General features: G+C 75.6%; 56 protein-coding genes and 1 other RNA gene (2 of these 57 running past the window's edge). 19 read left to right on the top strand and 38 right to left on the bottom strand.

Annotation, left to right across the window (positions count from 1 at the left end):
* The 5 genes from ACL02T_RS01585 to ACL02T_RS01565 all read right to left on the bottom strand — a co-directional run.
* On the bottom strand, window positions 1-1,391 hold the 5' portion of the coding sequence (locus ACL02T_RS01585; protein WP_412828801.1) for an NAD(P)/FAD-dependent oxidoreductase. The gene continues 7 nt to the left of window position 1, outside the view; the window shows 1,391 of its 1,398 coding nt (coding positions 1-1,391); the start codon lies at window positions 1,389-1,391; its stop codon lies off the left edge, out of view.
* 295 nt (window positions 1,392-1,686) lie between these two features.
* Window positions 1,687-2,016 (bottom strand): hypothetical protein, encoded by a 330-nt coding sequence (locus ACL02T_RS01580; RefSeq protein WP_412828800.1) that lies wholly within the window; start codon window positions 2,014-2,016, stop codon window positions 1,687-1,689.
* A gap of 42 nt (window positions 2,017-2,058) precedes the next feature.
* Window positions 2,059-3,396: an alpha/beta hydrolase family protein gene (locus ACL02T_RS01575; protein ID WP_412828799.1), complete on the bottom strand. Its 1,338-nt coding sequence runs from the start codon at window positions 3,394-3,396 to the stop codon at window positions 2,059-2,061.
* A 115-nt stretch (window positions 3,397-3,511) separates the two neighbouring features.
* Window positions 3,512-3,905: RNase P RNA component class A (gene rnpB, locus ACL02T_RS01570), an RNA gene on the bottom strand.
* A 99-nt stretch (window positions 3,906-4,004) separates the two neighbouring features.
* Entirely contained in the window at window positions 4,005-5,147 is a 1,143-nt protein-coding gene (locus tag ACL02T_RS01565; protein WP_412828798.1) for a hypothetical protein, read from the bottom strand.
* A 224-nt stretch (window positions 5,148-5,371) separates the two neighbouring features.
* Between ACL02T_RS01565 and ACL02T_RS01560 the strand changes: the two genes are divergently transcribed.
* Together ACL02T_RS01560 and ACL02T_RS01555 are read left to right on the top strand one after the other, a co-directional pair.
* On the top strand, window positions 5,372-6,133 hold the full coding sequence (locus tag ACL02T_RS01560) for a sulfite exporter TauE/SafE family protein (RefSeq protein ID WP_412828797.1): 762 nt from the start codon (window positions 5,372-5,374) through the stop codon (window positions 6,131-6,133).
* A complete protein-coding gene (locus ACL02T_RS01555; RefSeq protein ID WP_412828796.1) occupies window positions 6,133-6,537 on the top strand; it encodes a hypothetical protein in 405 nt (134 codons plus the stop codon). The genes ACL02T_RS01560 and ACL02T_RS01555 overlap by 1 nt, the downstream gene beginning before the upstream one ends.
* Window positions 6,538-6,715: 178 nt before the next feature.
* Here the strand turns inward: ACL02T_RS01555 and ACL02T_RS01550 are convergent, their stop codons facing one another.
* The 4 genes from ACL02T_RS01550 to cobC are packed head-to-tail and all read right to left on the bottom strand — an operon-like array spanning window position 6,716 to window position 10,488.
* Entirely contained in the window at window positions 6,716-7,459 is a 744-nt protein-coding gene (locus ACL02T_RS01550; protein WP_412828795.1) for a histidine phosphatase family protein, read from the bottom strand.
* Entirely contained in the window at window positions 7,456-8,193 is a 738-nt protein-coding gene (locus ACL02T_RS01545) for a zinc ribbon domain-containing protein (protein ID WP_412828794.1), read from the bottom strand. Before ACL02T_RS01545 ends, ACL02T_RS01550 begins: the two co-directional genes overlap by 4 nt.
* Before the next feature lie 25 nt (window positions 8,194-8,218).
* On the bottom strand, window positions 8,219-9,349 hold the full coding sequence (locus ACL02T_RS01540; protein ID WP_412829316.1) for a Nif3-like dinuclear metal center hexameric protein: 1,131 nt from the start codon (window positions 9,347-9,349) through the stop codon (window positions 8,219-8,221).
* Window positions 9,350-9,369: 20 nt separating this feature from the next.
* Complete coding sequence (cobC, locus tag ACL02T_RS01535; RefSeq protein ID WP_412828793.1) at window positions 9,370-10,488, bottom strand: Rv2231c family histidinol phosphate aminotransferase CobC; 1,119 nt, start codon at window positions 10,486-10,488, stop codon at window positions 9,370-9,372.
* Window positions 10,489-10,557: 69 nt separating this feature from the next.
* Between cobC and ACL02T_RS01530 the strand changes: the two genes are divergently transcribed.
* Both ACL02T_RS01530 and ACL02T_RS01525 read left to right on the top strand, forming a co-directional pair.
* The gene (locus ACL02T_RS01530; RefSeq protein ID WP_412829315.1) at window positions 10,558-10,971 is read left to right on the top strand and encodes a low molecular weight protein-tyrosine-phosphatase; all 414 of its coding nucleotides are present in this window, start codon (window positions 10,558-10,560) and stop codon (window positions 10,969-10,971) included.
* 5 nt (window positions 10,972-10,976) lie between these two features.
* Entirely contained in the window at window positions 10,977-11,780 is an 804-nt protein-coding gene (locus tag ACL02T_RS01525) for a fructosamine kinase family protein (protein WP_412828792.1), read from the top strand.
* Between the two features lie 150 nt (window positions 11,781-11,930).
* Here the strand turns inward: ACL02T_RS01525 and ACL02T_RS01520 are convergent, their stop codons facing one another.
* The 12 genes from ACL02T_RS01520 to ACL02T_RS01465 form a co-directional block, all read right to left on the bottom strand.
* Complete coding sequence (locus ACL02T_RS01520; RefSeq protein ID WP_412828791.1) at window positions 11,931-12,869, bottom strand: GNAT family N-acetyltransferase; 939 nt, start codon at window positions 12,867-12,869, stop codon at window positions 11,931-11,933.
* Window positions 12,870-12,921: 52 nt separating this feature from the next.
* The gene (locus ACL02T_RS01515; RefSeq protein WP_412828790.1) at window positions 12,922-14,349 is read right to left on the bottom strand and encodes a WS/DGAT/MGAT family O-acyltransferase; all 1,428 of its coding nucleotides are present in this window, start codon (window positions 14,347-14,349) and stop codon (window positions 12,922-12,924) included.
* A 34-nt stretch (window positions 14,350-14,383) separates the two neighbouring features.
* A complete protein-coding gene (locus tag ACL02T_RS01510; protein ID WP_412829314.1) occupies window positions 14,384-15,628 on the bottom strand; it encodes a class I SAM-dependent methyltransferase in 1,245 nt (414 codons plus the stop codon).
* Between the two features lie 2 nt (window positions 15,629-15,630).
* Window positions 15,631-17,067, bottom strand: coding sequence for an FAD-binding oxidoreductase (locus ACL02T_RS01505; RefSeq protein WP_412828789.1), 1,437 nt, complete (start codon window positions 17,065-17,067; stop codon window positions 15,631-15,633).
* A gap of 94 nt (window positions 17,068-17,161) precedes the next feature.
* A complete protein-coding gene (locus ACL02T_RS01500) occupies window positions 17,162-18,142 on the bottom strand; it encodes an aldo/keto reductase (RefSeq protein WP_412828788.1) in 981 nt (326 codons plus the stop codon).
* 592 nt (window positions 18,143-18,734) lie between these two features.
* Entirely contained in the window at window positions 18,735-19,178 is a 444-nt protein-coding gene (locus ACL02T_RS01495) for an Hsp20/alpha crystallin family protein (protein WP_412828787.1), read from the bottom strand.
* Between the two features lie 285 nt (window positions 19,179-19,463).
* Window positions 19,464-19,787 (bottom strand): STAS domain-containing protein, encoded by a 324-nt coding sequence (locus tag ACL02T_RS01490; protein ID WP_412828786.1) that lies wholly within the window; start codon window positions 19,785-19,787, stop codon window positions 19,464-19,466.
* A complete protein-coding gene (locus ACL02T_RS01485; RefSeq protein WP_412828785.1) occupies window positions 19,784-21,406 on the bottom strand; it encodes an ATP-binding SpoIIE family protein phosphatase in 1,623 nt (540 codons plus the stop codon). The genes ACL02T_RS01490 and ACL02T_RS01485 overlap by 4 nt, the downstream gene beginning before the upstream one ends.
* Window positions 21,407-21,412: 6 nt before the next feature.
* Window positions 21,413-21,880 carry a Rieske 2Fe-2S domain-containing protein gene (locus ACL02T_RS01480; protein WP_412828784.1) on the bottom strand — a complete coding sequence of 156 codons (468 nt, stop codon included), beginning with the start codon at window positions 21,878-21,880 and terminating at the stop codon, window positions 21,413-21,415.
* An 88-nt stretch (window positions 21,881-21,968) separates the two neighbouring features.
* A complete protein-coding gene (locus ACL02T_RS01475; RefSeq protein ID WP_412828783.1) occupies window positions 21,969-23,591 on the bottom strand; it encodes a PP2C family protein-serine/threonine phosphatase in 1,623 nt (540 codons plus the stop codon).
* 4 nt (window positions 23,592-23,595) lie between these two features.
* Complete coding sequence (locus ACL02T_RS01470) at window positions 23,596-23,973, bottom strand: STAS domain-containing protein (RefSeq protein WP_412828782.1); 378 nt, start codon at window positions 23,971-23,973, stop codon at window positions 23,596-23,598.
* 99 nt (window positions 23,974-24,072) lie between these two features.
* Window positions 24,073-24,504, bottom strand: a complete 432-nt coding sequence (locus ACL02T_RS01465; protein ID WP_412828781.1) for a pyridoxamine 5'-phosphate oxidase family protein — start codon at window positions 24,502-24,504, stop codon at window positions 24,073-24,075.
* A 307-nt stretch (window positions 24,505-24,811) separates the two neighbouring features.
* On the opposite strand from ACL02T_RS01465, the gene ACL02T_RS01460 reads away from it, so the two are divergent.
* The 8 genes from ACL02T_RS01460 (at window position 24,812) to ACL02T_RS01425 (ending at window position 30,307) form a co-directional block, all read left to right on the top strand.
* Window positions 24,812-25,198, top strand: coding sequence for an STAS domain-containing protein (locus ACL02T_RS01460; protein WP_412828780.1), 387 nt, complete (start codon window positions 24,812-24,814; stop codon window positions 25,196-25,198).
* A gap of 285 nt (window positions 25,199-25,483) precedes the next feature.
* On the top strand, window positions 25,484-26,443 hold the full coding sequence (locus ACL02T_RS01455) for a hypothetical protein (protein WP_412828779.1): 960 nt from the start codon (window positions 25,484-25,486) through the stop codon (window positions 26,441-26,443).
* Window positions 26,440-26,979, top strand: coding sequence for a phage holin family protein (locus tag ACL02T_RS01450; protein ID WP_412828778.1), 540 nt, complete (start codon window positions 26,440-26,442; stop codon window positions 26,977-26,979). The genes ACL02T_RS01455 and ACL02T_RS01450 overlap by 4 nt, the downstream gene beginning before the upstream one ends.
* Before the next feature lie 9 nt (window positions 26,980-26,988).
* The gene (locus ACL02T_RS01445) at window positions 26,989-27,726 is read left to right on the top strand and encodes a DUF3618 domain-containing protein (protein ID WP_412828777.1); all 738 of its coding nucleotides are present in this window, start codon (window positions 26,989-26,991) and stop codon (window positions 27,724-27,726) included.
* A 69-nt stretch (window positions 27,727-27,795) separates the two neighbouring features.
* The gene (locus tag ACL02T_RS01440; RefSeq protein ID WP_412828776.1) at window positions 27,796-28,446 is read left to right on the top strand and encodes a DUF2231 domain-containing protein; all 651 of its coding nucleotides are present in this window, start codon (window positions 27,796-27,798) and stop codon (window positions 28,444-28,446) included.
* Window positions 28,447-28,484: 38 nt separating this feature from the next.
* A complete protein-coding gene (locus ACL02T_RS01435; protein ID WP_412828775.1) occupies window positions 28,485-28,754 on the top strand; it encodes a DUF6158 family protein in 270 nt (89 codons plus the stop codon).
* Between the two features lie 200 nt (window positions 28,755-28,954).
* Window positions 28,955-29,728, top strand: coding sequence for a sigma-70 family RNA polymerase sigma factor (locus ACL02T_RS01430; RefSeq protein ID WP_412829313.1), 774 nt, complete (start codon window positions 28,955-28,957; stop codon window positions 29,726-29,728).
* Window positions 29,729-29,818: 90 nt separating this feature from the next.
* Window positions 29,819-30,307 carry a DUF4383 domain-containing protein gene (locus ACL02T_RS01425; protein WP_412828774.1) on the top strand — a complete coding sequence of 163 codons (489 nt, stop codon included), beginning with the start codon at window positions 29,819-29,821 and terminating at the stop codon, window positions 30,305-30,307.
* 95 nt (window positions 30,308-30,402) lie between these two features.
* Here ACL02T_RS01425 and ACL02T_RS01420 read toward each other — a convergent pair whose 3' ends face one another.
* From ACL02T_RS01420 to ACL02T_RS01390, 7 genes are all read right to left on the bottom strand, one after another.
* On the bottom strand, window positions 30,403-31,071 hold the full coding sequence (locus tag ACL02T_RS01420) for a hypothetical protein (RefSeq protein ID WP_412828773.1): 669 nt from the start codon (window positions 31,069-31,071) through the stop codon (window positions 30,403-30,405).
* A gap of 88 nt (window positions 31,072-31,159) precedes the next feature.
* Window positions 31,160-32,869, bottom strand: coding sequence for a GAF domain-containing SpoIIE family protein phosphatase (locus ACL02T_RS01415; RefSeq protein ID WP_412828772.1), 1,710 nt, complete (start codon window positions 32,867-32,869; stop codon window positions 31,160-31,162).
* A gap of 107 nt (window positions 32,870-32,976) precedes the next feature.
* On the bottom strand, window positions 32,977-33,546 hold the full coding sequence (locus ACL02T_RS01410) for a hypothetical protein (RefSeq protein WP_412828771.1): 570 nt from the start codon (window positions 33,544-33,546) through the stop codon (window positions 32,977-32,979).
* Between the two features lie 164 nt (window positions 33,547-33,710).
* Entirely contained in the window at window positions 33,711-33,917 is a 207-nt protein-coding gene (locus ACL02T_RS01405; RefSeq protein ID WP_412828770.1) for a hypothetical protein, read from the bottom strand.
* Between the two features lie 281 nt (window positions 33,918-34,198).
* Complete coding sequence (locus ACL02T_RS01400) at window positions 34,199-34,537, bottom strand: DUF3140 domain-containing protein (protein WP_412828769.1); 339 nt, start codon at window positions 34,535-34,537, stop codon at window positions 34,199-34,201.
* A 325-nt stretch (window positions 34,538-34,862) separates the two neighbouring features.
* Window positions 34,863-35,003, bottom strand: coding sequence for a hypothetical protein (locus tag ACL02T_RS01395; protein WP_412828768.1), 141 nt, complete (start codon window positions 35,001-35,003; stop codon window positions 34,863-34,865).
* A gap of 53 nt (window positions 35,004-35,056) precedes the next feature.
* Window positions 35,057-36,523, bottom strand: coding sequence for a protein adenylyltransferase SelO (locus ACL02T_RS01390; RefSeq protein WP_412828767.1), 1,467 nt, complete (start codon window positions 36,521-36,523; stop codon window positions 35,057-35,059).
* Between the two features lie 118 nt (window positions 36,524-36,641).
* On the opposite strand from ACL02T_RS01390, the gene ACL02T_RS01385 reads away from it, so the two are divergent.
* The 5 genes from ACL02T_RS01385 (at window position 36,642) to ACL02T_RS01365 (ending at window position 39,909) form a co-directional block, all read left to right on the top strand.
* On the top strand, window positions 36,642-37,040 hold the full coding sequence (locus tag ACL02T_RS01385) for a YccF domain-containing protein (RefSeq protein ID WP_412828766.1): 399 nt from the start codon (window positions 36,642-36,644) through the stop codon (window positions 37,038-37,040).
* Between the two features lie 226 nt (window positions 37,041-37,266).
* The gene (locus ACL02T_RS01380; RefSeq protein ID WP_412828765.1) at window positions 37,267-38,127 is read left to right on the top strand and encodes a tryptophan 2,3-dioxygenase; all 861 of its coding nucleotides are present in this window, start codon (window positions 37,267-37,269) and stop codon (window positions 38,125-38,127) included.
* 19 nt (window positions 38,128-38,146) lie between these two features.
* Window positions 38,147-38,578 (top strand): RidA family protein, encoded by a 432-nt coding sequence (locus tag ACL02T_RS01375; RefSeq protein WP_412828764.1) that lies wholly within the window; start codon window positions 38,147-38,149, stop codon window positions 38,576-38,578.
* The gene (nbaC, locus tag ACL02T_RS01370) at window positions 38,575-39,156 is read left to right on the top strand and encodes a 3-hydroxyanthranilate 3,4-dioxygenase (RefSeq protein ID WP_412828763.1); all 582 of its coding nucleotides are present in this window, start codon (window positions 38,575-38,577) and stop codon (window positions 39,154-39,156) included. The genes ACL02T_RS01375 and nbaC overlap by 4 nt, the downstream gene beginning before the upstream one ends.
* A 576-nt stretch (window positions 39,157-39,732) precedes the next feature.
* Window positions 39,733-39,909 carry a hypothetical protein gene (locus ACL02T_RS01365; RefSeq protein WP_412828762.1) on the top strand — a complete coding sequence of 59 codons (177 nt, stop codon included), beginning with the start codon at window positions 39,733-39,735 and terminating at the stop codon, window positions 39,907-39,909.
* Between the two features lie 200 nt (window positions 39,910-40,109).
* On the opposite strand, the gene ACL02T_RS01360 is transcribed toward ACL02T_RS01365, so the two are convergent.
* The 6 genes from ACL02T_RS01360 to mobA form a co-directional block, all read right to left on the bottom strand.
* Complete coding sequence (locus ACL02T_RS01360) at window positions 40,110-42,044, bottom strand: molybdopterin biosynthesis protein (protein WP_412828761.1); 1,935 nt, start codon at window positions 42,042-42,044, stop codon at window positions 40,110-40,112.
* Window positions 42,041-43,261, bottom strand: a complete 1,221-nt coding sequence (locus ACL02T_RS01355; RefSeq protein WP_412828760.1) for a molybdopterin molybdotransferase MoeA — start codon at window positions 43,259-43,261, stop codon at window positions 42,041-42,043. Before ACL02T_RS01355 ends, ACL02T_RS01360 begins: the two co-directional genes overlap by 4 nt.
* A complete protein-coding gene (locus ACL02T_RS01350; RefSeq protein WP_412828759.1) occupies window positions 43,258-45,018 on the bottom strand; it encodes an NAD(P)H-dependent oxidoreductase subunit E in 1,761 nt (586 codons plus the stop codon). The genes ACL02T_RS01355 and ACL02T_RS01350 overlap by 4 nt, the downstream gene beginning before the upstream one ends.
* Window positions 45,015-47,957 (bottom strand): formate dehydrogenase subunit alpha, encoded by a 2,943-nt coding sequence (fdhF, locus tag ACL02T_RS01345; protein ID WP_412828758.1) that lies wholly within the window; start codon window positions 47,955-47,957, stop codon window positions 45,015-45,017. Before fdhF ends, ACL02T_RS01350 begins: the two co-directional genes overlap by 4 nt.
* Before the next feature lie 85 nt (window positions 47,958-48,042).
* A complete protein-coding gene (locus ACL02T_RS01340; RefSeq protein ID WP_412828757.1) occupies window positions 48,043-49,845 on the bottom strand; it encodes an aldehyde ferredoxin oxidoreductase family protein in 1,803 nt (600 codons plus the stop codon).
* A 105-nt stretch (window positions 49,846-49,950) separates the two neighbouring features.
* On the bottom strand, window positions 49,951-50,811 hold the full coding sequence (gene mobA / locus ACL02T_RS01335) for a molybdenum cofactor guanylyltransferase (protein ID WP_412828756.1): 861 nt from the start codon (window positions 50,809-50,811) through the stop codon (window positions 49,951-49,953).
* 287 nt (window positions 50,812-51,098) lie between these two features.
* On the opposite strand from mobA, the gene ACL02T_RS01330 reads away from it, so the two are divergent.
* Entirely contained in the window at window positions 51,099-51,773 is a 675-nt protein-coding gene (locus ACL02T_RS01330; protein ID WP_412828755.1) for a hypothetical protein, read from the top strand.
* 306 nt (window positions 51,774-52,079) lie between these two features.
* On the opposite strand, the gene ACL02T_RS01325 is transcribed toward ACL02T_RS01330, so the two are convergent.
* The 3 genes from ACL02T_RS01325 to ACL02T_RS01315 all read right to left on the bottom strand — a co-directional run bounded on the left by ACL02T_RS01325 (window position 52,080) and on the right by ACL02T_RS01315 (window position 53,975).
* Window positions 52,080-52,385, bottom strand: coding sequence for a transcriptional regulator (locus ACL02T_RS01325; RefSeq protein ID WP_412828754.1), 306 nt, complete (start codon window positions 52,383-52,385; stop codon window positions 52,080-52,082).
* Window positions 52,382-53,026: a hypothetical protein gene (locus tag ACL02T_RS01320; RefSeq protein WP_412828753.1), complete on the bottom strand. Its 645-nt coding sequence runs from the start codon at window positions 53,024-53,026 to the stop codon at window positions 52,382-52,384. Before ACL02T_RS01320 ends, ACL02T_RS01325 begins: the two co-directional genes overlap by 4 nt.
* A gap of 382 nt (window positions 53,027-53,408) precedes the next feature.
* A complete protein-coding gene (locus tag ACL02T_RS01315; protein WP_412828752.1) occupies window positions 53,409-53,975 on the bottom strand; it encodes a hypothetical protein in 567 nt (188 codons plus the stop codon).
* A gap of 205 nt (window positions 53,976-54,180) precedes the next feature.
* On the opposite strand from ACL02T_RS01315, the gene ACL02T_RS01310 reads away from it, so the two are divergent.
* The gene (locus ACL02T_RS01310) at window positions 54,181-55,380 is read left to right on the top strand and encodes a PucR family transcriptional regulator (RefSeq protein WP_412828751.1); all 1,200 of its coding nucleotides are present in this window, start codon (window positions 54,181-54,183) and stop codon (window positions 55,378-55,380) included.
* Between the two features lie 28 nt (window positions 55,381-55,408).
* Here the strand turns inward: ACL02T_RS01310 and ACL02T_RS01305 are convergent, their stop codons facing one another.
* On the bottom strand, window positions 55,409-55,675 hold the 3' portion of the coding sequence (locus ACL02T_RS01305; RefSeq protein WP_412828750.1) for a hypothetical protein. It continues 96 nt past the right edge of the window; the window shows 267 of its 363 coding nt (coding positions 97-363); its start codon lies off the right edge, out of view; it ends in the stop codon at window positions 55,409-55,411.

Genomic DNA, 55,675 nt, shown 5'->3' with positions numbered 1-55,675 from the left:
GCCAGCAGCTCGAGGAGACGGGCGCGGTCCGGCCCCGGCGGCACCGGCGGGACGGCGCCGGCGTGCCGCTCCACCGCGGCGCGCACCGCGGGCCGGCTGAGCACCTCCGACGGGAGCGCGGTGCACAACCTGATCTCGAGGACGCCGCGGAACGCGTCCGGGTCGACGGCGGCGGCGGCGAGCAGGGCCTGGGTGCGCGGCTCGGGCGGGGGCGGCGTCGTCCCCTCGCGGGCGGCGGTCATCTCGGCGATTCGCAGGCGGTCCGCGGCGACCTGGTCCCGGACGAACGGCGCGACGAGCGCATCGGTGCGCTCGTGGAACTCCTCGGCCAGGCGGGCCGGACGACCCAGGGCGTCGCGCACCACGCGCCGCAGCAGCTGCGCGTGCACGAGGCCGACCGACAGCCCGCGGCCCGCCGAGGGGTTGGTGCAGGCCCAGGCGTCGCCCACCGGCACGAACCCGGTCACCACCGGGCGGCCGCCGAGGACGTAGGTCCGCCGGGAGTCCAGCACGCCGGCCATGGGGCGGACACCGCCCAGCGGCGCGCCGTCGAGCCAGTGCGCCTGCCGCGGGCAGGCTCCGACCACCCGGTCGAACGTCCGCCGCTCGCGCAGGGCCCGCAGGGCGCGGTCCCCGCTGGTGCCGAACACGGTCACCGACCAGGTCCCGTTGTCGCCGCGCAGCGTCAGCAGGGTGATGCTGCCCATCGGCATGATCGCGGGGCCCCGCAGCTGCGGCTGCTCGTGACCGTGCAGGAATCGGGTGTAGTAGACGTAGCCGCGGTCCTCCGACACCTCGTGCGGCGGGCTCGCCCCCGCAGCGGTGAGCCAGGCCGCCGCCCGCGTCCGCCGCCCGGTCGCGTCGACGACCAGGTCGGCGCGCAGCGTCTCCCCCGACTCGGTGCGCACCCCGGTGACGTGCGGGACCCCGGCGAGCGCCGACGCCCCGGTCGTCACCGCCGCGACCTTCCTGCCGCGGCGCACCTCCACCCCCGGCTCACGCTCGGCGAGCTCGGCGAAGACCGCCTCGAACACCGGCCGGCGCCCGGTCACGAACAACAGCTCCGCGTCGCCGGGCCGCGGGGACCGGTCGGTCAGCGAGGGCGGGGCCGAGGCGAGGTAGTCGACCCACACGCAGCCGGCCTTCTCCAGCAGTCCGGTGACCTCCGGCAGCTCCGCGTCGCAGACCTGCCGGAACCGGGCGAAGAGGTTGTGCGGCTGGCGGAACTGGGCCACCCCCGCCCGCTTCCAGCTCCCCCACGCCTCCTCGACCGTCGCCGGCGCCCCCTCGGCGTCACCCTCCAGCACGGTCACCCGGTGCCCGTCCCGGGCCAGCATCACCGCGGCGGCGAGCCCGACCACCCCACCACCGCACACCACGATCGCTCCCACCGCTCCACCGCCTCGCTCGGGGCCCGGCACCGTCCGGGCGTCCATGCCGGAGTGGGAGCGGGTCGATCAGGCGCGTGATACCGCCGGGCGCGTGCCGGCCCGGAGGCACGGGACCGCTGCTCGGGCCGTCCGGGCAGCGCGGCGACCGGCTTTCCGGGACCCGCCGCTGCGACCGACCCGCGGTCAGCGCTCGTCGACCACCCGGCGGGCCTTGACGGTGGCCCCGGGGAGGGTGCCGGGGGCGAGGAGACGGGCGGGGACGCGGACGCCCAGCACCCGTCCGCGGGCCGGCGGCTCAGCTGCTCTCCGCCCGCCGCCGCGCGAGCGGGGCGCCGGCGAGGTCCTCCTCGTTGCACAGGAGCTTGACCTCGTAGTACGGCGCCCCCGCCCGGTCGTCGTAGTCGAGGTGGATCGCGATGACGTCGAGCGGCTCACCGAGCCACTCCTGGGCGTCGCGCAGCCACTCCGCGGAGCGGGCCAGCGCGGACGGGAGGTCGTCGTCGCGGAACACGACGGGCCGGAACGGGACGTCCTGGATCTCGTCCTGCTCCCCTCCGTGGGGCCGGGGGAGATCACCGGACAGACCGGCGTCGTCGAGCTGCAGTTCGACCAGATTGTCGCTCACCCTCCCGAGCCTAGTGCGGTGACCACGAACGTCCACCGGTCCTCACGGGCCCGGGCGGCCCCTCGCGGCGTCGCCCCCCGCACCGGGCGCCGAGCTCGGGAACAGGTCGCCGGCCAGGTAGACGTCCCAGTCCGCCGCGGTCAGCCCGTGCCCGCCGGAGCGCAGGTGGTAACTCATCGCCGGGCCGCGGAACCCCTGGTCCGTGGGCGGTCGCCAGGTCGTCGAGGGCAGGCCGGTGTCGCCCAACCCGTAGAGCTCGTACACCTGGGCCGCGGCGACGTACGCGAGGAACTCGCCCTCCGGGTCGGCGTTCCCGTCGTCCGTGGCGCTGCCCACGACGACCCGCCGCGGCGCCAGGAGCGCCAGCAGCTCGTGCTGGTCGACCGGCAGGGAGCCGACGCGGTCGTCGTAGGCCCGGTAGGTCGGCGGGAACCAGTGCGGGAACGAGGCGTTGATGCGCGCGACGGTCTCCCCGCCGACCCCACCGTCGCCGCGCCGCGCGAGCTTGGCCCCGGTCGAGCCCGAGTCGTTCGCCACCGCCGCGGCGAACCGGGTGTCCTGCGCCCCCGCCCACAGCGCCGCCTTGCCGCCCCGCGAGTGGCCGACGACCGCCACCCTCGCAGGGTCGATGTCGGGATCCGTCTGCAGGTAGTCCATCGCCCGGCCGGCCCCCCACGCCCAGGCGCTCACGGCCCGGCCCGCGTCGGCGGGCAACTCCTCGTCGGCGGGGTGGAACAGGTCGATCATCCTGCTGCGATATCTGCCGCTGTCGTCGGGTGCGATGTCCCCGGCGTCGAGGGAGGCGAACGCGTAGCCGGCCCGGGTGATCGTCTTCACCGGAGCGAAGCCCGACGACTGGTCCGGATCGCCTCCCACCTGGCCGCGATGGTCGATCATCAGGAACGTCCCGCGGGGCTTGCCCGCGAGCTTCGGGACGAACATCGTCACGTCGAAGCTCCCGGTCCCCTCCGGACCGGTGACGGTGATCGTGACGACCTTGCGCGTGACCCGGTCGAAGTCGGTCGAGGTGACGGCGAAGGTCTGCGCGGTCGGCTCGGGCAGGCTCTGCCCGTAGACGTTCTGCCGGAAGGCGGCCAGCAGCTCGGCGCGGCGTGTGTCCTCCCACTGTGCCGTGGTGGTGACGGCGGTGCCGTCGTTCAGCCGCAACGGGTTCGGGTACTCCTCGCCGTCGATCGTCACGGTCTCGTCCGCCGGAGCCCCGACCGGGGTCGCGGAGAGGGCCCGCACCTCGACCGACTCGGGCCGCAGCGCCGCGCCACCGGTCGCACACAGCGCCGCGACGACGATCGCTGACGTCAGGCGGCTGGTCACGGTGTGCAGTCGGTCGGCGCGGTTGCGCGAGCGGGTCGAGGTACGCACGGTGCGGAATCTACGCAGCGATGATCACGGCGCAACTACCCAGGGCACATGCGCATCGATCGGATGACGGATCCGTAAGTCGGAGGAGTGATGGCGACCGGCGAGGCGTGCGGGGCGGACGAGCGGGCCTGTAAGCCGGATCCTGTTCCCGGGCGCCTCGCGGCGCTCCGTTCGGCGACCATCCATCTAGGCCTGCCGTCGCCGGCAGGCTCGAGCGGCCTACCCGCAGGCTCGGACGGGCCGCCCTCGAACACCTGCGCAGCCTCCCGAGGGAGGCCTCTTGGCCTTGCTCCGGGTGGGGTTTACCGAGCCACCCCGGTCACCCGGGGTGCTGGTGGTCTCTTACACCACCGTTTCACCCTTACCGTGCGCCCGGGGGCGCACGGCGGTCTGTTTTCTGTGGCACTGTCCCGCGGGTCGCCCCGGGTTGCCGTTGACAACCACCCTGCCCTGCGGAGTCCGGACTTTCCTCGGCGGCGTGATGCCGACGCGGTCGCCCGGCCCGCTCGTCCGCGATACGGATCGTAGCGCGGGCCGCGCGGTCCGCGGCACGGGTGTCCGCGAGCGCGGAGAATCCCGACGGCGTCCCGCTGACCGGCGCGGGACTCTCAGCTCGGCGGCGCCGTGGTCGTCGTGGTCGGAAGGGGGACGGCGGTGGTCGTGGTCGTGGTCGTCGTCGGCCGGGCGGGGATGGTGGCCGGCGGAGTGGTGGCCGGCGTGATGGTGGTCGCCACCCGCTTCTTCGTCCGCTTCGGGACGGTCGGGACCGAGGTGGCCGGACCACCCTCGGTCGCGGAGGTGCCGGGAGCGCTCGGGCTCGGGACGGGCACGGTGGTGGTGCTCGGCCGCGTGGTGCCCGGGGTGGTGGCGGGTGCGGTGGTGGTCGGCGCCGTGGTGGTCGGCGCCGTGCTGGTCGGGGCCGGCTTCGCCGACGTCGTGCTCGGTGTCGCCGGCACCGTGCTCGACGGGCCGGGCACGATCGGGACGGGCGGCGCGGGCGTCGGTGCGGGCGGGCCCGTCGGCCCCGCGGGTCGAGCCTGACCGGGCTGAGCCGGGCCGGGCGCGGTGGCCTGGCCGGGAGTGGACTGACCGGGTGCGGCCTGACCGGGTGCGGCCTGACCGGGTGCGGCGACCGGGGCGGCGGGCCTGCCCTGCCAAGCCTCGTGCGTCGCCGGTCCTCCCTCGGCCGCCGCCGCAGCAGGCCCGGCCGCGCCGCCGCGGGCCGGCACGGCTCCGCGCACGTCGGGCGCCGCCTCGGCAGGCGTCCGCGCCGGGTCGTCGCCCTCGTCGTCCCCGTCCGGTGGGGCCTCGTCCCGCCCGTGTCCGGGGTCCACGCCGTCCGCGCCGGAGTCGGCACCGGGAGCGGCACGGTCGGCGACGACCCGCACCGGCGGTGCGGCCGCCGCCGGTTCCGCTCCGGCCGCGGTCGGCCCACCCTCCGGCACCGTCGCCGAGGTCGATCCGGTCACGGAGTCCGTCGCGACACCCGCCGGCGGTGCGGCCGCCAGCGGTGGGCCCCCGGTCCTCGGGGCCGGCGCCCCGACGAAGGTCCGCAGCGCGCCCTCGCCGGACGAGGTCCCCACCCAGGCCGCCACGAGCGCCCCGATCCCGACGACGGCGACCACCCCGGCCACGGCCGCCCGCACGGCGCCGGTGGCGGCGCCGGGGCGGCGCAACATGATCCAGATCGGCACGACGCACCAGGCGAGGATCATGACCGTCGCCAGCACGACACCCCATCGCTGCGACACGCGACCCACTCCCCCCACGCCGGACCCGGTACGGATGGTGCACCCGGCCCCCGCCCGGACGACACCCCTGCGCGCCGACGAGCACGAAGACCCGCCCCGCTGCGCACGTCCGTGGTGTTCGCCGCCCCTGCCGTTGCGCAATGCAACATACGGTACATCCGACATCCGCCACGGAACGGACGACGACCCGGCGCCCCGCCCGGCGGCCGTCTACTGTTCCCGCCGTGGTGGGCGCGTCGCCGGGTCAACTGGTCTTCCTCCTCGTCGCGGGGCTGGTGGCGGGCGCGGTCAACGCCATCGCCGGCGGCGGCTCGTTGCTGGTCTTCCCCGCGCTGCTGGCCGTCGGGCTGAACCCGCTCGCCGCGAACGTCACGAACTCGGTCGCGCAGTGGCCCGGCTACGGCGGCATCGTGATCGGCAACCGCCGAGAGCTGCGCGAGCAGCGCAGGCGGATCGTGCTGACCTCGATCGTGACCGCCACCGGCTCCGTGGTCGGCTGCATCCTGCTGCTCACCCTGCCGGGCTCGGTGTTCGACGCGGTGGTGCCGGTCCTGGTCATCGTGGCGAGCGTCCTCATGGCGCTCGGGCCCTACCTCAAGCGCCGGATCGGCACCCCGGACCCGCAGGCACCCGACCGCACTGCCGCCCTGCTCCCGGCGATGTTCTTCGCGGGCGCCTACGGCGGCTACTTCGGCGGGGCGCTGGGCGTGATCCTCGTGTCGCTGCTGTCGCTGCTCGCCAACGACACGCTGGTCCGGCTCAACGCGCTCAAGGGCCTGCTCTCCCTGGTCGCGGCGACGGTCACGATCGTGATCTTCTCCATCGGCGCCCCGGTGGACTGGCGGGGCGTCGCGATCCTGGCCCCCACGACGCTCGTCGGCGGCTACCTCGGCGCCCGGATCGCCCGGCGGCTGCGCGACGACGTGCTGCGCTGGTGCGTGGTGCTGCTCGGGCTCGCGGTCGGTGGGTACCTGCTCGTCACCTGATGGCGCTCGCCCTCGCGGCCGCGCTCCTCGCGGTCGTGCTGGCCGTCGCGGTCCTGCGCACACGCCGGGTCCCGGAGGCCGCGGCGGCGGTCCCCGCGGCGGTCCTCGTCGTGGCGCTCGGGCTCCTGCCCCCCGACGCGGCGGTGGCCGAGATCGGGGAGCTCGGCCCGACCGTCGGCTTCCTGGCGGCGATCCTGCTGCTCGGCCGGCTGGCCGATAGCGAGGGCGTGTCCGCCTGGCTGGGCGCCCGGCTCGCCGTGGCCGCCCGCAGCCGGGCACCGCGGCTGTTCGCGCTGGTCTTCCTCGCCGCGACGGCGGTCACGTCAACAACCTGCCCGCCACGCTCGTCCTGGTCACCGCGCTCGGCACGGCCCCGCACCCGGTGCTGGTCCTCGCGGTGCTGATCGGTGTGAACATCGGCCCGAACCTCACCTACCCGGGATCGCTCGCCACGCTCCTCCGGCGGCGGACCCTGCCGGTCGGACCGAGCCTGCGCACGTTCACGGCGGCCGGCCTGCTGGCCGTGCCCGTCGCCCTGACCGCGGCCACGGCGGCCCTCTGCGCAGCGTGGAGCCTGGTCGGTCAGGACGGGTCGCCGGGCACGTGCGAGGTGTCGTTGACCAGCCGCACGGACGCCCCGCCGTCGGGGAAGAAGTCCGCGATGCACAGCGACGCCAGGTCCAGGTGCAGCCGGTAGAGGATCGAGCTGCCGCCGGCCAGGGCCTCCTGCACGATCAGCTTGATCGGCGTGACGTGGCTGACCACGACGACCGTTCGGCCTGGGAAGTCCGCGACGATCTTGGCGCGCTCCGCGGAGACCCGGACCCCGACGTCGGCGAAGCTCTCGCCGCCGGGCGGGGCGACGTCGACGCTCCCGAGCCAGCGCGCGAAGACCTCGGGATCGCGCTCGCGGGCCTCGACGAAGGTCAGGCCCTCCCACTCGCCGAAGTCCGTCTCGATGAGCCCGTCGCGCACCTCGACCGGCAGCCCGGTGACCGCGGCGACGGCCTCGGCGGTCTGCCGCGCCCGCCGCAGCGGCGAGGTGAGGACGGCGGCGACACCGCCGAGGGCCCCGAGCCGTCCCGCCGCACCCGCGGCCTGCGCCTCGCCCCGCTCGGTCAGCGCGGGATCGCCCAGCCCGGAGTAGCGCTTCTCCACCGACAGCGGCGTCTGGCCGTGCCGGAGCAGCAGCATCCGGGTCGGGGCGCCCTTCTGCCCGGTCCAGGCCGCCGACCCCGACGGCGTGCCGGTGGGGGTGGTGGCCCCCGTCGACGTGCTGCCCGAGGACGTGCTGCCCGAGGACGTGCTGCCCGAGGACGTGCTCACAGCCCGGACTCCCCGGTCCGCACGAGGATCGCGCCGCACTCCTCGCAGTGGACGACGTCGTCGGCCGCAGCGGCCCTGACCCGGCCGAGGAAGGTGCGGTCCAGCTCGAGCCGGCAGGCCCCGCAGCGGCGCTCGCGCAGCAGCCCGGCCCCGGTGCGGCCCTGCCGGCGGTGCCCCTCGTAGTCGTCGAGCAGGTCCGGGGGCAGGTCGGGCACGATCGCGTCCCGGTCCCGGCGGCGGCCCGCCTCGGCGGCGTCGATGTCGGCGAGCGCGGTGTCGCGCCGGGCGGCCACCGCCTGCAGGTGCTCCTCGGCCTCGGCGAGCACCCGGCGGGCGTGGTCGAGGTTGCCGCCCAACGCCTCGCGCCGCTCCATGACCTCCAGCTGCTCGTCCTCGAGGACGCCCTGCCGGCGGGCGAGGGTATCGAGCTCGTGCTGCAGGTCCGCCGCCTGCCGGGCGGTCACGCCCGAACCGGCGAGCACCGTCCGGTCCTTCTCCGTGCGCGCCCGCACGCCCTCGACGTCGCGCTCGAGCCGGCGGATGTCGCGGTCCAGGTCGCCGGCGGCGGTCTCGGCCTCGACCACCGCGTCCTTGCTCGTCCGCACCCGCGCCTCGGCCTCGGTCAGCTCCGCGTGCTCGGGCAGCGCCCGGCGGCGGTGTGCGAGCCGGGTCAGCTCGGCGTCGACCTCGGCCAGGTCCAGCAGCCGCCGCTGCGCGGCGGGATCGGCCTTCACGCCCCTCGTCCTCCTTCTCGGGTCCTCACGCGCCGAGGGTCCAGGGATCGGTCCGGAGCCGGGACACGCGGGTCTCGACGCTACCCCCCAGCGCCTTCTCGACGACGGCGGCCGCCTGCGCGCACCACGGCCACTCCGACGCCCAGTGGGCGACGTCGACCAGCGCGGGCGTCGGACGGCCGGGCAGCGACCCCGCCAGCAGGTGCTCCGACGCGGGGTGGTGGCGCAGGTCGGCGGTCACGTAGGCGTCGACCCCGGCCGCGACCGCGGCGGACAGCGCCGAGTCGCCCGCGCCGCCGCAGACCGCCACCCGGTGCACCGGCCTATCGGGGTCGCCCGCCGCGCGCACCCCCCACGCGGTGCGCGGGAGCCCCGCGGCCACCCGCTCGGCGAAGGCGGACAACGGCTCCGGTCCCGGCAGCTCACCCACCCGGCCGAGCCCGCGTGCCGACGGCAGCGCGGCCATCTCGAACACGTCGAAGGCGGGCTCCTCGTACGGGTGGGCCGCGCGCAGGGCCTCGACCACCGCGCGCCGGCGCTGCCGCGGCAGGACCATCTCCAACCGGGTCTCGGCCACCCGCTCCAGCTTCCCGACCTCGCCGATCGCCGGGCGGGCGCCGGCGTGCGGCAGGAACTGGCCGGTGCCGGCCGTGGCGAACGAGCAGTGGCTGTAGTCGCCGATCTCGCCCGCGCCCGCCGCGGAGAGCGCCTCGTGCACGGCCCGCAGCGACGGCCCGGTCGGCACGAACGCGACGATCTTGTCCAGCGGCTCGTCCGGCAGGGGCTGCAGCGGCGCCGTCACGCGCAGGTCCAGCGCCTCGGCCAGCGCGTCGGACACCCCGGGGTCGGCCGAGTCGGCGTTGGTGTGCGCGGTGAAGAGTCCGACACCGCCGCGGATCAGCCGGTGCAACAGTGCGCCCTTGGGCGTGTCGGCGCCGACCCCGTGCACCCCGCGCAGCAGCAGCGGGTGGTGGGTGACCAGCAGCTGGGCGTCCGTCTCCAGCGCCTCGTCGACGGTCTCGGCCACGGCGTCGACGGCGAACAGCACGCGCCGCACCGGGTCGGCCGGGTCCCCGCAGACCAGGCCGACGGCGTCCCAGTCCTGGGCCAGGCCGGGCGGGTAGGCGGCCTCGAGGGCCGCGGTGACATCGGCCAGCGATGCCGGCGGGTGCGCGCTCACGCCGCTACACCTACCAGGGCCGCGGCCAGTGCCTCGACCAGGAGCGCCGCACGCCCGGGCGCCCGCACCGCGACCCGCAGGTGGTCGGGCCCCAGACCGGGGAAGGTGTCGCCCCGGCGCACCGCGATCCCGTTGTGCCGCAGCTGCTCCCGCACCTCGGCACCACGTCCGGCGGGCAGCCGGAGGAGCAGGTAGGGCGCCACGCCGGGGAGCACCTCGACGCCCGGGACCTCGGCGAGGGCGGCCGCCTGCACGCGGCGGTGCTCCGCCAGCTCCCCGGCCGCCCGCTGCGCCTCGGCGAGGGCGGCGGGCTCCGAACAGGCGATCACCGCCTCCAGCCCCAGGGTGCCGACGGGCCAGTGCGGCCGCGGGGCGGCGAGCCGGGCGAGCAGCGCGGGGTCGCCGAGGGCGTACCCGGCACGCAGGCCCGCGAGCGCCCAGGTCTTGGTGAGCGACCGCATCACCAGCAGCCCGGGCAACCGCTCCCCCGCCAGCGACTCCGGCTCCCCGGGCACGGCGTCGGCGAAGGCCTCGTCGACGACCAGCACCCGGCCGGGCCGGGCCAGGGCGCGCACGTCGGCCGCCGGGTGCAGCACACCGGTGGGGTTCGTCGGGTTCCCGACGACGACCAGGTCCGCGTCCTCCGGCACCGCGGCCGGGTCGAGCCGGTGCCCGTCGGCCTCCGCGGTGAGCACGTGCCCGACCGGCAGGCCCGCGCCGTGCAGGGCGGCCTCCGGCTCGGTGAACCCGGGGTGCACGACGACCGGCCGACGCGGCCGCAGCGCCGGGAGCAGCGCGAAACCCTCCGCGCTGCCGGCCAGCACCAGCACCTCCTCGGGTTCCCGGCCGTGCCGGCGCGCGACGGCCGCGCGGGCGCGGCGGTCGTGCTCGGCCGACGGGTACCGGGCCAGGTCGTCGAGCGCGGCCGCGAGCCGGGCGCGCAGCCAGGCAGGCGGGGCCTCCCCCTGCACGTTGACGGCGAAGTCGACCAGCCCCGGAGTCGCCTCCGCGTCGCCGTGATGACGCAGGGTGGCCGGTACGGGACCCCCGGCGACCGCGCCCCGACCGGACACAGTGGTCTTGCTCTCCTCCGGCGGCTCCGCGACATCCTCCATGTCCGGGCACCCTACGGTGACGGGGTGCATGTCAGTTTCGTCTGTACCGGCAACATCTGCCGCTCCCCGATGGCGGAGAAGGTGTTCCGCGCCGCCCTCGACGAGGCCGGCCTCGCCACCGCCGTCGCGGTGACCAGTGCCGGGACGGGCGGGTGGCACGTCGGCGAGCCCATGGACCCCCGGGCCGCCGAGGTCCTCGAGCGGCACGGCTACGACACCGCCCACACCGCCCGCCAGATCGACTCGCACGTGCTGTCCGCCGACGTCCTCGTCGCGCTCGACCACGGGCACCGCCGCGCCCTGCGCGACTCCGTCCCCGAGCCGGACCGGGTGGTGCTGCTGCGGTCCTTCGATCCCGACGCCTCGGACGACGCGGAGGTCCCCGACCCCTACTACGGCGGTCCCGACGGCTTCGACGAGGTCCTGCGCATGATCGAGGCCACGGTCCCGGGCCTGCTGGAGCGGGTCCGCAAGGAGATCTGAGCAGCGTGTCCGACGCGCTCGCCGCACTCGGGCTGGACCCGGCGCTCCTGCCGGACGGGGTCCGGCGGGTGAGCCTGCCCGACGGGCGGGCCGCCGTCGTCAAGCGGGATCCGTCGGTCCCCGCCGAGGCGGCGGGCCTGCGCTGGCTCGCGGTCCCGGGCGGGCCGCGGGTGCCCGAGGTGTACGCCGCCGACGCGGAGTGGCTGGTCAGCCAGGAGGTGCCGGCCGGCGGCGCCACCGCGGCCGCGGCCGAGGAGTTCGGGCGACGGCTCGCCGCGCTGCACGCGGCCGGGGCGCCGGCCTTCGGTGCTCCCCCGCCCGGCGGCCCCACCGACGCCTGGATCGGCGCCACCGCGATGCGCAACGAGCCGGGCGACTCGTGGCCGGAGTGGTACGCCGAGCACCGGGTCCTCGCCTACGTGCGACGGGCGGACCTGCCGGACGCCGCGGTGTTCGACGAGGTCTGCGCGCGGCTGCCGGAGCTGGCCGGCCCGGCCGAGCCGCCGGCGCGGCTGCACGGGGACCTGTGGTCGGGCAACGTCCTGTGGTCGGCCGACGGTGCGTGGCTCATCGACCCGGCCGCACACGGCGGGCACCGCGAGACCGACCTGGCGATGCTGGCGCTGTTCGGCCTCCCGCACCTCGAGCGGGTGCTGGCCGCCTACGACGAGGCCGCGCCCCTCGCCGCGGGCTGGCGCGCGCGGGTCCCGCTGCACCAGCTGTTCCCGCTGCTCGTGCACACGGTGCTGTTCGGGGGCGGCTACGCGAGCCAGGCGGTGGCCGCCGCCCACGCCGCCCTCCGCGCCTGACCCTGCGAGGGGAACGAGGACGCGCGCACCCGGCCCGGGAACTCGCGTTATGGAACCATACTGCGCTCACCCGGCTCGGGAACTCGCGTTATGGAACCATACTGCGCTCACCCGGCTCGGGAACTCGTGAGGAGGTTGCCTCCCGCGTCGTCAGCGCCAGTCGTCGAGGACGTACGAGTGCTCGTGGTCGTACCCGGGCTCGTTGGGCGCGTGCATCGTGACGCCCGGGACGTCCGTGGCGAACCCCCGCGCGACGAGGTGCCGGTAGGCCCGGTGCCGGGCCGTGTTGACCCCGACGACCAGCCGCTGCGCCCCGACGGTCGCGGCGTGGGCCAGGCAGGCGTCGACGAGCGCGGCGAAGTCGGCGCCCGAGCCGGGCCGTACCAGGCCCACCTTCACGTACGCGACGCCCGAGCCCGCCTCGGAACCGGCCCCGTCGTGGACCACCGCCAGCCCGGCGGGCGCCGCGGCGGGCCCGACCAGCACGACCTCGCCGATCTTCTGGTCCAGCACGCTCGCGATCTCACCACCGACGTCGAGCCCCGGGAACACCGCCGAGGCGAGCCCGGCCGCCGCCGCCGTCAGCACCTCCCGGTCGAGCGCCGACCCGAGCTCCGGGACCGCCGACGACGACGCCGCGGGCACCGGCCGGGACATCAGGGCGGTGAGGAACCGGGGCCAGTACCCGAAGCGCTCGTAGAGGCGGTGGTGGCGGGGGCTGTGTGCGAAGGTGAACAGGCCGCGGTGCGCCACGCCCCACTCCCGCAGGACACCGTCCGCCGCGGCGAAGAGCTGTGACCCGACACCGCGGTCCCAGAGCTCGGGCTCCACCGACAACGGCCCGACGAACCCGACGCTCCCCCACCGCGTGGCGAAGACGGACCCGACCTGCCCGGTCGCGGTGAAGGCACCCAGGGCGGCCGTGTTGGCGGCGGCCCACCGGGTGCGGACCAGCTCGGCGTCGCGCTGCTCGTCGCCGCCGACGAGGGCGGCGAAGGCCCGGCGCTGGATCCGGTCGGCGGCCTCGAGGTCCCGCTCGCGCAGCGGCCGGATCTCCACCTCCGTCCGGGGTGTCGTGCGTGGACGCATGCGCGAACGATGCACGGGGTCCTGCTCCGCGGGAAGGGGACGGGCGCCCCGTTCAGCCGGACGTGCGTTCGGCCTCGGCGGCCGGTGCCTCCCTGAGCTCGGCGAGCGAGTCGTCGATGGCGGAGGCGAGGGTGTCGACGTCCGGCAGGGCGTCACGGTCCGCGTTCAGCCCGTAACAGACGGTGCCGTCGTACGAGGTCACACCGATGGCGACGGCCTGGCCGTGGGCCAGCGGGACGACGGGGAACATGTCCCGCATCCGGGCGCCCATCGCGTACAGCGGCCGCGGCGGGCCGGGCACGTGGGTGACAACGACGTTGAACAACCGCGAGGAGAGCCGGGAGGAGAGCCGCGCGCCCATCTGGTGCACGGTCGGCGTGGCCAGCCCGGCGAGCCCGACGACGGCCGTGGTGCCCGCCGAGCGGCCGAACCGCTTGCGCGCCTCCATCTGGGACGCGATCGCGCGCAGCCGCTCGACCGGGTCCTCGATGCCGACGGGCAGCTCCACGAAGACCGCGGAGATCTGGTTGCCCGACACCGCGGCGCCGCTGCGGCCACGCACGCTCACCGGGACCATCGCCCGCACCACCGAGTCCGTGAAGATCGGCTCGCCGCGGCTGATCAACCAGCGCCGCAACGCCCCGGCCACCACGGCGAGCACGACGTCGTTGACCGAGCCGCCACCCGCGCCGTGCCGCCGCCGGATCACCCGGTGCTCGAACAGCGAGGTCCTGGCCATCCCGAAGCGGCGCTGCTCGCCGATGGGCGCGTTGAGGGCGCCGACGGGACGGCCGCGGGCGGCGGTCCGCACGGCGTCGGCCAGCCCGCCGAGGGAACGGCGGACGGACGAGGCGGCCTGCCGCAGGTCCGCGGCCGAGCGCGCCACCGCGTCGACGGCGCTGCGCGGGCGCAGCATGTTCTCCACCACCGCCGACGCCGCCAGCTCCAGCCCGGTCGGCTCGCGGGCGGGCCGCCACTCGTCCGGCTCGACCGGGCGGGGTGTGGGGGTGGTGTCGAGCAGGACGGCGCCGATGTCCATCGAGGCCAGCCCGTCGACCATCGCGTGGTGGGTCTTGGTGACGACCGCGAGCCGGTGCCCCTCGAACCCCTCGACCAGGTAGATCTCCCACAGCGGGCGCGACCGGTCGAGCTGGCGGGACAGCAACCGTCCCACCAGCTCACGCAGCGCCACGTCGGATCCCGGGGCGGGCAGCGCCGAGCGCCGGACGTGGTAGCTCAGGTCGAAGTCCGGGTCGTCGACCCAGACCGGCAGCCCGAGCCGACCCGGCACCTCGCGCACCTTCTGCCGGTACCGCGGTACCAGCGCGAGCCGGTCGCCGATGAGCCGGACGAAGGCGCCGACGTCGAACGACCCGTCCGCCCCGGTCTCGAAGGTCATCACCCCGCCGACGGTCATCGCCGTCGTGCGTTCCTCCATGAACAGGAACGAGGCGTCGAGGGGCGACAGGCGCTCGGGCACGGGGGGAACCCTAGTGCGCGGGTTCGGCGGAGGGTCACCAGACGCCCTCGGACCGCCAGCCGCGCAACGGCATGCCCGACGCGCCGTGCTCGCCCGGCTTCACACCCAGCATCTGGTGCAGCTGGATGTTGTCGAGCTCGAACCCGAGCCGGCACGCGGCCATGTACAGCCGCCAGACGCGGGCGCGCCCGATGCCGACCTCGGCGACCGCCTCGGCCCAGTGGTCCTCGAGGTTGCCGCCCCAGTCCCGCAGGGTCAGCGCGTAGTGCTCGCGCAGGTTCTCCTCGTGCCGGATCTCGAAGCCCGCGGCGTTCATCTCGGTCATGAGCAGGCCCGGCGACTCGAGCTGACCGTCGGGGAACACGTACCGGCCGATGAACGGGTCGACCTTGCGCTTGTTCACGGTGCGCGGCTGGGTGATGCAGTGGTTGAGCAACCGGCCCTCCGGCCGCAGCTTGCCGTACAGGAAGCCGAAGTAGGCGCCGAGCTGCGCGCGGCCGATGTGTTCGGTGAGGCCGATCGAGCTGACGGCGTCGAACGCGGTCTCCGCGACGTCCCGGTAGTCGAGGTGGCGGACCTCGGCGAACTCCTCCAGCCCCTCCTCGCGGATCGCCCGCTGCGCCCACTCGGCCTGGTTCCTCGAGAGCGTGACGCCGAGGGCGTGCACCCCCATCCGGGCCGCGTGCCGGACCATCCCGCCCCAGCCGCAGCCCACGTCGAGCAGCCGCATCCCGGGCTCCAGCGCCAGCTTGCGGGCGACGAGGTCGTACTTGGTCTCCTGCGCCTGCTCCAGCGTCGCGTCCGGGCGCGGGTAGACGGCGCAGGTGTAGGTCATCGACGGACCGAGCACCCACTCGTAGAAGCGGTTGGACACGTCGTAGTGGTGCGCGATGGCCTGGCTGTCCCGGAACTTCGAGTGCAGCCGCCCGCGGGGCCGCGCCTCGAGCTCCGGCGGGGCCGGCCGGTACCGCAGCCACACGGGGCCGACGGTCGCGAGCAGCTTCGCGAAGTCCGCCTTGGAGATCCCGTGGAGGGTGACGTCGGACAGCGCGGAGAGCGCCGCGTACAGGTCGCCCTCCACCTCGATCTCGCCGGTGACGTACGCCCGGGCCAGGCCGAGCGTGCCCGGCGCCGAGGCGAGCCGCGCCAGCGCGCGCGGCGACTCGATGCGCAATGCCACCTCGGCGTCGTCCGGACCGGACTTGCTGCCGTCGTAGGCGATCAACCTGATCGGCGCGTCCGCGCCCAGGACCTGCCCGAAGACCTCCGCGACCCGCATGCTCACGCTCCCCCTCCGACCTTCGTGTACAGATCCGGGACCCGCCCCGCCGGGTCGTAGCGCTGCTTCACGGCCCGGTACGCGGGTCCGTTGTAGCGCTCCCAGAACTCGGTCTCGCCGTAGTGGACGGTCGAGTACAGGCTCTTGTGGCCGTCCAGATCGGCCACCAGCCGCTCGACGAACCGGTTGTGCTCCTCCCGGTCGGCCCCCACCGGCACCGACGACCAGAAGCCGACGTTCACGTACGGCGTGTGCGGCTCCATCGGGTACAACGGCCAGGTGCGCTCCCCGCGCAGCTGCAGCGGGCAGAGCCACACCGGCGTGATCCCCACGTGGGCGTGGAAGGCCGCGAGGAACTCCGGGAGCCGGGGCGTCGGGATCTCGACGTCCTGGACCACCATCTCCTCCTCGGGCCGGCCGAGTGCGCGCCGCACGGTGTTCGACGCCTGGTACCGCTGGTCGAGCGCGACGAGCCTGCGGTAGACGTCCGACCGGCGGTGGCGCCTCGGCCAGAGCCGGCGCACGGCCGGCACCTGCACGCCGAAGGCCCGCGAGCACCAGAACCAGTCCGTGTCCCAGCGCCACAGGTAGTCGTGGACGGTGAGGTGGTCGACCGGGCGCCGCTGCAGCGACCGGTAGAACACATCCATCCCGGTGTAGTCGGAGACCTGCGCGCCCGGCGTGGGGGCGTCGACGAACCGCCCCACGCTCACGTAGTGCTCGTCGGCGGAGAACACCGTCCCGTCCACGAAGTCCGCCGGCCCGTCCGGCCGGGCGAACCCCGCCAGCGCGGCCGTGGCCTCCTCCGCCGTGCGGAAGCGGTGGTGGGTGAGCCTGACGAACGGCTTCACCGGCATCAGCTCGATGCGCAGCCGCAGCGCGTAGCCGAGGGTGCCGTAGGAGTTGGCGAACGCGGCGTGCAGATCGCCGTGCTCGGTGTCCGGCGCCGCCGTGACCAGCTCCCCGCCCGGGGTCAGCACGTCCATCTCCAGCACGGACTCGTGCGGGAGCCCGTGCCGGAACGACGTCGACTCGATGCCGAGCCCGGTCACCGCACCGCCCAGGGTGATCGTCTTGAGCTGCGGCACGACCAGCGGCATCAGCCCGTGCGGCAGGGTCGCCGCGACCAGGTCCTCGTAGGTGCACATGCCCTGGACGTCCGCGGTGCGGTTCGCCCGGTCCACCTCGATCACCCCGGCGAGCCCCGAGGTGTCCAGCAGCACCGAGTCCGCGGCGTGGGAGCCGAACCGGAACAGGTTGGACGTCCGCTTGCCCAGCCGCACGGGGGTGCGGGCCGGGACCGCGCGGTAGGCGCGGACCAGCTCCGCGACGGCCGCGTCGTGCCGCCGCCGTGACTCCGAGGCCCTGCTCGACCCCGTGCTCGCCCCCGCCCCCGACACCGTCTCCGACCGCCGCCCCGTCCGCTCGACCGTGCCCACCCCGTCACGCTAACGCCGCGACGGTTGGTCCGTCAGGGGCTTCGGCGGGGTCCTGCGTCACTCACCTGAGGCAGAGCACGACGAATCGGACACCTCAGCCACGCCGGCGGGACGCGACGAGCTTCGGCAGCGCCGGGAAACCGGTGAGGGGCTGGTAGGCCTCGGCCGCCGCGGTGAGCCCCGCGTACTCGTCGTCGGTCAGCCGGATCCCCGCCGCCGCGACGTTGCTCTCCACCTGCTCGACGCTCGACGCACCGGGGATGGCGACGACGTTCGGCGGGTGCACCACCCAGGCGAGGGCGATCTGCGACGGCGTGGCGTCGTGCGCCGAGGCGACGTCCCGCAGGGTGTCGAGCAGCGGTTTCGCGGCGTCGAGGTTCTCCGGCAGGAACATCGCGTTGGCCGCGCGCACGCCGTTGGTCGGCCGGTGGTCGCGGTCGTACCGGCCCGACAGCAGGCCCTGCGCCAACGGGCTGTAGCCGATCACCACGTGGCCGGTGCGCTGCGCCCAGGGCAGCATCTCGGCGAGCGGGGCGCGGTGCACCAGGCTGAACTGCACCTGGTTGGCCAGGAGCTTCGACCCGAGCCGGGCCTCGGCGGACCTCCAGCGGTCGAGCTTGTAGTTGGACACCCCGACGTCGCGCACCACGCCCACGTCGCGCAGGGCCTGCATGCCGCGCATCGTGGTGCCGTCGCCCACGACCGGGTTCGGCTGGTGCACCTGGTACAGGTCCAGCGTCCGCACTCCCAGCCGCTGGGCGCTCGCCACCCCGCGCTGCTGCACGACCGCGGCGGTGGGCAGTACCGGGAAGATCTTGGTGGCGACCACGACGTCGTCGGTCCCGCCGGTCTCGGCGAGGGCCCTGCCCAGGATCCGCTCGGAGCGGCCGAACCCGTACACCTCGGCGGTGTCGAAGACGGTGACGCCCAGCTCGCGCGCGCGGGCGACGATCCGGCCGGCCTCCCGCTCGTCGTACCCGCCGCCGTAGCCCCACTCCTTGGACCCGAACTGCCAGGTACCGAGGCCGATGACCGAGTACGGCTTCTCCGTGCCGACGTTCTCCACTTGACGCATGACCCCAGTGTGCCGACGCCGCCCGCGGCCCGGCGGCATACTCAGTGGGCGCTCAGGAACGCGTCGAGCGCCGGCCACGTGGTGCTGCGCGCCCTGCGCCCGGTGAGGACGGGGACCGCCGGGCGCGGTCCGGAACCGCACCTCGGGTACACCCGTGAACAGGTCGACGGCGTGGTGGACGGCGCGCAGGCGGCGCGATGACGTGAGCACCGTCCTGCGACCCGCCGGCTGCACGCGACAGCAGAGGGCCCCCCCCCCCCCCCCGCGGGGGGGGGGCCCGGGGCGGGTGGGGGGGGGGGGCCGGGGGGGGGGTATGAAAACCGGGCGGGGTGGGTGGGGGGGGCCGCGGGTGGGCCCGCGGGGGGGGCGGCCGGGGGGCCCGCCGGGGGGGGCGCGCCCGCGCGGGTGCGCCGGGCACCCGCGCGGCGCGACGGGGACGGAGGCGGCGAGCGCTCGCGCGGCAGTGCGTGGGGCATCCCGGCGCGCCCGCGCGCGGCGGGGGACCCGCCGAGGTCGCGTGCGCTCATCGGGCTCACCTGCGTTCTGCTCCGAGGAGAGCCGGCCGGGCCCGGTGACCCGGTCGGACGGACGGTCAGGCGTCGATCTCGCGGCGCCCCGGATCGTTCGCGGTGGAGATGGCAATGCTACGCGGCTTGGCCCGCTCCGCGACAGGGATCCGCAGGGTCAGAACGCCCGCGTGGTAGTCGGCGTGGATCTGGTCCGTGTCGAGGGTGTCGCCCAGGAACAGCTGGCGCGAGTAGACGCCGAGCGGCCGCTCGGAGACCTGCATCTCCACGTGCTCGTCGCGCAGGGTCGGCCGGCGCTCGGCCTTGACCGTGAGCACGTTGCGCTCCACCGACAGCTCGATCGCGGAGGGGTCGACGCCGGGGAGGTCGAACTCGACCACGAAGTCCTCGCCGTGCCGGTAGGCGTCCATCGGCATGGCGGCGGGGCGGGACCACGTCCCGGCGGCCGTCCCCAGGGCCTGCTGGGCGAGGCGGTCGAACTCACGGAACGGGTCGGTACGCATCAGCATCGCGGGTTCTCCTTCCTGCTCGACACTGCTCGGCGATGCTCGTCCGTCCGGAACCTTCAGATCCCGGTCGGTATATCTGCATTCTGCATGTGAGGTTTCAGCTGCGCAAGCGGTCGCGTCCCCTGAACCGTTCCAGACACGGTGGGGCGACCTCTCCGCTCCCGCACCGCGAACGAGGCTGCCGGACGACCGTGATCAGCAGCCGCGGACGACCCGGGGCGGATCCCGACCCTCCACGTCCACGACCGGGGATCACCGAGGTGAAGCGGTCGCGGGCAGGGTGGCTCACTCGATCCGCAGCGCGACGACCTGGCCGAGCCCGACGAGCTCGATCGCCTTGCGCACCGGCGAGTCGGTGGGCAGGACGATCTCGAGCAAGACCTGGAGCAGCTCCAAGCGGCTCGCGAGGGTGAACAGGGTGCGCAGGCCCGCGCTGTCGAGGTACTCCACCCCGCCCAGGTCCAGGGTCACCGAGCCGGCGTGGTTGGTGATCAGCTCCTGGACGCGCTGCTCCACGAGCCCCGCGTTCGCCAGGTCGACCTCACCGCGGACGGCGATCTCCACCTGGCCCGGCTCGGGCTCCCGCGCGTCCACGCTCGCCTCGGTCACGACCCACCTCCGAGGGTCTTCTCCAGCACGACGCGGGTACCGGTCGCGTCCCGCTCGACGTGCACCTCGTCCACGAGGCCGTGCATCAGGGTGGTCCCCCGCCCGCGGTTGGCCCCACGGGCCTCGCGCCACGCACCGGTGTCCCGGACCGTGGCGCTGACCTTCCGTCCGTGCATCTCGAGGTGCACCTCGAGCAGGCCGCCGCCCGGCCCGTAGGCGTGCTCCACGACGTTGGCGCACGCCTCGCCCACCGCCAGGACCAGGTCCGAGGTCTCCTCCGCGGAGGCGCCGACGCCCCCGAGGTAGCTCCGCAGGGCCTGCCGGACCGGGCGCAGCGACCGCGGCACCGCGGGCTCCACCAGCCGCAGCGGCTCGGTCGCCCCGTCGTCCGGCCGGGTCACGACCAGCAGGGCGACGTCGTCCGCCGACGGTTCGTTGCCGATCAACAAGCCCATGATGCGGATGCAGACCTGCTCGGCGGGCCCCGACCGCACCGCCTCGGTGAGCCGCCTCAGTCCGACGTCGAGCGACTCACGGCGGCGCTCCACCAGGCCGTCGGTGTAGAGGACCAGGCAGGCCCCGGCGGGCAGCTCGACCGTGCCGGTCCGCCGCCGCCGGGCCGGCGTCAGCCCGATCGGCGGGTCGATGGTCATCTCGACCAGTTCCCCGCCCCCACCCGACAGCGCGCGGACCGGCGGCGGGTGCCCGGCCGACGCCACCCACGCCACGCTCTGGTCCACCTCCACCACCGCACACAGCACGGTGGCCATGACGTCGCGCTCGAAGTGCTGGACCTGCACGTCGAGCCTGCGCAGCAGCTCGCCCGGGTCCTCGGTCAGCAGCGCGTACGCGCGCACGGCGCCGCGCAGCCGGCCCATGGCGATGGACGCCTCCAGCCCGCGCCCCACGACGTCGCCCACCACGACGCACAACCGGCCCGACGGGAGGTCGAACACGTCGTACCAGTCCCCGCCGACCTCGCCGCCCCCGCCGGGCACGTACCGTGCGGCGAGCTCGAGGCCGGGGACCACCGGCAACCGCGCCGGCAGCAGGCTGCGCTGCAGCGCCGCCGCGGCGCTCCGCTCGGCCTCGGTCATCCGGGCCCGGGTCGTCATGGCGACGCGGTCCGCGGCCAGCTGGAGCAGCTCGGCGTCGTCGGCGGTGAACGAACGCGGGACCAACGTGCCGACGTGGAGCACGCCGAGGACGTCCCCCGCGACCATCAGCGGGACGCCGAGCAGGGACCGGATGCCCTTCTCCCGCAGGATCGGGTTGAGGACGTTGGAGTGGTCGACCTCGTCGATGACCACGGGCCGCCTCTCCGCGGCGATCCGGCCGGCGAAGCCGCGGCCGATCGGGATCCGCACGCCCTGCAGGGTCTCCTCCTCCAGGCCGCTGGTCGCCGTCGCGATCAGGTAGGTCGCCGAGGGATCGAGCAGCAGCACCGCGACCGTGTCGACCTCGAGCAGGTCCCGGACGCGTTCGAGCAGTTCGACGAGCATCTCGTCGACACCGAGCCGCGTGAGCTCGGTGTCGGTCAGCGTCTGGATCCGGCGGAGCCGGTCGCCGGTCGAACCGGTGTCCGCCGCCTCCGCGCCGCTCCGGGCGGGTAGCACCATCGGAGTCTAGGCTCGCCCCCCTCCGGTCCCCCGGGGCCCGGGTACCGGCCGGCGCTCGAGCGGGCGCACGGCAGGGCCCTCCAGGACCGCGCCGTCGACGGCGGACCGCGAGCCGTGACACGGACAGTCCCAGCTGCGCTCGGCGCCGTTGAACCGCACCAGGCAGCCGAGGTGCGTGCAGCGCACACAGACGGCGTGCAGCATGGCGGCCTGCAGCGCCGTCACCTTCGCGGTGTTGTTGCCGGTGGCCCCGGACGCCACCCGCTCCGCCTCGACGACCGCGACCCGCGCGCCGCGCGCCTTTGAGCAGGAGCGCCGCCGCCAGCCGGTGATGCCGCCGCCGAGGACGAGTACGTCGACGTGCCGCTCGGTCGTCGGGCCGGTGCAGCGCAGGCCGGCCCGGTCCGTCAGCCAGGGCGAGCCGGCCCCCGTGACGGTGGGGACGGGTCCGTCGGTGCGCGGGTGGTCGGCCACTCAGGGGCCCTACCCGCGTCCGTCCTCCCCAATCCGGAAGTCGCCGTTCCGGGGTGCCGAGGCGGCCGGAGGGTGCGTCCGGGCGGCCTCACCAGGTGCGGTACACGTGGACCAGGGCGACGTCGTCGTCGTGGGAGCCGCCGGTCAGCCGGGCGACCAGGCCGTCACAGTCCTCCGCGGTGAGCGGGCGGGGCAGGCCGACGACCGCCTCGAGCAGCCACTCCATGCCCTCGGTGACGTCCCGCGTCCGGCTCTCGACCAGCCCGTCCGTGTAGAGCAGCAGCTCGTCCCGGCGCCGGAGCACCGAGCGGAGCTCGGGGAACTCCGCGCCGACGCCGAGCGGCGGGGCCAGCGCCTCCCCGAGCTGCTCGATCGTGCCGTCGGCGCGTCGCAGCAGGGCGGGCAGGTGCCCGGCGTTGGCGAAGACCAGCCCGTCGTCGGGCGTGTGCACGGCGTAGAAGCAGGTGACGAAGGTGGGCTCGGCGAGGCCGTCGAGCAGCGCCGAGACGTGCCGCAGCACCTCGGACGGGGGCAGGCCGAGCAGGGCGTAGGAGCGGATGGCGGTCCGGGCCTGCCCCATCACGGTGGCGGCGCTGACCCCGTGTCCCACCACGTCGCCGATCACGAAGGCGGTGCCGCCGGAGGACAACGGGATGACGTCGAACCAGTCGCCGCCGATCTTCGGCCCGGTCGCCGCGGGAAGGTAACGGGTCACCAGCTCGAGGCCCGGCACCGTCGGGGTGGCCGGCAGCATGCTGCGCGACAGCTCGCGGGCGAAGTTCCGCTCCCGCTCGAACAGCCGGGCGTTGTCCAGCGCGATCGCCGTGTAGCCCGCGATCCCCTCGGCCAGGTACGCGTGACGTTCGGTGAACCGGCCGCGCTCGGGGTGGCCGAAGAAGAAGCCGCCGAGCACCTCGCCGCTCGTCGGGCTGATCACGGACACGGCGAGGTAGCTGCACACGGGCAGGTGCCCCTCGGGCATGCCGTGGTACGGGGCGTTGCGGCCGAAGCGCGGGTCCGCGGTGATGTCGTCGCTGCGGACCGTGCCCCGGCCGTCGAAGGTCGGCGCGAACACCTCGGTGTTGCGCGGCATCGGGAACCGCGCGAACGCCTCGCGCGACGCCCCGGACAGCGTGTAGAGCGTGTAGGACTCGCCGAACTCGTCGACCAGGTTGTAGAAGAACGCGCCGAACGCCGCCCCGACTGCCGTGGTCGCGGCGTCCGTGGCCTCCTGCACCAGGTCGTCGACGTCGAGCTGCGCCGTCAGCCGGCGACCCACCGAGTGCAGGGCGTCGATCACCGCGGCCTCGCTCCGCAGGGCACCGACGGTGCGGTGCAGCCCTCGGGTCGCCGCGGCGACGGCCCGGGCGGCGAGCAGGTGCGAGCGGCCCACGGGCACGCGGGTGAGGAGGGCGGTCGCGGCGCCGGGACGTGCTCCGTCGCCGTCCTCCCCGCGCACCCCGTCGAGGACGACCAGCGCCGCCGTCGCCCCCGGGAGCAGCGCCGCGCGCTGCGCGTCGTCGGGCACCAGCACGGCCGGGCCGTCCGTCACGCGCAGCGCGGCGAGCAGGCCGGGGTCGAGGGGCAGCCGCTCGACGGGCACGGCGCAGCCGTCCGGGCCGGTGAAGACCCCCGCCAGGGCGGTGAGCAGGGCGTCGGCCTCCGGGCTCGTCCCGCCGGTCCGGGCTCCACCCACCGCGTCGCGCGTCACCGGCTCATCCTGCGGCGAGGGCGTCGGCGCGGGTGGGACGGATCGCGAGCTCGTCGGTCAACCGGGTCAGCTCGAGCGGGCGCAGGACGAGCCGGCCGGACGCGACGACCCGGACCGGGACCTGCGCGCGGAGCCGCCGGTCGGCCCGGACCAGCTCGGCCATCCCGGCGGAGGCCAGGAAGGTGACGGCCGTCAGGTCGATCACGAGCAGGGCCGGGTGCAGCCGCGCGGCGTGCTCCACCGCGCGCCGCAGACCGGGCGCGAGCGCGAGGTCGAGGGCGCCCGTGACGGCGAGCACCACACCCTCCGGCACCTGCTCGACGGTCACGGAGCCCGCGGGCTCGTCGTCGAACGGACCGCCCGCCCGTCCGGTTCCGCTCATGCGGTCATCCTCCCGTGCCGGCGGCGCGGCGGCGAGACCGTGTTCGGGGGACCCACCGGGAGGTGCGGGGGCGGTCCCACGGGTGCCGGGCGCGGTGGGTCAGCGCGTGGTCAGGCGGCGGCCGGTGAGCCGGGCCAGCGGGATGCTGATCGCGTGCCCGTTCCGGCCCGTCGGCCAGGGCGAGCGCCCGAGCCGGACCAGCGTCGACAGACGGGAGCGCTCGGTGACCTCGTAGGCCTGGCCGATGCCGAGCACACTCCACCCCGTGTGGTCGTCCGCGTCGATCTCGTCCACCTGGAAGGCGACGACGGCCCCGCGGGTCGCCGCCACGAGCGTCGGCCCGCCCGCCGAGCGGAAGACGATCTCCTCGCGGTCGAGCACGTAGGTGACGGGGTGGGCGGCGGGCATCGCGCCCTCGGTGTAGATCACCCGCCCGAGGTCGGCGGTGGCGAGCAGCCGAAGGCACTCGGCCCGGTCGATCTCCACCAGATCGCCCCGGCCGCCCGACACGGCGGTGGAGGACTCCGACACGCCGACGATTCTCGTTCCCGACCGGTCGGCCGGCAGGGGCCGAAAGCCCTTACTTAGCCTGTAGTGACCTCAGTCACAAAAGGGGCCATTCGCCGCACGGCGGACGGTACGGGACCGGGGCCCCGAGGTCGACGGGGCCCGGCAGGAGCGTGCGGCGTCGGGCGGCGGCGAGGGCCAGCACGGCCGCCGGACCGTGCTCGACGGGCCGAGGGGCTGAATTGGTTCAGGACCGATCCGGCGGCCGTGACGGGGCGTGAAGCTCTTCGCGCCCGGGAACGCGACAGAGAGGGACGAGGAAGGAGCAGTTGTGAGTGTGATTGCCGCCCCCAGCAGGCCCGGCCGCCTGGCGATCTCCGGCCCGCGACCGGATGTGCACGTCATCGCGGTGGAGGGGGCCCTCGACCCGGTCGCCGCCATCCGCCTGCTGCGGTTGGTCGACGCCCGGATCAGGCTCCGCGCCCTCGGCACCGGGTCGACCCGGCACATCGTCCTGGACCTGACCGACGTCGACTCGGCCACGACCTCCGGGATCGAGACGCTGATCCGCGCGGCACGCAACGCCGAGGCACACGGGATCGGGCTGCACGTCGTCGGGTTCGGCGGCGTCGCCGGCCGGCTCCCGCTCGAGGCACGCCAGCTCGTCGGCCGGCTGAGCCGCTACCCGGACCTGGCCGCCGCCCTGCACGCGCTGTGACCGCCGCGGCCCCCGCCGGCGGCCGATGCTCGTGCCGGAGCCGACGAACACGGCGAAGCGCTGGAGGGCACTGCCGGGAAGCGCCGGAGGGCACTGCCGGCGAGCAGGGCCAGGCCCTGAGCACCCGCAGCATGCGGGGCAAGCGTTCGGCCGGCCCTCGGGCACGGCGCGCCGCAGCCGCTCTGCCATTCGGGTGGATCCCCGTCCCCGGGGGTCCGGGTCGGGTGTCCGCGGTCCGGCCCCGGGTACCGCCGACGGCACTGCCCGCTAGGGAAGGAGCACGCAGTGACGGAGAGCACGAGCGAGACCGCCCGGGCCGAAGGGGCCGACGTCGGGCGGACCGCGGCCGAGGCCGGCGGCCAGGTCGCCGGGACCGCCGCCGGAGAGGCCCGCGCCGTCGCCGGGGAAGCCCGCCGACAGGCCAGGGATCTCGTCGACCAGGCCCGCGGCCGACTGCAGGACCAGGCCGGGTCCACCCAGCGCCAGGCCGCCGACGGTGTCCGCGGGGTGGCCGACCAGCTCCGGCAGATGGCCGGATCGGCGGACGGCGGTCCCGTGGCCGACCTGACCCACGAGGCCGCGGACCGGGCCGAACACCTCGCGTCCTGGCTGCAGGAGCGGCAGCCGGGCGACCTGGTCGAGGAGGTGCGGAGGCTGGCGCGGCGCCGCCCCGGCGCGTTCCTCGCGGGCTCCGCCCTCGCCGGGGTGCTGGTGGGGCGGCTGACGCGCGGGGTCGTCGAGCACGAGAAGGACTCCTCGGGCCCGGGGCCGCAGACCACGCCGGGAGCGGACCACGGGGCCGCAGCGCAGGGCGTGCCCCCGGGCTACGGCGCCGGGGCACCGGGCGTGCCCCCGGGCTACGGCGGCGCAGGGCAGGGCATGCCCGCCGCCCCGCCGCCCCCGGCCGCCCCGGGACCGGGCGCCGCGCCTCCGGTCCCGCCGGGGCCGGCCTCGACGCCGCCCGTGCCGCCGGGGCCGGGACCGCGGTCGGCACCGGCGCCGGGACCGACGCCGCCCGTCCCGCCCGGACCGGGGACGACCGGGGAGCGACCCGATCCCGGCGGACCCGCGGGTGTCGCTCCCGGCGGCTCCGTGGCGCCCGGTGGACCGGCGGTGCCGCCGCCGGCACCGGGCCCCCGCGGGCCGGCACACGCACCCCGCCCGGGATCGACGACCGTCGGCGACTACGTCGACGAGCTGGGCCGACGGGGTGACCCGCGGGTGACCGACCGGGACGAGCGGTGAGCGCCCCCGGCGGTCCGCCCACCGGGCCCGGGCCGGGTCGGCACCAGGCTCCCGACGTCGAACGGTTCGACCAGCCTCCGCCGCCCGCCGCGGCGCCCCCTCCCGGTGATGCGCCGCCGGGTGCGGCTCCGGCGGGTGCCCACCGCGAGTATCCGCCGGACGTCTCCGACGTCTCGGTCGGCGATCTCCTCGGCCGGGTCTCGCGGGACCTGTCCACCCTGATGCGTCAGGAGCTGGCGCTCGCGCAGGCCGAGGTGAAGCAGGAGGCGCGCAAGGCGGGCAAGGCCGCCGGCAGCTTCGGCGCCGCCGGGTTCGCCGGCTACATGGTGCTGCTGTTCCTCTCGGTCGCCCTCTGGGCGGCCCTGTCCACCGTGACGGGCGGCGGCTGGGCCGGGCTGATCGTCGCCGCGGTCTGGGCGGTGATCGGCGCGATCGCCTTCGTGCTCGGCCGGAACAACCTCCGGCGCACCCACCCCACCCCGGAACGCACCGTCGACACCCTCAAGCAGGTTCCCGACGCCCTCAAGGGCCGGTGAGGAGGACCCATGACCACTCCCTACGACAGCCCGACCCCCTACGACGCCTCTGCCCGCCCGGACGACCCGGACGAGCTCCGTCGGCAGATCGAGGCGACCCAGGACCGGCTCAGCGGCGACGTCGACGCCCTGGGCGAGAAGGTCGCCCCGGACCGCATCGTGCAGCGCCGGGTCGACCGCGTCCGCGGCCGCGTCTCCGGCTGGCGCGACGCCGTGATGGGCAGCGATCCCGGCGGCTCCGCCCGCGACACCGCCCACCACGCCGCCGGGCGGGCCCGCTCGCTGGCCGGCGAGGCGTCGGACCGGGCGAGCGCCGCGACCGGCACCGTGGGCGACCGGGCCTCGGACGCGGCCTCGACGGTCGCCGGGACGGCCCGCGAGGCACCCGAGCGGGTGCGGCAGCAGGCCCGGGGCAACCCGCTCGCCGCCGGACTGATCGCCTTCGGGGCGGGCTGGCTCGTGTCGTCCCTGCTCCCGGCGAGCCGCCGGGAGCAGGAACTGGCCGGCGAGGCCAAGGAGCGCGCGACGGAGGTGGGACGCCCGCTGGCCCAGCAGGCCGGCGAGACGGCCCGGGAGATCGGCGAGGAGCTGCGCGAGCCGGCGCAGCAGGCCGCGCAGTCGGTGCAGGAGACCGCGAAGGATGCGGCCTCGACCGTCGCCGACGAGGGCAGGTCGGCGGCCGGCCAGGTCCAGGACCGCACCCGGGAGGCGGGCCGGACCGTCAAGGACAGGTCCGGGCCGTCCTGAGCCACCGGCCGGGCACGGGACGGCACGCGTCGGGCGCATGCGCGGCGGGAGTTCGGGTAGGCAGCCGGTATGAGCGGCTCACCGATCGCCCGGGCGCTGCGCGCCGCCGAGTCCGTCCGAACCGGGGAGGACGCGGCCGTGGCCGCCCAGCGCGTGCTGCGCCGCTACCTCGCCGGCAGTCGGCTCGACACGCTGCTGCGCGGGGCGTGGCTCGGCCATCCGGTGCACCCCCTGCTCGTGACGGTCCCGATCGGCGGGTGGGCCTGCGCCGCCCTGCTCGACGCCGTGGGTGGGCAGGAGGAGGCCGCCCGCCGTGTCGTCGGCGCCGGGCTGGTCAGCCTGCTGCCGACCGTGGTGACCGGACTCGCCGACTGGAGCGGGCTCGACGAGCGGCGCCGCCGGGTCGGGCTGCTGCACGCGGCCGGCAACGTCGTGTCGGCCGCGTTCCTCGGTGCCTCCTACGCCGCCCGGCGGCAGGGCCGGCACCGGGCCGGAGCGGTGCTGTCGCTGGTCGGGGCGCTGCCCCTGTCGGTGGCCGGGGCCCTGGGCGGACACCTGTCCTACGCCCAGGGCGCGGGCGTCGGGCGCTGGCCGGAGGCGTCGTCGGACGCCGGGCGCACCGAGCGGGAGGCGAGCGGCCCGGTCGGCGGCCCCGCGTCGGGCGTCGACGTCGACACGGGCGCCATCCCGGGCAGCGGGCCGGGACTCACCCCCTGTTGAGCCGCATGCCCGGCCCCCGTGCCGGGTAGCTGCGGGGCATGACCGACCGATCCCACGGCATCCCCCCGGCCGAACTCGGCGACGACGCGCTCCGCCGGGAGATGACCCACCTGCACGAGACGCGCCACGACACCGTCCTCGACGGTTCCGAGGACGCGCTGGAGGCGCACACCCGCCGCATGCTGGCGCTCGAGGCGGAGTTCCTGCGGCGGTTCCCGGACGAGGCCGCCCCGGACCCGCGACGCACCCGCGCCGGCAGCCGCGAGGCCGCCGGTCAACCCGTCGCCGGCGGCCCGGACGGCGGCTGACCCGCGGCCTCGGCGCCGCCCTCGCCCCGGCAGGTCGCCGAGCGTCCGCACTCGGGCACCTGCGTCGACGTCCCCGTTCCCCTCTTCCCGGCCGCCTGCCGCCCGCGGCGGGTGTACGCCGCCTTCGGCCCGTCGGTCCCGGACGAACGCGTTCCGTCCGGTTTGACCGCCCTGTCGCCGGGGAGGCGCCGCGGGTGGAGATGCGTCCCGGGGACTACGCCCGGTTCCACCCCGTGCTGGCCGAGCACGCCTGCCTCCCGGTCGGCGACCCGCGTCGCACGACGCTGCGGTCCGCGCTGGTGCTCGCCTTCCTGCCGGTCGCCGAGCACCTGGCCCGCCGGTACGCCGTCGAACCGGGCACGTCCGAGGAGCTGACCCAGGCCGGCGTCCTCGGGGTGCTGCACGCGATCGACCACTGGGACCCCGACTCGGCCCCCGACGACGTCCTCTCCTACCTGGTGCCCTGCGTGCGCGGCGAGATCCTGCACCACATCCGCGACCGGACCTGGGCGATGCGGGTCACCCGCCCGGTCAAGGAGCTCGTCGTCGCCCTCGACCGGGCCGTCGGCCCGCTCACCCAGCGGCTCGGGCGCGCGCCCCGGCCCAGCGAGCTCGCCGAGGAGCTCGGGCTCGCGACGGAGGAGGTCGTGGAGGCCCTCGCCGCGCGGGCGGACCGTCGCGGCGTGAGCCTCGACCGCGCGCCCGGAGACGGGCCGGACCTGGCCGAGCTGATCGGCGAGGCGGACCCCGAACTGGCCGGGATCGAGTTCCGGGAGAGCCTGTGGCCCGTGCTGCAGCGGTTGCCGGAACGCGAACGGCGGATCGTGCTGCTGCGCTTCTTCGGCAACAAGACCCAGGCCGAGATCGGCGAGCTGGTCGGGGTCTCCCAGATGCACGTCTCGCGGCTGCTCGCCCGCGCGCTGCGCACGCTCCGCGACGGGCTGCGCGACGAGCCCGAACCGCCCGGCCGGTGAGCGACGATCGGCATGCCGGTCGATCGGTGGGGTACGCGACCCCGGGAGGGTGCCGCGCACACCCGCGCATCGCGTTCGAGGAGGAGTCCCATGTCCGAGCCGAAGCCCGAGCGGAGCCGGGGGCATGCCGGCATGCCCTGGGTGCAGGTGGGGGCGCTGGTCCTCGGGGCCCTGCTGATGATCTACGGCGTGGTCGGGTTCTGGCCCGCCTTCGCCCCGCCCGGGCCCGACGGCCGGCAGCCGACCCTGCTGGGCCTCGAGATCAACCCGCTGCGGAGCGTGCTGACCCTGGCCCTGGGTGTGGCCGGGATGCTGTCGGCGACCCGGATGTCCGCTGCTCGGGCGTGGGGCTGGGTGGTCGCGGCGGTGAACCTGGTGTTCGTGGTGTTCGGGATCCTCGGGATCGTCGACCGCGACATCGACTGGCTGGCGATGAACGTGGCCTCCACGGTGGTCGCCGGCGTGTTCGTCGTGCTGGGCCTGGTCCTCGCCCTCGGGCGGGTGTCCCGGCCCTTCCCGGGCGGCGATCGGTCCGAACCGGCGGCGCAGGGCGAGCCGGTCCGGCGCGAGCACCGGTAGGCGCGGTGGGTGCGGTCGGCCGGTGGGCGCGGTCGGCCGGGAGACGGGCTCAGCCGGGAGGCGCCGCAGGGAGGCGCGCTCGGCCGGGCGGGCGCTCAGGGAGTGCGGGCCAGCTCCGTGGGCGCGGCGCCGCGACCGCGCCGCGAGCCGCGGTAGGCCCGCGCGCGCAACCCGGCCAGCAGTGGCCCGGGGCGCAGCGCGGGGTGCTGGTGCAGGACCGGGTCGAACGCGACCGCGCCCGTGCGTTCCTCGGTCAGCACGAGGGTGCCCGCCGCCCGCGCGCCCGCACGGAGCGGCGCCTCGACCAGCCGGTAGCGCAGGGAGCGGGCCCGCACCGCGCCCGCGACGGCCCGCGGGTCGGCCGGCGGGTCCGGTTCGCACGGCTCCGGCTCCAGGAGCAGCCGCACCCGCCCTGCCGCGGTGTCGTACGGCAGCAGCGTGCTGTAGGTCGCCCTCCGCCAGCCCCACGCCGGTGCGAGCAGCGCACCGCGGGCGGTCGAGGTGGTGAACAGGAGGTCGACGGCGTCGCGGGCCCCGTCCGGCTCGACACGCACCGCCACCCCGAGCAGGTCGGGGAGCTTCCCGGGCGTGCCGGCGCCCTTCGACAGCCGCACGAGCACACGGTGGGGACCAGGGCCGAGGGCCGTTCCGGCGGCCGATCCGGTGCCGTCGATCCGCAGCTCGCCGCCGAGCAGCACACCACGCGGATGGAACGCGGGAGCCCGGCGGAGCGCCGCGAGGGCCCGGAACACCGTCCTGATCACGTCCGGGAGATGCCCGCCCCGGACCGGCGGAAACCGCCGGTGCGGCCCCCGGCGCGGTCGCCGCGGGACCGCGCCGCCCGGGACGAGGTCAGAGCCGGACCGCGAACACCACCACGTCGTCGGCCGTCTCCCGGCCCAGCCGCGCGACCGTCCCGTCGACGAGCTCCTGCAGTCCGAGGTGGCGGGACGCGGCGAGGTGCGCGCGCAGGGCGGCGATGCCGTCGTCGATGTCCGCGTCCCGGCGCTCGACGAGGCCGTCCGTGTACAGCACGACGGTGCAGCCCGGGGTCAGCTCCAGCGAGTGGTCGCCGCGGTCGACGGGCGGGCCCCATCCGAAGAGGCGGTCGTGCGGCTCGAGGAGGACCGTGCCGCCGTCCGGCCGGACGAGGACGGGCGGTGGATGGCCCGCATTGGTCCAGTCCAGCGACCAGCTGCCGGCGGGACCCTCGCGCAGGAGGCCGAGCACCGCGGACCCGGCGGCGCCGAGCCCGCTCCCCGTGCTGGCCCGCTCGAACGCCGACAGGATGGCCGACGGCGGGCCCGTCGGGTGGTCCCAGGCCGCCTGGCGCAGCATCGAGCGGACCTGACCCATCACCACGGCCGCCTGGAAGGTGTGCCCGACGACGTCGCCGACCGACACGACGAGGGCGCCGGTCCCGGGGCCTTCCGGGTCGGGCAGCCGGGACACGTCGTACCAGTCGCCGCCGACGTTCTCCCGGGCGTCGGCCGGCTGGTAGCGGGCCGCGAGGGCGAGCCCCGGCACCTCGGGCAGCCGGGTCAGCATGGCCTGCTGCATCTCCGTGACCACCTCCTCGCGGTGCTGCAGGTGGCGGGCCCGCACGAGCGCCTGCGCCGCGTACCCCGCGATCGTCGTGACGGCGACGATCTCGGCCAGCGACATCGTGCGGGGCTGGTCCCAGCCGAGTACCAGCGTGCCCAGCGGCCCCTCCGGCCCGGGCAGCGGCGCCACCACCACGGCGTGCAGGCCCAGTGCCCTCAGCACGAGCTGGGCGACCGGCGGGTGGGCCGCGTCGAACTCGGCACGTGAGGCGAAGTGCACCACCCGGGCCTCGTCGGTGAGCACCGCGCCGAGCACGCCGTCGCCGGCGAGGTCGAGGCCCACGTAGGCGGGGCGCAACGCACCACCGGTCAGCTCGCCGATGCGGGCCCGGACGTCGTCGACCGTGGTGGTGCCCAGGAACGCCTGCGAGGCGGCCAGGAGCGTGCGGGTGTGCTCGGAGTCCGCGCGGCGCTGCCGGTCGACCGTGTCGCGGTGCTCGCGTTCCCGCTGCGCGTCGACGCGGGCGAGGCGAAGCTGCAACTCCGCCGAGCACGCGCGGGCGATCCGCCGCAGCCGTGCCAGCTCGTCCTCCGTCCACTCGCGCGGCTCGACGTCGATCGCACACAGCGAGCCCAGGACCCGGCCCTCGGCGTCCGTCAGCGGCATGCCCGCGTAGGCCGCGACCCCCAGGTCCGGCACCGCCAGGTTGTCCCGCACGCGCGGGTCGACGCGGGCGTCCACGACGACGAGCGGGTTGCCCGTCGCCACCACGTGCCGGCAGAAGGAGTGCGAGAGCGGTGTGGCGCGTTTCGACGCCCACGGCTCCGGCAGGCCCGCCAGGCCCGGGAAGACCTGCTCGTCCGCCCGCACGAGCGTGACGAGCGCGACGGGGACGCCGACGTCGGCGCGGACCCACTCCGCGAGGTGCTCCATCTCCGCGTCCGGGTCGGGACCGAGGCCGGAGTCGGCGAGCGCGCGGAGCCGTTCGGGGTCGCAGAGCGGTGCCCGGTCCGGCATGTGCGCTCCTTCTCGTCCCCGCCCGGGCCCGGGTACGGGCGCCGCCGTTCACGACGGCTCGGTGAGGGGCAGCCTCTCACCCCGTGCCCGAGCCCGGGGCGAGCGGGTCAGCCCGGCAGACCGAGGGCCCGCGCGGGCCGGGCGAGCAGGCCGGGCAGCTGCTGGCTCGGGCGCTGCTGCTCGCCGTGCAGGGCGTCGACGACGATCATCGCGCCGGTGAGGGCCGGCACCAGCCACTGGCAGACGCGGAGCCGGCGCTGGGCCGCGGCCGCCTTCTCCGCGGTCTCCGGAGCGGGCTCGGTGGCGCCCTCGACGGGCCGGCCCTCGGCGTCCTTCAGCTTCTTGCCCAGCATCCCGCCGTAGGCCGAGACGGCGAGGGCCGCCACGGTCAGGCCACTCATCGCGGCACTCGACGAGGCGACGCCCTTCTGCGCCACGATCCGGCTCTTGTTGCCCAGGCCGACACCGACCTGGCCGGCGAGGTGGGCACCGATCGCGGCGAGGTTCACCGGGTTCCAGCGGGCCCACCCGGCGTTGGCGATCCGCAGCCGCTCCCGCGGGTCGGAGGCGCGCGCGGCGGCCCCGTTGACGGCGACGGCGCCGGCCAGGGAGCCGCCGAACCACGCGGCGAGGCCGATCTCGTGCAGGGTGCGGAAGGCGGTGTTGCGCTGGGTCATCGAGATCGCTCCGAGGGTGCGGGAACCAGGTCCTCGCCCGGCTACCCGGCCCACCGGGGCTCACACTGGCCGACACCCGGGGAGCGGGCCGGGGACGTCCGGTTCCAGACGGACGACGAGCCGGTACGGGCCGGGCCTCCCGGTGGGATCAGGTGGCCGGACGGCTATGAGTCCATGCTGCCGGGGCCCGCACCGCTCACGCTGCCGGGGCCGTCGGCGTCGTCGGCGTCGGGCCCCTCCCCCGCGTCGCTCTGCGGGCCCTCGCCCTCCAGCACCTCGTCGCCGTGCAGGATCTCCTCGCCCCGCAGGACGGTGTCCTCCCCCGCGTCGTCGCTCGCGTCGGTCCGCTCGGGCTCGTCAGGTCGGGTCATGGGGTCGGCCTACCCGTCGGCACCGCGGGCAACCGCACGGGCAGGTCGCTCCACGGCGGGCCGGGTCGCCCGAGGTCCGCGTGCCCACGGGCGGGTCGCCCGAGGTCCGCGTGCCCACGGGCGGGTCGCCCGAGCGCCAGGTCGTCGGAGGGCCGGGTCGCCCGAGGGACGGCCGGCGCCGGCGGGCACGAACGAACTTCCGTCGTGGACGGGAACGGTCGGATCTCGACCGCCCCCGTCCACGAGTGATCGTCGTGAACCGTGCCGCGTCCCCGGGCTACTCAGGCCCCCACGGGCTTGAGCGGGTCGTGGCCGAGGCGCATGAGCTTGCGACGCCAGGCGGCCTGACCGGCCGTGGGCTCGAGGTCGTCGCGGCGCTGCGCCAGGACCCGGTCGACGACCCGGCGCATGCAGTCGGCGTCGCCCGCGGTGAGGTCCGCGCGACGCTTGCGCAGGACGGCCAGCACCTCACGCCCGGTCGGCGTGCCGGCGTGGTCGGGCTCCACCTCCGTGTCGACGTCGGCGGAGTCGGTCCGGAGCCACTCCTCCAGTTCACGGGACGTCATGTTCACGACCCGGTGGAACTCGTCCCAGAGTTCGTCATCGACGTGTTCGGCCATGTCCCGGGGCTACCCGCCGGGACCCGGCTCACACGGATCGCGGGTGACCGGCCGGGTCCGGTCGGCGCTCCCGGCCCGGCGGAACAGGGCGCCGGCAGTCCAGGTCCGCGGCGACGACCGGACCGGGTCCGGGACCCGCTCACCCGGCGCCGGGTCCAGCAGCTCGGCAGGGCACCCGGCGCCGGGCCCGGCAGGGCACTCGCCGTCCGGGTGATCCACGAGCAGGGAGCGGATCCCGCGGGGGCGCGGGATCCGCTCCGGTTCAGCGATCGTGGTGCGACGGACCAGGGCCGCCGGTCAGAAGCCCCGGGCCCCGTTCCGGAGCTCAGCGCCGGCGCATCTTGGTGAGGAGGCCGCGGGCCCGCTCCCGGTTACGCGGGTCGGCGGCGAGGCGACGGCCCTGGTCGGTGAGCTGTCGGCCACGGGGGCTGTGCAGGAAACGCTTGACCTTGTCGACGATGGGCATGGGGCCGGGTTACCCCGCGACGCGCCCACTCACGCATTTCGGACAGTGGTGTGTCAGGTGCCGCAGAAGGTCCGGTAGGCGCCGAAGCCGGCCGGGGCCGGGAGGGCGTAGGCCTCCAGGCCCGGTCGCTCGTCGAAGGGGCGGGCGAGCACCGCCAGCAGCCGGTCCAGGGGTTCCCGGTCGCCGTCGGTCGCCGCCGTGAGCGCCTCGTCCACCAGGTGGTTGCGCGGCACGTACACCGGGTTGACCCGGTCCATGTCCTGGGCGATCTCCGGTCCCGGGCGCGCCGGCAGCAGCCGCCGCCACCGCTCCGCCCACGCGTCGAAGCCCTCCCCGGCCAGCGCGCGCGCCGGTCCCGCGTCGCCGGCCGCTGCGCGCGACAGCGCCCGGAAGAAGGAGGTGAAGTCCACCTCCTGCTCCTGCAGCAGCGTCAGCAGGTCGTCGACCAGGGGCTGGTCGCCGGCCCCGTCGGCCAGCCCGAGCTTCGCGTGCATCCCGGCGCGCCAGTGGTGCTCATAACGGTCGGCGAAGGAGAGCAGCACCTCGGTGGCTTTCTCGATCGCGGCGTCGGTGTCCTCGTCGAGCAGCGGGAGCAGGGTCTCGGCGAACCGGGCCAGGTTCCACTGCGCGATCGCCGGCTGGTTGCCGTAGGCGTAGCGGCCGCCGTGGTCGATCGAGCTGAACACGGTGGCGGGGTCGTAGGCGTCCATGAAGGCGCAGGGCCCGTAGTCGATGGTCTCGCCCGAGATCGTCATGTTGTCGGTGTTCATCACGCCGTGCACGAATCCCACCAGCATCCAGCGCGCGATCAGCGCGGCCTGCGCCTCGATGACGCCCGTGTAGAACTCCAGGTAGGGGTTGTCCGCCTCGGCCGCGGCGGGATGGTGGCGCGCGATCGCGTGGTCGGCGAGGCGGCGCAGCAACCCGGTGTCCCGGGTCGCGGCGGCGAACTGGAACGTGCCGACGCGGATGTGGCTCGCCGCGACCCTGGTCAGGACCGCGCCGGGCTCCATCCGGTCCCGCACCACCTGCTCCCCGGTCCCGACGACGGCGAGCGCCCGGGTGGTCGGGACGCCGAGGGCGTGCATCGCCTCGCCGACGACGTACTCGCGCAGCATCGGTCCGAGCGGCGCCTTCCCGTCGGCCCCGCGCGCGAACGGCGTGCGGCCCGACCCCTTGAGGTGCAGGTCGCGCCGGTGCCCGCGGGTGTCGAGCACCTCGCCGAGCAGCAGCGCGCGCCCGTCGCCGAGCCGCGGGACGTACCCGCCGAACTGGTGCCCGGCGTAGGCCATCGCCACCGACGCGGCCCCCTCCGGCGTCGCGCTGCCGGCCAGGACGGCGACGCCCTCGGGCCCGCGCAGCGCCTCGGCGTCGACGCCCAGCTCCGCGGCGAGCCCCTCGTTCAGCACGACGAGCGACGGGTCCGGGGCCGGCGCGGCCTGCCACGGCACGCACAGCTCGCCCAGGTCGCGGGCGTAGGAGTTGTCGAAGGTGAACAGCGAGCCGAGCGCGAGACTCATGAGACCGAGGTTAACCCCACGGACGGGACCTCCGGCGTGTCCCGCGGCGTCGTCCGCCGAGGGTGAGGCACGGCGAGGACGCTGCGGGCACGATCGAGGTACGGCGACGGGAGGAACCATGCGGACCCTGCTCAACATCATCTGGCTCCTGCTGTGCGGGATCTGGCTCGCGCTCGGCTACGTGATCGCGGGGATCGTCTGCTGCATCCTGATCGTGACGATCCCGTTCGGGCTGGCGTCGTTCCGGATCGCCGACTTCGCGCTGTGGCCCTTCGGCCGCGAGCTCGTCCGGCGGCCCGACGCGGGGGCGCCGTCCGTCATCGGCAACGTCGTCTGGATCGTCTTCGCGGGGTGGTGGCTGGCGATCGCCCATCTCGTCACCGCGCTCGCCCTGGCCGTGACGATCATCGGGATCCCGCTCGCGCTGGCGAACCTCAAGCTCGTCCCGGTGTCGCTCGTGCCACTCGGCCGGGTGATCGTCGACAGCCGATCGGTCCGGCCCGCGTCCGCCCGCTGACGGGCCGCCGCGCGACGGGATCGACACCGGCCGGCCGGCGTCGACGACCGCGCCGCGCACCGGGCCGCCACCGCTCCTGACCGGCGACCGGGCGGGACGGCCGTGACGGTCGCGGTGGAGCCGCGACCGTTCCCCGAGTCCGGGTCGCCCGAACCGCCCCCGCAACGTGGGACGGGGACATACTGGGACGTACCCGGCGCGCCCGACCACCACCCGGGGAGCAGCGATGACGTCGCCACCAGCGGGGAACACGAGGTCGCTCGAGGCCGAGATCGTCCGGGACCTCCGGTCGACGACCTCCTACCGGTCCTACCTGTGCCTCGACCGCCTGCTCGACGCGCAGCACCCGCGCAGCGACCCGCCGCACCACGACGAGATGCTGTTCATCATCCAGCACCAGACCTCGGAGCTGTGGCTCAAGCTCGTCCTCCACGAGCTGCGCGCGGCGATGCGCAACATCGCGGCGGACGACCTGGCCCCCGCCCTCAAACAGCTCGCCCGGGTCAAGCACGTGCAGCGCACGCTCACCGACCAGTGGTCCGTGCTCGCCACGCTCACCCCCGCGGAGTACGCGCAGTTCCGGCCGGTGCTCGGCCCGTCCTCGGGGTTCCAGTCGCACCAGTACCGCGCGGTGGAGTTCGCGCTCGGGAACAAGAACGCCGACGTCGTCGAGGTGTTCGCCCACGACCCGGCGGCCCGCGCGCTGCTGGAGGAACTGCTGGCGGCCCCGAGCCTCTACGACGAGTTCCTCCGCTACCTCGCCCGGCTGGGGCACCCGGTCCCCGCACACCTCCTCGAGCGCGACGTCCGGCGGGCGCACACCTTCGACGCCGGGCTGGTGGCGGTGTTCCGGCGGGTGTACGAGTCGCCGCACGACCACTGGGCGGTCTACGAGACCTGCGAGGAGCTGGTCGACATCGAGGAGAACTTCCAGCTGTGGCGCTTCCGCCACCTCAAGACCGTCGAGCGGACCATCGGGTTCAAGCGCGGCACCGGGGGGTCGAGCGGGGTCGCGTTCCTGCGCCGGGCCCTGTCGCTGACCTTCTTCCCCGAGCTGTACGCGGTCCGCACCGAGATCGGGACATGACCACCGGGAGGAGCGTGCCGTGAGCGAGGACGCCTTCCTCGTCCCCGGCCGGGCGCGCCCGCGTGGCCGCTACCCGCACGCCCGCCGAGCCGGTGACCTGATCTACGTCTCCGGGACCAGCAGCCGGCTGCCGGACGGCACCTTCGCCGGCGCGGAGACCGACGATCTCGGCACCACCAGCCTGGACATCCGGGTCCAGACGCGGGCCGTGATCGAGAACGTCCGCGAGACGCTGGGCGCCGCCGGGGCCGCGCTGACGGACCTGGTGTCGATCACGACCTACCTCGTCACCATGAACGACTTCGGCGGCTACAACGAGGTCTACGCCGAGTACTTCGACGAGTCCGGCCCGGCGCGCACGACCGTCGCCGTGCACCAGCTGCCCCACCCCCACCTGCTGATCGAGATCTCCGCCGTGGCGTATCGCCCCGTACCGAGTGAGGACACATGACCGAGATCGGCGCACCCGTCCGGCTCGCCGGCTGGATCAGCGAGAACCGCCACCTGCTGCGTCCGCCGGTGGGCAACAAGCAGCTGCACGAGGGGGCCGAGGACCTCATCGTGATGGTCGTCGGCGGGCCGAACCAGCGCCAGGACTACCACGTCGACCCGTACGAGGAATGGTTCTTCCAGATCGCCGGCGACATCCACGTCCACCTGGTCACCGAGGAGGGCCCGCGCACGGTGCACGTCCGGGAGGGCGAGTCGTGGCTGCTCCCGGCGGGCGTGCCGCACTCGCCGCAGCGGCCGCAGGAGGGCTCGATCGGCCTCGTCGTGGAGCAGGTCCGCAAGGCGGGGACCCTCGAGAAGTTCCAGTGGTACGCCCACACGGCGGACTCCGCGACCCTCGTGCACGAGGTCGAGCTGCAGGTCACCGACATCCGCGCGGACCTCCCGCCGGTGTTCGCGGAGTTCTACGGGAAGACCTTGCCCACGCTGCGCGACGCCACCGGCGCCCCGCTGTCCCGCGAGGCCCTCTCCCCGGTGCCCGCGAGCCGGACGGACCGGGAACCGGCTCCACACACCTGACGCTCACAACCACACACGGCCGCAGACGGGCCAGCACGGCGATCACCCGGCTCCGCCACACCACCGCCCGAAACCATGATCCCCAGACCGGACCACTCCCAGCCACACACGGCCGAAGACGGACCACAACAGCGATCACGCGAAGCCCGTCCCCAGCGTGACCCCGACCGGACCGCCCCGGCTCCCGCGGCCTGGAACCGGCCTGGGGCGTGGTCAGGGCCCGCAGCTCTCTGGCCGCGTGCTCCCCGGCCGGCTTGCGGCCCAGCGGTTCCGGACTCGCGGACCTATCTGGTCCGACAGCAGCTTCGCGGTTCTCGACTCGCCAGCCCACACCTCCCGACTCGCGGCGCCGAAAGTCCCGCTCGCGGCGCCACACCGCCCGACTCGCGCTGCCACGCCTCCCGACTCGCGCTGCCACACCTCCCGACTCGCGCTGCCGGAACTCCCGACCCGCGGCGTAGGGACGGAGGGCCGGGGCGGGGCGCCCGTTGGTCCCTGGTGCCCGGCGCGCCGCTGGTGGACCGTCGGCGGGGTAGCGACACCGTCCGACCACCCGGCGACGTCCCAGGAGCGACCATGACCACCACCTCCCCCGCCACCGCGATCGTCGTCGACGATTCCGGGGTCCGCCTCGGCACCGTGGACGAGAACGGCCAGGTGTGGGACTTCGCCCACGTCCACATCGGGACGACCCGCGAGGACGGGAGCGCCGTCGACTTCTCCGGGGTCCGGCTCGGCCGCGTCCGCTCCTGACCGGGCCGCCGGGGACGGACCGGGCCGTCCGCCCCCTGGCGGCCGAGCGGGCCCTCGCGGCGCGGTCCCCGGTCGGGCCCGCGGGCGCTCGTAGGGCGGGCCAGGCGCGTGGGCCCTCGTGGGGCGGGTCGAGCGCGTGGCCCTCGTGGGGCGGGTCGGGCGCGGGCCCTCGTAGGGCGGTCCCTGGTCGGGCGCGGGGGTCAGCGCACCCGCCGGCCCGTCTCGGCGCAGTTGTACCCGCCGAGGGACTCCACCGCGGCGCGGAAGTCGGCGCGGTCCAGCAGCTCCCACAGCGGCGCGGTCAGCGGGTCGGCGAGCGTGCCGGTGCGCAGGACGAGGTCGTAGGGCTCCTCCGCGACCGGCACGAAGTCCAGCCCGAACGCCCGCGCGGCGGCGAGGATGCCCAGCCCGGCGTCGGCGCGCCCGGCGGCGACCGCGGCGGCGACCGCGAGGTGGGTGTGCTCCTCCCGCGTGTAGCCCGGCACCGCCTCCGGGTCGATGCCCCGCCCGGCCAGTTCCTGGTCGAGCAGGACCCGGGTGCCCGCACCGCGCTGCCGGTTGACGTAGCGCACACCCGGCCGCGTCAGGTCCCCGATCCCGGTGAGTCCCAGCGGATTGCCGAGGGCCACGATCAGGCCCTGCTGGCGGTGGACCAACCGGACCACCGCCACGTCGGCGTCGGGCCCGAGCAGCCGGTCGAGGTAGGGCAGCGTGTACTCCCCGGTCGCAGGGTCCAGCAGATGGGAGCCGGCGAGGTGGCACAACCCGTCGCGCAGCGCGACCAGCCCGCCGAGCGACCCGACGTTGGACGACGCCAGCGTGACCAGCGGGTCGGCGGCACGCAGCCGCGACGCGGCGAGGTCGAGGACGAGATCGTGGGACCCGATCGCCACGATCGTCCGGTCGATCTCGGAGCTGCCGCGCAGCAGCTCGACGCGGACCTGCTCGCCCGCGTGGTGGCCCTCGACCCCGGCGGGCACCACGAGCAGCCCGTCGGCGCGCACCAGCGAGGTGAGCACGCCCGCCCCGCGCGGCAGCGGGGTGGCCACGACCGCGCCCTGCACGCGCCCGAGCCGGACCCGCACCCAGTCGTCCGTGCCGATCGCGCTGGGCAGCTTGCGGGCGAGCCGCGCGGTCGTCGAGGGGCGCTCCCGCGGGGCCGACCCCTCCAGCTCGGCCAGCATCGGCGCCGCGAAGATGTCGAAGGTCAGGGCGGCGGAGACGGGGTAGCCGGGCGCACCGAGCACCGGGGTCGCCGGCGCACCGCGGACCGTCCCCAGGACGACCGGATGGCCCGGCCGCACCGCGACCCCGTGCACGGCCAGCGTGCCCGCGTCCGCCACGACCCGGGCGGTGTGGTCGTCCCGGCCCGCACTGGACCCGGCCACGAGGACGACCAGGTCGGCCTCCGCGGCGGCGGCGCGCAGCGCGGCAGCGATCCGCGCCGGGTCGTCCGGCACGATGTCGGTCACGTGTGCCGTGCAGCCGACCTCGCGGGCCTGGACGGCGAGCATGAGCGAGTTCGTGTCCGGGATCTCGCCGGGCGCGGACTCGACGCCGATCGGGCGGATCTCGTCCCCGGTGGGCACGACGACCACGACCGGCGCGCGGCGGACCGCGAGCTCGATCACCCCCGCGGCGGCACAGGCGGCGAGGTCGACGGCGCGCAGGCGGTGGCCCTCCGGCAGGAGCAGCTCGGCGGCGCTGATGTCCTCCCCGATCGAGCGGACGTGCTGGTAGGGCGCCACCGCGGCATCGAGCTCGGCCGCCCCGTCGGCCGTCCGGTGCACGTGCTCCCGCATGACGACGGCGTCGTACCCGGCGGGCAGCGGGTCGCCCGTGTCCACCACCTCGAACTGGTCGGGCGCGAGCCGCACCGGGGTCGTCTCGGCCGCACCCACCGTGTCCGCCGCGTGGATCGCGATCCCGTCCATGGCGGCGGAGTCGAAGGCGGGCGACGAGCGCACGGCCCATACCGGTTGCGCGGTCACCCGCCCGGCGGCCTCGCCCACCGGCACCCGGACCACCTCGACCCGGGGCGGGCAGCCCGCGGCGGCCCGGGCCTCGCGCCACGCCGTCATCGCCTGCTCGGCGGGCACGTCGGACAGGTACGGGCTGCGGTCCGCACTCGTCATCGGTAGAGGACGACCTCGACCTCGGCGCCCGCGTCCAGCCCGGTCGCGGGTTCGGGGACGACGACGTACCCGTCGGCCCGGGTGAGCACCGACAGCAGCGCCGACGGCCCGAGCACCGGTTCCGCCGTGCCGTCGACGAGCCGCACCTGCACCACGTCGAGGCGACCGGCGGCGGAGGCCAGCCCGCGCGCGAGCCGCGCCCGACGTCCGGGCTCGGGCGGTGGGGTCTCGCACCCGGCCAGCCGCCACACCAGCGGGACACCGACGAGGCGGAAGACGACCAGCGCGGAGAGCGGGTTGCCGGGCAGCCCGAGCACGGGGACCCCGCCGCACTCGGCCAGCAGGGTCGGCTTGCCCGGCTTGATCGCCAGGCCGTGGCACCACACGGAACCCACCGCCGCGACCGCCCCGGCGGTCTCGTCGCGGGCGCCGACCGAGGACCCGGCGGAGATCACCACCAGGTCGGCGTCGACGAGGGCGTCGGTCAGCCGCTCCCGCAGGGCGCCGGACTCGTCGGACACGATCCCGGCCTGCACCGGCTCCCCGCCGGCCTCGGTGACCAGCGCGGCCAGTGCCGACGCGGTGGCGTCGCGCACCTGCCCGGGCGCGAGGTCGGCGGTGTCCGGCGGCACCACCTCGTCGCCGGTGGAGAGGACGGCCACCCGGGGCCGGGCGTGGACGCCGACGGTCGTGACCCCGGCGGCGGCGAGCAGCCCGAGATCGGGGGCGCGCAGCGGGCGTCCGGCCGGGGCGAGCACCGTCCCGGCGGCGGCGTCCTCGTCGGCCCGCACCAGTCCGGCCCCGGGTGCGACGGGCCGGGTCACCTCGACGCACCCGGGGAGGGTCTCCGCGGTGAACTCGACCATCACGACGGCGTCCGCCCCCTCGGGCAGGGCCCCGCCCGTCGGCACGGCGGCGCAACCGCCGGGGCGGACGGCGACCTCGGGCGCGGCCCCCATCCGCACCGCCCCGAGCAGGTCGAGGTAGCTCGGCAGGCCGTCGGAGGCGCCGTAGGTGTCGGCGGCCCGCACCGCGAACCCGTCCACGGTGGCGCGGGCGAAGCCGGGCAACGGGGCCGGGGCGAGCACGTCCTCGGCCGGCACCCGATGCAGTGCCGCCGCCGACGGCACGGACTCGGCCTTCGTCCGGCGGGCCGGCCGGAACCCCGCGAGCGCCTCCGCGACCGTGCGCGCGGTGAAGAACTCCCTGCTGCTCACCGGTCGGGCTGTCCCGGCTCGCCTTCCGGCCGGGGCTGTTCGCGGGCCGCCGCTCCCCCCTTGTCCAGCCCCAGCACGGACACGACCGGGCCCAGCGCCACCTGCCCCAGCCCGCAGATCGAGGTCTTGCGCATGGCCTCCTCGAGGCGCAGCAGCTCGGCGCGCCGTGCCTCGTCCAGCTCCGCCCCGGAGTCGAGCACCTCCCGCAGCAGCCCGTGCGCCTTGGTGGAGCCGACCCGGCACGGCACGCACTTGCCGCAGGACTCGTTCCGGAAGAACCGCAGCACGTTGGTCGACGCCGCGAGCAGGTCCGTGCCCTCGGCGAGCACCACGAGCGCCCCGGAGCCGAGCATCGTCCCGGCCTCGGCGAGCGGCCCGAAGTCCAACGCCAGGTCCAGCTGGTCGGGCCCGATGAAGTTGGACGACGCCCCGCCGGGCTGGACCGCCCCGACCCGGGCCCGGTCGCGGACGCCGCCGGCCTGCTCGATCAGCTCCCGCACGGTGGTGCCCATCGGCACGCAGTACACCCCCGGCCGCGCGACGTGCCCGGACACGGCGAAGAACTTCCAGCCGACGGACTCCCCCGCGCCCTGCTCGGCCCACCACTGCGCCCCGCGCTGCAGGATCACCGGGACGTCGGCGAAGGTCTCGACGGAGTTCATCAGCGTCGGCCGGCCGTGCAGCCCGTAGGTGCCGGGGAAGGGCGGCTTGTTCCGCGGCTCCCCGCGATGGCCCTCCATGCACTCCAGCAGGGCCGTCTCCTCGCCGAGGATGTAGCCGCCCGGCGAGACGAAGACGTCGACCTGCAGGCGCCGGCCGCTGCCGCAGGCGTCCGGCCCGATCACCCCCGCGGCCTGCAGCGCCTCGATCTCCACGCGCAGCACGTGCTCCTCGGGCCCGTACTCGTGGCGGATGAACACCCAGCCCTGCTCGGCCCCGACCACGGCCATGCCCAGCAGCAGCCCCTCCAGCACCAGGTGGGGCTGGTCGGCCAGGATCTGGCGGTCCTTGAACGTGCCCGGCTCGGACTCGTCGGCGTTGCAGATCACGTAGGTCACCCCGCCGGGCCCGGCGCCCCGCACCAGCTCCCACTTCCTGCCCGTGGGGAACCCGGCGCCGCCCATGCCGCGCAGGCCGGAGGCCGAGAGCGTGGCCACGACCTCGTCCGGGGCGAGCTCGCCGGCCAGCAGCGCCCGCAGGGACCGGTAGCGTTCCGCCACGCCCGAGCCGGCCGGGTACGGGTCGTTGGGCCACGGCTCCCGGCGGCCCGACGGCGTCGGTCCCGCCTGCCCGACCCCGGTCGACCGGGCGGCGTCGACCAGCCCGTCGACCTCGGCCACCGGTCCGGCACGCTCGTCGACCGCGGCGGCGGGCGCGACGTCGCACCGGCCCAGGCAGGAGACCTCGACCAGCTCCACGTCGGTCGCGTCGCCGAAACGTTCGCGCAGCTCGGCGAGGCGCTCCTCGCCCCCGTTGAGCCAGCAGGACAGGTCGTGGCAGACGTGCAGCGCGACCGCCGGCGGGGGCGTGGTGCGGAAGTGCGGGTAGAAGGAGATGAGGCCCTCGATCTCGTACCGCGGGCGCCGCGCCTCCCGCGCCAGCTCCTCCAGCTCCGCCCGCGGCAGCCACCCCAGCCGGGCCTGGATCGCGTTGAGCGCCGGGATGAGGGAGGGCCCGGGGAACTTGCCCGCCCGGGCCTCCACCCCGGGCACCCGCCGGGCGCGGGCCGCCGACGCCCGCTCCGACTCGACCGTCATGCCCGCGCTCCCAGGGGCTCGACCTGCACGGCACAGAACTTGAACTCGGGGATCTTGCCGTAGGGGTCGATCGCGTCGATGGTCAGCAGGTTCGCCGCGGCCTCCCGGAAGTGGAACGGGATGAAGCAGTTGCCCAGCTGCTCGCGGTGCGAGATCCGCACCCGGAGCTCGATCACGCCGCGCCGGGACCGCACCCGGGCGAGCTCCCCGTGGGCGAGCCCGCGCTCGGCGGCGTCCTTGGGGTGCAGGTACACCTCGGCGACCGGCGAGATCGAGTCGAGCGCGAACGAGCGGCGGGTCATCGACCCGGTGTGCCAGTGCTCGAGCAGCCGGCCGGTGTTGAGCACCAGCGGGTACTCCGCGTCGGGCAGCTCCTTCGCCGGGAGCCACTCGGCCGGGACCAGGTGCGCCAGGCCGTCGTCGGTGTTGAACCGCTCGTCGAACATGACGATCGTGCCGTCCGTGTGCTCGGGGTCGGCGTTCGGGTAGAGCTTGCCGGAGAGCCCGAGGTTGTCGTGGCGCAGGTTCCGGTACGAGGGCATCAGCGCGACCATCTCGTCGAACACCTCGTCCGGGCCGGCGTAGGACCAGTCCAGCCCGATCCGGTTCGCGATGTCCTGGATGATCTCCCAGTCCACCCGCGCCCGTCCCGGCGGCTCCAGGACCTTCCGGCCGAGCTGCACCCGGCGGTCGGTGTTGGTGTAGGTCCCGTCCTTCTCCAGGTAGGACGACGCCGGCAGCACGACGTCGGCGAACTCCGCGGTCTCGGTGAGGAAGATGTCCTGCACGACCAGGAAGTCCAGCGCGGCCAGGGCCTTGCGCACCTTGTTGATGTTCGGGTCGGACAGGAACGGGTTCTCGCCGAGCATGTACATGCCCCGCACCCCGTCCGGCTCCAGGACCGAGCCGATGATCTCGGTGACCGTCAGCCCACGGTTCGGGTCGAGCTCGGTGCCCCACGCCTCCTCGAAGCGGCGGCGCGGCGAGTCGGAGTCCACGCCCTGGTAGTCCGGATAGAACATCGGGATCAGGCCGGCGTCGGAGGCACCCTGCACGTTGTTCTGCCCGCGCAGCGGGTGCAGGCCGGTGCCCGGCCGCCCGACGTTGCCGGTGATCGAGCACAGCGCGATCAGGCAGCGGGCGTTGTCGGTGCCGGTGGTGTGCTGGGAAATGCCCATCCCCCAGTAGACGACCGCGGCCTTCGCCTCGCCCCACACCCTCGCGACCTCGCGGATCAGGTCCGCGTCCACCCCGGTGATCTGCGCGGCCCGCTCGGGCGGGTAGTCCGCGACCGTTCGGGCCAGCTCCTCGTAGTTCGACGTCCGGGCGGCGATGAACTCCCGGTCGATCAGCCCGAGCCGGATCACCTCGTGCATCAGCGCGTTGTAGAAGGCGACGTCCGTGCCCGGCTTGACCTGGCAGTGGTAGTCCGCGTGCTCGGCCACCGTGCTCGCCCGCGGGTCGACGTAGACGATCGTGGTGCCGCGCCGCCGCGCCTGCTTGAAGAAGGAGCTGGCCACCGGGTGGTTGGCCGTCGGGTTGGAGCCGGTGATGATCACGACGTCGGCGTTGGCCACGTCGCCGTAGGTGGTCGAGACCGCGCCGGAGCCGACGCCCTCGAACAGCGCCGCCACCGAGGACGCGTGGCACAGCCGGGTGCAGTGGTCGACGTTGTTGGTGCCGAACCCGGCCCGGATGAGCTTCTGGAAGAGGTAGGCCTCCTCGTTGGAGCACTTCGCCGAGCCGAACCCGGCGATGGCGCCGGGCCCGCCGCGGGCGTGGATCTCCTTCAGCCGGGTGGCGACGAGGTCCAGGGCCTCCTCCCAGGTCGCCTCGCGGAAGTGCGGCAGCACCTCGTCGTAGTCGACGAGCCCGCCGGGCTTGCGCGTGCGGTCCCGGCCGTTCCTGCTCAGCGGCTCACCCCGGCCGCCGCCGCTGCGGCTCCCGCCGGCGCCCGCCCGGCCGCGGTCGTTCTCGGCCCTGTCTGCCGGGTCGCCCCGCACGTCCGCGGACAGCGGCCCCTTCGGGTAGGAGGAGTCCCTGCGGATCAACGGCACGGTGAGCCGCTGCGGGGAGGCCGCGTAGTCCCAGCCGTAGCGGCCCTTGACGCACAGCCGACTCTGCGACCCCGGCTGGTCGCGTCCCTCCGCGAACACGATCGCGCCGCGCGAGCGGTCCACGTGGTAGGTCAGCGCGCACCCGACCCCGCAGTACGGGCAGACGGTGTGCACGGAGTCGAGCTCCTCGCGCGGGCGGATCGGGACGTCGTTGATCGGCTTGTTGGTCAGCGCCCCGGTCGGGCAGGCCTGCACGCACTCACCGCAGGTCACGCACGAGCTGGCGCCCATGGGGTCGTCCAGGTCGAACGCGATCCGGGTGGCGTGGCCCTTGCCGGACCGGCCGATGACGTCGTTGCCCTGGATGTCGTCGCAGGCGCGGACGCAGCGGTCGCACAGGATGCACGCGTCGTGGTCGACGTCGATCACGGGGTTCGAGGAGTCCCGGCCCCGCCCGGACCCGCACGGCAGGTCGGTGGTCTCGCGCGCGACCCCGTACCGGTCGGCCAGGGCCAGCAGCAGGTTGTCCCCGGTCGTGGTCTGCTTCGGGTCCTCGGCCCGCGGGGGCTGGTCGGCGAGGAGCAGTTCGGTCAGCGTCGCCCGGTTGCGTTCCAGCTCCGGGGTGGAGGTCCTGACCTGCATCCCGTCCTCGCACGGGCGCACGCAGGCCGCCGCGAACGCCCGCCCGCCGGTGTCGACGACGCACATCCGGCACACCCCGACCGGGTCGTAGCGCTCGTCGTGGCACAACACCGGGATGTCGACGCCGGCCTGCCGCGCCGCGTCGTAGATCGTGGTGCCCTCCGGCACCGTCACGGTGTGACCGTCGATCTCGGCCGTGACGGTCCGCACGGTCGTGACCGGTTCCTGCACAGCGGTCATCTCTGGGCCCTCGTCGTCGAAGGAAGTGACCGGCACCACCCTAGCCGGGCGGACGGCGGCAGCGTAGGGACGACCCGGCGCCGGATCAGCCGTCCAGGAGCAGGTCCGCCCTGTCCTCCGGCCGCACGCCACCCTCTTCGTCGAGGCCGCGCCCGGCGTAGTAGCCGGCGATCATGGTCTGCAGCCGGTCGGCGGTCAGCGTCGCGGTGCGCCCGGACCCCACCGCGAGCGGTGTCTCCAGCATGCGGGCCGGGAGCCGGTCGTCGGCCGCCGTCGCGCCCTCCCGCAGGTTGAACGCGCGTTTGGCCCGGACGATCCGGCGGGCGGTCCCCCGCAGCTCCTCGTCCGTCACGTCCCACCCGGTGACCGCGGCGAGCAGCGCGGCCCACTCCGTGAAGGGCTCGGTGAAGACGCCGCGGAGGAACTTGCAGAGGATCATCGAGTCCATCACCGCGGCTCGGTCCTCGGTCCCGATGGCCGCCGCGACGTGCGCGGCGCCCCCGGCGAGGCGGTCCAGCTCGCCGGACAGGTCCGCCTCGTAGGCGCCCGACCGGTTGTGGTCGGCACCGCGGGCGTTCACGGCGAGGCCCAGCGCCATCGACTGCAGGGTCCGGGGCTCGTAGCCGGGCAGCTCGAGCCCCTTGACCTGGGGAGCGAAGTCGATCGAGCCGAGGCCGACGGTCTCCGCCGCCCGCCGCGAGCCCCCGGCCAGCAGCTCCCCCAGACCGGGCTCCACCGTCCCGATCAGGTCGAGCGCCCGCAGCAGCGCCGCCCCGTCGCCGAACCGCAGCCAGGGCTCGTCGAGCAGGCCGCGCTCCACGCACTCCATCGCCCAGGCGATCGTGCCGCCGGCCGAGATGGTGTCGATCCCCAGCTCGTCGCACCGGGCGCTGGCCGCGAACACGTCGTCCGGGTCGGAGATCCCGCACAGCGGCCCGAGGGCGAAGACGTTCTCGTACTCCATGCGCTGCCGCCCGCCGCCCCGGCGCGAGTAGATGTGCTCGCAGCCGATGGAGCAGGACGCGCAGCTGCTGCGGGCGACACCGCGCAGCTCGTGCAGCTCCTCCGCGGCGAGCCGGGGCGCGTCGTCGAAGGTCGCCGCGGTGAAGTTGCGGGTCGGCAGGGTGCTGACGGCGTTGAACGCCAGCAGGTTCGCCAGCGTGCCCAGCTCCCGGTACTTGGCCGTCGCCGGGCCGAAGCTGCGGGTGCGCAGATCGCGGGCGGCCGCGAGCACGGCGGCCTGGTCGGCGACCGCGACCCTGGTGGCGGCGCGCACCAGTACGGCCTTGACGTTCTTGGCCCCGAGCACCGCACCCAGCCCGCCGCGACCGGCGTGCCGGCCGTCGTGGCTGATCGTGGCGTAGCGGACCCCGCGTTCCCCGGCCGGGCCGATCGCCGCGGTGGACCAGCCGCGGCCGAACCGGGTCCGCAGCCGGGCCTCGGCCTCGGCCGCCGGCAGCCCGGCCAGCTCGGCCGCGGGCTCGAGACGGACCTCGGAGCCGTCGACGAGCAGCACGGACGGCTCGTCGGCCCGTCCGCGGACCACGAGGGCGTCGTGCCCGGTGAGCTTGCCGGCGATGGCGAACCGGCTGGAGGCGAGCGCGTCCGTGAGCACGCCGGTGAGCGGCGACTTGGCCACCACGGCGAACTTCGCGCTGGTGGTCAGCGGCGTGCCGACCAGGGGCGAGAAGACGAAGGCCAGCGGTGCGGCCGGCGCGAGCGGATCGATCCCGGCCGGCGCGAGCCGGTGCAACAGCCAGGTCCCCAGCCCGACGCCCCCGAGGTAGGAGCGCAGCACCCGGTCGCCGAGGTCGAGCGGGCGGCTCCGCGCGGCCCGGCCCTCGACCTCGACGAGCAGCGCCCGCCCGAAGTACCCGCCCGGCGTCACACCACGACTGTAGGCCCGCCCCGGCCGTGTCGTCGGGTCGTCCCGTGGGCGCTCGGGCCGGCTGCGGACATCGGGTCGGCCGGCGCGGCGCCGTGCGTCGTCGGCTCAGCCCCCCGCGTCCGCCGAGAGGAGGGCGACGACGTCACCGGTCACCAGGGGCACCTGCGGGTCGCGGGCGATCCGGTCGCCGTTCAACGCACCCACGACGTGCCGGCCGACCTCCAGCCCGACCGCGGCCGCCGCCTCGCCGAGGGTCGCCGCCGCGACGGACCGGCGGCCGCGCCGCCCGGAGCCCGCCAGCGCACCGAAGCACTCCACCGTGACCTGCGGGACCGGGCGGGCACGCGCGGCGGCGTAGTCCTCCGGGGTGTTCACGTTGACCACCGAGTCCAGGTCCGGGTCGTTCGCGGCGAGCGCGGCGTCCGCGAGCAGCGCCCGGTCGTCGGGCAGGTCGGCGGTGCAGTGCCGGAGCAGCATTCCCGGCCGGAGGTCGCCCTCGGCGACCAGCCCGGTGATCAGCTCGTTCAGCGCGGTCCGGTACCCCGCGGCCAGGGGCTGCCGGTACCCACGCGCGATCGGGAGCACGAGGTCGACGCCCGGGTCGGCGAGACCGCCGAGCACCCGCAGGACGTAGGCGGGGTGCAGGAAGGGCATGTCGGTCGAGCTCACGAACGCGACGGCCGCGCGGTCCGCCACCGCGCCCAGCCCGGCGGCGACCCCCTGCATCGGGCCGAGCCCCTCGCGCGGATCCTCCACCAGCTCGACGCCACCCGGCAGCGGGGGCAGGTCCTGGCCGGGCGCGCGCACCACCACGACCGGCCCGTCGACCGTGCGGGCCAACAGGGCCGCGGTGCGGTACAGCAACGTGGAACCGTGCCATTCCAGGGCCGCCTTCGGCCGGCCCATCCGCGACGAGCGGCCGCCGGCGAGCACCACGCCCGCGGCGGTGTCCCTCCCGGTCGCCACGCCGACGATGCTAGGCCGTGTTCGGAAAGTCCTGGTCGATGGGCTTCGTGATCCAGATCGTGTCTGGCAAGGCGCCGCCCCGGCCTCGTACCGGGCTTGCTCGGTCGCGGCCGATGATCACCGGGGGCGCGTGCGAGAGCCGCGCACGGGCGGTGGGGCTACCACCATCACGGGACACGGGGGTGGCCGCACGCGATCGACGGGGTGGTGTCCTGGGGCCGGCGGCCCGCCGCGGCCAGGGTGATCACCGACACCGACGCCGCCTTCCGGACCAGGGAGAACACGCCATGACCAGCACCCTCGCCGCCCCCACGACCGCCGGCCGGGTCACCGGACGGGGATGGGCCGGGATCGTCGCCGCGCTCGCCGCGGGCGGATCGGGCGCGATCCTCGCCCAGGGGCCAGGGACCTTCACGAACCAGGAGATCAAGTCGGGCGCCTTCGTCGTCGAGAACATGAACCCGGAGTTGCTCATCCGGGTCGGCGGCGGGCTCGGCCTGGTCGCCGTGGCGGCCACGATGATCTTCACCCTCGGCCTCACCCGGCGTGCGGCCGAGACCGCACCCGGCCGGGCCGGTTGGGTGGAGGCGCTGCGCTGGTCGTCCGTCGCGCTGCTCGCGACGACGTCCGTCGGTGTGCTCATGCGCTACGTCGCCGCCGGCGGCGCCCCGGGTGCCCTCGACCAGTCCATGTACACGACCGAGGCCAGCGCGACGGCCGCCGTCCTCGCCGATCAGATCTCCACCGGCACGTACCTGCCGGCGCTCGGGGTCATGGTCACGACCGGCGTGCTGTCCCTGCGCGGTGCGCTGCTGCCCAGGACGGTCGGGATCGTGACCCTCGTGCTGGCCGGGATCTCGCTGGTCGCCACCCTGGCGATCGGCCTGCCCTACAGCAGCTCACTGGTCTTCCCGGCCTTCGCGTTGGTTGCCGGGATCACCACGCTCGTGCGGCGGGGCTGACCACGGCCCTCGCCACCACACGAGGGACGAGCCGGCACGCGGGGCCGGGACGCACGCGTCCCGGCCCCGCTCCCGCCTATCGGGCCGCCGCGGCCTGCACCTCGGTCAGCCCCACCGCCGGTCCACTCCCACATGGTCCGGCGGTAGCTCCCGTCCTCCTCGACCTCGTACTCGATCACGTCCGCGACCTCGGCCAGGCGCGCGAGCTTCTCCGACCTCCTCCGGGCGGCCCCGAACACCCCGTAGCTGGCCCGGTAGCCGCGGCCGGTCGGCCGGCCGACGTGGCGCGTCACCCCGCGCGCGCGATCACGACGCACCCCCGAGCAGGTCCCGCAGCGCCTCGGTGTACTCCGCGAAGGCGCGGCGCCCGCGGGGGGTGAGCTCCACGTGCGTGACCGGGGTGCGCCGCTCGAACGACTTCGTGATCGACACGTACTCGGCGTCCTCCAGTTTGCGCAGGTGGGTGGAGAGGTTGCCCGCCGTCATGTCGAGCAGCTCCTGCAGCCGGGAGAAGGTGATGCGGTCGCCCTCCCCGAGGGTCGCGAGGCTCGCGGTCACCCGCAGCCGGGCCTGCGCGTGGATGACGGGATCGAGCTGCGGGACGCCGGTCACGACCCGCCGCTCCGGGGGGCCCGGACCGTCTGCCGGACGCCGAGGAGCAGCAGCGCCCCACCCACGCCGATCCCGAGCACGAGCGCGTTGGCCGGAACCCCCGCAAAGGTCGACGCGACCCCGACCGCCACCACCCACAGCCCGAGCAGGAACTGCGGCAGCGACGTCCAGATCGCGCCGCTCACCGCGTACAGCGCGCCCACGGTCAGCGCGAACAGCGCCGGCACGAGGAGCCCGAGGACGTCCGGGGGCAGGTCGGCGGACGTCGCGAGCCCCACGACGAGCAGCACGAGCCCGACCATCACCGCGGGCCAGGTCAGCGCGTAGAGCAGGGTGCGCCGGGTGGACGGCCCCGAGACGCCGCGCCCGCTGCGGAGCCCGACGACGGTGCTGGCCGCCAGGCCCACCGCGACCACGCCGAGCGTGCCCCACCCGGCCGCGGCCGCGGGCAGGCCGCCGACCGCGGACGCGAAGGACAGTGCCCCGGTGAGGACCCAGGCCGCGCCCCAGACCAGCAGGAACGTTCCGGACCGCGGGCCGAGTCGGGCGGCGGTGCCGGCCTGTTGGGCCCGGATGAGGGCGAGGGCGTCCGCGGCCCCGGGCGGTTCGTCGTCGTCCACGGTCGAACGCGGGTGGTGCACGATCCCCTCCTTCACTCTGCAACTCAGCTAACTTTGTCTTTCAAAGTACATGGCCGTGCGGAGCGGGTCCAGGGGCATCGGGCGCGTGCGCTCCGTCGGCCGCGGCCGGGCCGAGGAGGCAGGGCGGAGCTCAGGACGCGGGGATGCGGGGGTGGCCCCGGAACCCTGGCGAGGGACTCGGGCTCCGGGGCCCGGTCGCGGCCCTGGTCGGCGACGGCCGCGACGTGGGCGGACACAGCGCGGGGCAGCGCCGCTGTCGTCCGCTCGGGGCCGAGAATGCCCGGTCCCGCCCGGGGACCACCTTCCGTTCTCCTTGCGAAGCGGTGGCGGCTCCGGCGCCCCGGCCCCGTCACCCGGCCTCGCTGCCCGGAACGGGGCCGGCTCAGCGGTAGGCGGTGCAGGCGGGGGCGAACGCGACCGCCTCCTGCACGTCGTCGACGGCCAGGGCCTCCACGACGTCCTGCCGGGTGAAGGTGGTCAGCACGAGCGCGGCGTCGGCGGGCACCCCGGTACCACCCGGGGCGCGCAGCGACGCGATGGCGACGTCGAGCGCGGCGCGGAAGTCCTCGAAGCGGGCACCCACCCGCTCGATGACCGGTTGACCCTCCTCCACCGGCGCGGCCCCGACCGACGTCAGGGCCGTGTCCGTCTCCCGGACCGCGTCGGCGACGGACTCGAGGCGGGCGAGGAGCGCCTGCCGGTCCTGCGCGTCGGCGGCGGAGGCGGTCTCGATGGCCTCGAACGTCGGCCGGAAGGCCGAGCAGAGGTTACCGGCCCACTCCACCGTGATCGGCCGGGGCGCGGACGGGACGCTGATCGGCGGGCCCGGATCCTCGTCGTCGGTCGTCGCGCAGCCGCCGAGCGTCGCGGCCGCGAGGACGGCGAGCAGGACAGGGATCCACCGGGACCGCCAGGGGCGGCGGTACGGGGATCGCGCTGGACGGGTCATCTCGTACCTCCTCTGCGCCGGTGCTACCCCCTACCCGCCACACCACCGACCTACGGACCGATCCGTCAGCAGGCCGCAAGGTGGCGGGCCCCGCTCCTGCCGGCGCAAGGAGATCGCAAGTCCGGCCGGCCGGTTCGCCCGCATGACGGCGCGCCTCACCGGGTAGGGCGTCCCGGCAGCGATCGACGAGGGGGCGGACATCAGCGTGACGGACGAGGCGCCTGCGGTCCTGCGACGACTCGTGCCCGAGATCGTGGCCCGGCTGCCCGGCGTTCTCACCGAGGTCGCCGAGCAGCTCGCCGAGCAGCACCCCGGCTACGCGACGTTCCTCGACGCGGAGTTCCCCGACGTCCTCGTCGGGGCGGAGGCCTTCGTCGAACGGCTGTTCCGCGTGGCCGCGGAGGGGCATCACGGCAGGCGTGAGTTCGTGACCGAGACCGAGCGCGCCCTGTTCGTGACCATCGGGCGCGTCCATCGGCACCAGCACCAGGACGTCGACGCGCTGCTGGCCGCCTACCGCATCGGGGCGGGGGTCGTGTGGCGCCACATCGCCGACGTCGCGCTCCTGCACCGGCTGCCGTCGTCGCGGTTCGCCGGGCTCGCGGCGGCGGTGTTCGCCGCCGTGGAGGAGCTGTCCTCGGCGAGCTCGGAGGGCTACCTCGCGGCCGAGCACGAACGGCAGCACGGCCTCGAACAGCACCGGCGCGAGCTCGTCGAGCTGCTGCTCTCCGACCGGCCCGGCCCGGCCGCGGTGGAGGCGGCGGCCGCCCGGGCCGACTGGCCCGTCCCGGACCGGGCGGCCGCGGTGCTGGTCGACCCCGCCACCGGCGCCGCCGACCGGCTGCGGGCGATCGGCGACGACGTCCTCACGAACGGCGCAGCGGCGGTCGTGCCGCACGCCGACCGGCCCGGGCGGCTCGAGCACCTGGGCCGCGCCCTCCGCGGATGCGCCGCCGTGATCGGGACCAGCGTCCCGGCCGACCGCGTGCACGACAGCGTCGAGCTCGCCCGTCTCGCAACGCGGCTGCGGGAGGAGGGGGTGCTGTCCGGCGACCCCGTCGTCGTCGACGACCACCTCGACACGCTCATCGTGCACCGCGACGACCACCTGCTCGACGCCCTCCGCACCCGGCTCCTCCGGCCGGTGCTGGACCTGCCGGGCGGTAGCGCCGACCGGCTGCTGGAGACCCTCGCCAGCTGGCTCCTGCACATGGGCAACGGCAAGGCCGTCGCCGAGGACCTGCACGTCCACCCGCAGACCGTGCGGTACCGGTTGAACCGGCTGCGCGAGCTGCTTGACCTCGACGTCCCGCGCCGGCGTGCCGCCCTGCTGCTCGTGCTGGGCTGGCCGGGCGCGGAGCCGGCGGCACCGGACCTCGAGCCCGCGGCCGACGCCGTTCGCTGAGCGCCCCGGGAAACGGCACCGGCTGCGCTCACCTCCGCGGGCCGACGACGGGGTGGGGCCGGCGCCGGAGCCCACCGCCGCCACCACCGCCGCCACCACCGTCGTCGCCGTCGCCGCCCGAGCCGTCCGGGCCGCCACCGCGGCCTCGGGGCGGGCGGTGCTCCTGCCACCAGAGCTGGGCGGGACGGGCCACGACCAGCACCGCGACGACGAGGACCGCCACGGCGCCGAACAGCGTCTCGGCGAACAGCAGGACGACGGCCGCGCCGATCCACCACGGGACGTCCTCGAACCC

The sequence above is a fragment of the Pseudonocardia oceanicola genome (genome assembly GCF_047200735.1).
GTDB lineage: Bacteria > Actinomycetota > Actinomycetes > Mycobacteriales > Pseudonocardiaceae > Pseudonocardia.
The sequence above is the reverse complement of the archived record's forward strand: the minus strand, read 5'-3'. Positions and strand labels throughout refer to the sequence as shown.

Bases quoted from the DNA above. Each gene is read 5' to 3' on its own strand.
- ACL02T_RS01555 (WP_412828796.1), top strand. From the start codon at position 6,133: ATGGCGCTCGCCCTCGCGGCCGCGCTCCTCGCGGTCGTGCTGGCCGTC.
- cobC (WP_412828793.1), bottom strand. From the start codon at position 10,488: ATGGAGGATGTCGCGGAGCCGCCGGAGGAGAGCAAGACCACTGTGTCC.
- ACL02T_RS01530 (WP_412829315.1), top strand. From the start codon at position 10,558: ATGGCGGAGAAGGTGTTCCGCGCCGCCCTCGACGAGGCCGGCCTCGCC.
- ACL02T_RS01520 (WP_412828791.1), bottom strand. From the start codon at position 12,869: ATGCGTCCACGCACGACACCCCGGACGGAGGTGGAGATCCGGCCGCTG.
- ACL02T_RS01510 (WP_412829314.1), bottom strand. From the start codon at position 15,628: ATGCGGGTCGCGGAGGTCTTCGGGCAGGTCCTGGGCGCGGACGCGCCG.
- ACL02T_RS01500 (WP_412828788.1), bottom strand. From the start codon at position 18,142: ATGCGTCAAGTGGAGAACGTCGGCACGGAGAAGCCGTACTCGGTCATC.
- ACL02T_RS01495 (WP_412828787.1), bottom strand. From the start codon at position 19,178: ATGCTGATGCGTACCGACCCGTTCCGTGAGTTCGACCGCCTCGCCCAG.
- ACL02T_RS01485 (WP_412828785.1), bottom strand. From the start codon at position 21,406: ATGGTGCTACCCGCCCGGAGCGGCGCGGAGGCGGCGGACACCGGTTCG.
- ACL02T_RS01470 (WP_412828782.1), bottom strand. From the start codon at position 23,973: ATGAGCGGAACCGGACGGGCGGGCGGTCCGTTCGACGACGAGCCCGCG.
- ACL02T_RS01445 (WP_412828777.1), top strand. From the start codon at position 26,989: ATGACCACTCCCTACGACAGCCCGACCCCCTACGACGCCTCTGCCCGC.
- ACL02T_RS01440 (WP_412828776.1), top strand. From the start codon at position 27,796: ATGAGCGGCTCACCGATCGCCCGGGCGCTGCGCGCCGCCGAGTCCGTC.
- ACL02T_RS01435 (WP_412828775.1), top strand. From the start codon at position 28,485: ATGACCGACCGATCCCACGGCATCCCCCCGGCCGAACTCGGCGACGAC.
- ACL02T_RS01430 (WP_412829313.1), top strand. From the start codon at position 28,955: ATGCGTCCCGGGGACTACGCCCGGTTCCACCCCGTGCTGGCCGAGCAC.
- ACL02T_RS01425 (WP_412828774.1), top strand. From the start codon at position 29,819: ATGTCCGAGCCGAAGCCCGAGCGGAGCCGGGGGCATGCCGGCATGCCC.
- ACL02T_RS01415 (WP_412828772.1), bottom strand. From the start codon at position 32,869: ATGCCGGACCGGGCACCGCTCTGCGACCCCGAACGGCTCCGCGCGCTC.
- ACL02T_RS01410 (WP_412828771.1), bottom strand. From the start codon at position 33,546: ATGACCCAGCGCAACACCGCCTTCCGCACCCTGCACGAGATCGGCCTC.
- ACL02T_RS01405 (WP_412828770.1), bottom strand. From the start codon at position 33,917: ATGACCCGACCTGACGAGCCCGAGCGGACCGACGCGAGCGACGACGCG.
- ACL02T_RS01400 (WP_412828769.1), bottom strand. From the start codon at position 34,537: ATGGCCGAACACGTCGATGACGAACTCTGGGACGAGTTCCACCGGGTC.
- ACL02T_RS01395 (WP_412828768.1), bottom strand. From the start codon at position 35,003: ATGCCCATCGTCGACAAGGTCAAGCGTTTCCTGCACAGCCCCCGTGGC.
- ACL02T_RS01390 (WP_412828767.1), bottom strand. From the start codon at position 36,523: ATGAGTCTCGCGCTCGGCTCGCTGTTCACCTTCGACAACTCCTACGCC.
- ACL02T_RS01385 (WP_412828766.1), top strand. From the start codon at position 36,642: ATGCGGACCCTGCTCAACATCATCTGGCTCCTGCTGTGCGGGATCTGG.
- ACL02T_RS01380 (WP_412828765.1), top strand. From the start codon at position 37,267: ATGACGTCGCCACCAGCGGGGAACACGAGGTCGCTCGAGGCCGAGATC.
- nbaC (WP_412828763.1), top strand. From the start codon at position 38,575: ATGACCGAGATCGGCGCACCCGTCCGGCTCGCCGGCTGGATCAGCGAG.
- ACL02T_RS01365 (WP_412828762.1), top strand. From the start codon at position 39,733: ATGACCACCACCTCCCCCGCCACCGCGATCGTCGTCGACGATTCCGGG.
- ACL02T_RS01360 (WP_412828761.1), bottom strand. From the start codon at position 42,044: ATGACGAGTGCGGACCGCAGCCCGTACCTGTCCGACGTGCCCGCCGAG.
- ACL02T_RS01350 (WP_412828759.1), bottom strand. From the start codon at position 45,018: ATGACGGTCGAGTCGGAGCGGGCGTCGGCGGCCCGCGCCCGGCGGGTG.
- fdhF (WP_412828758.1), bottom strand. From the start codon at position 47,957: ATGACCGCTGTGCAGGAACCGGTCACGACCGTGCGGACCGTCACGGCC.
- ACL02T_RS01330 (WP_412828755.1), top strand. From the start codon at position 51,099: ATGACCAGCACCCTCGCCGCCCCCACGACCGCCGGCCGGGTCACCGGA.
- ACL02T_RS01315 (WP_412828752.1), bottom strand. From the start codon at position 53,975: ATGACCCGTCCAGCGCGATCCCCGTACCGCCGCCCCTGGCGGTCCCGG.